The organism is Streptomyces sp. NPDC046335 (genome assembly GCF_055587985.1).
In genome coordinates this window covers 174095-228158 of sequence record NZ_JBVJFF010000012.1, presented here as the reverse complement: position 1 = coordinate 228158, position 54064 = coordinate 174095, and the positions used below count along the sequence as shown (strand labels likewise).

General features: G+C 68.2%; 62 protein-coding genes and 1 pseudogene (2 of these 63 cut by a window edge). 49 read left to right on the top strand and 14 right to left on the bottom strand.

The genetic code is table 11. The features are described from left to right. The 5 genes from ACZ6JY_RS29170 to ACZ6JY_RS29150 all read left to right on the top strand — a co-directional run. Positions 1 to 323: the end of an SCO4651 family lipoprotein gene (locus ACZ6JY_RS29170; protein ID WP_469200483.1), read on the top strand. 679 nt of this gene lie to the left of the window's left edge; the window shows 323 of its 1002 coding nt (coding positions 680-1002); the start codon falls outside the window, past its left edge; it ends in the stop codon at positions 321 to 323. A 261-nt stretch (positions 324 to 584) separates the two neighbouring features. Beyond that, positions 585 to 1115 carry a 50S ribosomal protein L10 gene (gene rplJ, locus ACZ6JY_RS29165; protein ID WP_469200481.1) on the top strand — a complete coding sequence of 177 codons (531 nt, stop codon included), beginning with the start codon at positions 585 to 587 and terminating at the stop codon, positions 1113 to 1115. Positions 1116 to 1228: 113 nt separating this feature from the next. Then, complete coding sequence (gene rplL / locus ACZ6JY_RS29160) at positions 1229 to 1609, top strand: 50S ribosomal protein L7/L12 (RefSeq protein WP_160506646.1); 381 nt, start codon at positions 1229 to 1231, stop codon at positions 1607 to 1609. A 575-nt stretch (positions 1610 to 2184) separates the two neighbouring features. Next, positions 2185 to 5670: a DNA-directed RNA polymerase subunit beta gene (rpoB, locus tag ACZ6JY_RS29155; RefSeq protein ID WP_469200478.1), complete on the top strand. Its 3486-nt coding sequence runs from the start codon at positions 2185 to 2187 to the stop codon at positions 5668 to 5670. A 96-nt stretch (positions 5671 to 5766) separates the two neighbouring features. Beyond that, the gene (locus tag ACZ6JY_RS29150; protein ID WP_469200475.1) at positions 5767 to 9681 is read left to right on the top strand and encodes a DNA-directed RNA polymerase subunit beta'; all 3915 of its coding nucleotides are present in this window, start codon (positions 5767 to 5769) and stop codon (positions 9679 to 9681) included. A 58-nt stretch (positions 9682 to 9739) separates the two neighbouring features. Here ACZ6JY_RS29150 and ACZ6JY_RS29145 read toward each other — a convergent pair whose 3' ends face one another. The 6 genes from ACZ6JY_RS29145 to ACZ6JY_RS29120 all read right to left on the bottom strand — a co-directional run bounded on the left by ACZ6JY_RS29145 (position 9740) and on the right by ACZ6JY_RS29120 (position 15991). Then, positions 9740 to 10717, bottom strand: coding sequence for a M48 family metalloprotease (locus tag ACZ6JY_RS29145; RefSeq protein WP_469200473.1), 978 nt, complete (start codon positions 10715 to 10717; stop codon positions 9740 to 9742). Between the two features lie 24 nt (positions 10718 to 10741). Then, entirely contained in the window at positions 10742 to 11260 is a 519-nt protein-coding gene (locus tag ACZ6JY_RS29140; RefSeq protein ID WP_469200471.1) for a Pycsar system effector family protein, read from the bottom strand. Continuing rightward, positions 11257 to 12276 carry a hypothetical protein gene (locus ACZ6JY_RS29135; RefSeq protein ID WP_469200469.1) on the bottom strand — a complete coding sequence of 340 codons (1020 nt, stop codon included), beginning with the start codon at positions 12274 to 12276 and terminating at the stop codon, positions 11257 to 11259. Before ACZ6JY_RS29135 ends, ACZ6JY_RS29140 begins: the two co-directional genes overlap by 4 nt. Before the next feature lie 11 nt (positions 12277 to 12287). Next, positions 12288 to 14396 (bottom strand): hypothetical protein, encoded by a 2109-nt coding sequence (locus ACZ6JY_RS29130; RefSeq protein WP_469200467.1) that lies wholly within the window; start codon positions 14394 to 14396, stop codon positions 12288 to 12290. Next, the gene (locus ACZ6JY_RS29125; RefSeq protein ID WP_469200465.1) at positions 14393 to 15139 is read right to left on the bottom strand and encodes a hypothetical protein; all 747 of its coding nucleotides are present in this window, start codon (positions 15137 to 15139) and stop codon (positions 14393 to 14395) included. The genes ACZ6JY_RS29130 and ACZ6JY_RS29125 overlap by 4 nt, the downstream gene beginning before the upstream one ends. A 126-nt stretch (positions 15140 to 15265) precedes the next feature. After that, the gene (locus tag ACZ6JY_RS29120) at positions 15266 to 15991 is read right to left on the bottom strand and encodes a Crp/Fnr family transcriptional regulator (RefSeq protein ID WP_469200463.1); all 726 of its coding nucleotides are present in this window, start codon (positions 15989 to 15991) and stop codon (positions 15266 to 15268) included. Between the two features lie 386 nt (positions 15992 to 16377). On the opposite strand from ACZ6JY_RS29120, the gene rpsL reads away from it, so the two are divergent. From rpsL to tuf, 4 genes are all read left to right on the top strand, one after another. Then, positions 16378 to 16749, top strand: coding sequence for a 30S ribosomal protein S12 (gene rpsL, locus ACZ6JY_RS29115; protein ID WP_003948652.1), 372 nt, complete (start codon positions 16378 to 16380; stop codon positions 16747 to 16749). Positions 16750 to 16751: 2 nt separating this feature from the next. After that, a complete protein-coding gene (rpsG, locus tag ACZ6JY_RS29110; RefSeq protein ID WP_055553483.1) occupies positions 16752 to 17222 on the top strand; it encodes a 30S ribosomal protein S7 in 471 nt (156 codons plus the stop codon). Between the two features lie 39 nt (positions 17223 to 17261). Further along, the gene (fusA, locus tag ACZ6JY_RS29105; RefSeq protein ID WP_447037985.1) at positions 17262 to 19388 is read left to right on the top strand and encodes an elongation factor G; all 2127 of its coding nucleotides are present in this window, start codon (positions 17262 to 17264) and stop codon (positions 19386 to 19388) included. A gap of 144 nt (positions 19389 to 19532) precedes the next feature. Next, positions 19533 to 20726: an elongation factor Tu gene (gene tuf, locus ACZ6JY_RS29100; RefSeq protein WP_447037984.1), complete on the top strand. Its 1194-nt coding sequence runs from the start codon at positions 19533 to 19535 to the stop codon at positions 20724 to 20726. Between the two features lie 135 nt (positions 20727 to 20861). Here tuf and ACZ6JY_RS29095 read toward each other — a convergent pair whose 3' ends face one another. The 4 genes and pseudogenes from ACZ6JY_RS29095 to ACZ6JY_RS29080 form a co-directional block, all read right to left on the bottom strand. Next, positions 20862 to 21119: a hypothetical protein gene (locus tag ACZ6JY_RS29095; RefSeq protein ID WP_469200460.1), complete on the bottom strand. Its 258-nt coding sequence runs from the start codon at positions 21117 to 21119 to the stop codon at positions 20862 to 20864. Next, a complete protein-coding gene (locus ACZ6JY_RS29090; protein ID WP_469200458.1) occupies positions 21116 to 21463 on the bottom strand; it encodes a hypothetical protein in 348 nt (115 codons plus the stop codon). Before ACZ6JY_RS29090 ends, ACZ6JY_RS29095 begins: the two co-directional genes overlap by 4 nt. 78 nt (positions 21464 to 21541) lie before the next feature. Then, a complete protein-coding gene (locus ACZ6JY_RS29085; RefSeq protein ID WP_469200824.1) occupies positions 21542 to 22495 on the bottom strand; it encodes a helix-turn-helix domain-containing protein in 954 nt (317 codons plus the stop codon). 297 nt (positions 22496 to 22792) lie between these two features. Continuing rightward, positions 22793 to 23086: pseudogene (locus tag ACZ6JY_RS29080) on the bottom strand (ATP-binding protein); the annotation flags it as partial. Positions 23087 to 23300: 214 nt separating this feature from the next. Between ACZ6JY_RS29080 and ACZ6JY_RS29075 the strand changes: the two are divergent. Together ACZ6JY_RS29075 and ACZ6JY_RS29070 are read left to right on the top strand one after the other, a co-directional pair. Beyond that, a complete protein-coding gene (locus ACZ6JY_RS29075) occupies positions 23301 to 24185 on the top strand; it encodes a helix-turn-helix domain-containing protein (protein ID WP_469200456.1) in 885 nt (294 codons plus the stop codon). Continuing rightward, complete coding sequence (locus ACZ6JY_RS29070; protein ID WP_469200454.1) at positions 24182 to 24391, top strand: DUF397 domain-containing protein; 210 nt, start codon at positions 24182 to 24184, stop codon at positions 24389 to 24391. The genes ACZ6JY_RS29075 and ACZ6JY_RS29070 overlap by 4 nt, the downstream gene beginning before the upstream one ends. 289 nt (positions 24392 to 24680) lie before the next feature. Here ACZ6JY_RS29070 and ACZ6JY_RS29065 read toward each other — a convergent pair whose 3' ends face one another. Then, positions 24681 to 26159, bottom strand: a complete 1479-nt coding sequence (locus tag ACZ6JY_RS29065; protein ID WP_469200452.1) for an ADP-ribosylglycohydrolase family protein — start codon at positions 26157 to 26159, stop codon at positions 24681 to 24683. A gap of 507 nt (positions 26160 to 26666) precedes the next feature. Here ACZ6JY_RS29065 and rpsJ point away from each other — a divergent pair. From rpsJ to truA, 31 genes are all read left to right on the top strand, one after another. Further along, positions 26667 to 26975, top strand: a complete 309-nt coding sequence (gene rpsJ, locus ACZ6JY_RS29060; protein WP_003948644.1) for a 30S ribosomal protein S10 — start codon at positions 26667 to 26669, stop codon at positions 26973 to 26975. A 14-nt stretch (positions 26976 to 26989) separates the two neighbouring features. Further along, a complete protein-coding gene (gene rplC / locus ACZ6JY_RS29055) occupies positions 26990 to 27634 on the top strand; it encodes a 50S ribosomal protein L3 (RefSeq protein ID WP_447037982.1) in 645 nt (214 codons plus the stop codon). An 8-nt stretch (positions 27635 to 27642) separates the two neighbouring features. After that, positions 27643 to 28296, top strand: coding sequence for a 50S ribosomal protein L4 (gene rplD / locus ACZ6JY_RS29050; RefSeq protein WP_469200450.1), 654 nt, complete (start codon positions 27643 to 27645; stop codon positions 28294 to 28296). Then, positions 28296 to 28715: a 50S ribosomal protein L23 gene (gene rplW / locus ACZ6JY_RS29045; protein ID WP_447037980.1), complete on the top strand. Its 420-nt coding sequence runs from the start codon at positions 28296 to 28298 to the stop codon at positions 28713 to 28715. The genes rplD and rplW overlap by 1 nt, the downstream gene beginning before the upstream one ends. A 39-nt stretch (positions 28716 to 28754) precedes the next feature. Next, a complete protein-coding gene (gene rplB / locus ACZ6JY_RS29040; RefSeq protein WP_361716676.1) occupies positions 28755 to 29591 on the top strand; it encodes a 50S ribosomal protein L2 in 837 nt (278 codons plus the stop codon). Between the two features lie 12 nt (positions 29592 to 29603). Continuing rightward, positions 29604 to 29885 carry a 30S ribosomal protein S19 gene (gene rpsS / locus ACZ6JY_RS29035; protein ID WP_447037978.1) on the top strand — a complete coding sequence of 94 codons (282 nt, stop codon included), beginning with the start codon at positions 29604 to 29606 and terminating at the stop codon, positions 29883 to 29885. 42 nt (positions 29886 to 29927) lie between these two features. Further along, the gene (rplV, locus tag ACZ6JY_RS29030) at positions 29928 to 30275 is read left to right on the top strand and encodes a 50S ribosomal protein L22 (protein ID WP_199547356.1); all 348 of its coding nucleotides are present in this window, start codon (positions 29928 to 29930) and stop codon (positions 30273 to 30275) included. Next, entirely contained in the window at positions 30275 to 31120 is an 846-nt protein-coding gene (gene rpsC / locus ACZ6JY_RS29025; protein WP_469200447.1) for a 30S ribosomal protein S3, read from the top strand. The genes rplV and rpsC overlap by 1 nt, the downstream gene beginning before the upstream one ends. Before the next feature lie 5 nt (positions 31121 to 31125). Continuing rightward, positions 31126 to 31545 carry a 50S ribosomal protein L16 gene (rplP, locus tag ACZ6JY_RS29020; RefSeq protein ID WP_014047785.1) on the top strand — a complete coding sequence of 140 codons (420 nt, stop codon included), beginning with the start codon at positions 31126 to 31128 and terminating at the stop codon, positions 31543 to 31545. Continuing rightward, a complete protein-coding gene (gene rpmC / locus ACZ6JY_RS29015) occupies positions 31545 to 31769 on the top strand; it encodes a 50S ribosomal protein L29 (RefSeq protein ID WP_005481220.1) in 225 nt (74 codons plus the stop codon). Before rplP ends, rpmC begins: the two co-directional genes overlap by 1 nt. After that, the gene (gene rpsQ / locus ACZ6JY_RS29010) at positions 31769 to 32056 is read left to right on the top strand and encodes a 30S ribosomal protein S17 (RefSeq protein ID WP_150171090.1); all 288 of its coding nucleotides are present in this window, start codon (positions 31769 to 31771) and stop codon (positions 32054 to 32056) included. The genes rpmC and rpsQ overlap by 1 nt, the downstream gene beginning before the upstream one ends. 130 nt (positions 32057 to 32186) lie before the next feature. Next, positions 32187 to 32555: a 50S ribosomal protein L14 gene (rplN, locus tag ACZ6JY_RS29005; RefSeq protein ID WP_003974257.1), complete on the top strand. Its 369-nt coding sequence runs from the start codon at positions 32187 to 32189 to the stop codon at positions 32553 to 32555. Positions 32556 to 32557: 2 nt separating this feature from the next. After that, positions 32558 to 32881, top strand: a complete 324-nt coding sequence (gene rplX / locus ACZ6JY_RS29000) for a 50S ribosomal protein L24 (protein WP_469200444.1) — start codon at positions 32558 to 32560, stop codon at positions 32879 to 32881. Continuing rightward, positions 32881 to 33438, top strand: a complete 558-nt coding sequence (gene rplE / locus ACZ6JY_RS28995) for a 50S ribosomal protein L5 (RefSeq protein WP_135332558.1) — start codon at positions 32881 to 32883, stop codon at positions 33436 to 33438. Before rplX ends, rplE begins: the two co-directional genes overlap by 1 nt. Before the next feature lie 5 nt (positions 33439 to 33443). Next, on the top strand, positions 33444 to 33629 hold the full coding sequence (locus ACZ6JY_RS28990) for a type Z 30S ribosomal protein S14 (RefSeq protein ID WP_003956452.1): 186 nt from the start codon (positions 33444 to 33446) through the stop codon (positions 33627 to 33629). A gap of 207 nt (positions 33630 to 33836) precedes the next feature. Then, positions 33837 to 34235: a 30S ribosomal protein S8 gene (gene rpsH, locus ACZ6JY_RS28985; protein WP_018528360.1), complete on the top strand. Its 399-nt coding sequence runs from the start codon at positions 33837 to 33839 to the stop codon at positions 34233 to 34235. A 21-nt stretch (positions 34236 to 34256) separates the two neighbouring features. Next, positions 34257 to 34796, top strand: a complete 540-nt coding sequence (rplF, locus tag ACZ6JY_RS28980; protein WP_469200441.1) for a 50S ribosomal protein L6 — start codon at positions 34257 to 34259, stop codon at positions 34794 to 34796. Between the two features lie 3 nt (positions 34797 to 34799). Continuing rightward, positions 34800 to 35183 carry a 50S ribosomal protein L18 gene (gene rplR / locus ACZ6JY_RS28975; RefSeq protein ID WP_398300201.1) on the top strand — a complete coding sequence of 128 codons (384 nt, stop codon included), beginning with the start codon at positions 34800 to 34802 and terminating at the stop codon, positions 35181 to 35183. A 63-nt stretch (positions 35184 to 35246) separates the two neighbouring features. Continuing rightward, on the top strand, positions 35247 to 35852 hold the full coding sequence (rpsE, locus tag ACZ6JY_RS28970) for a 30S ribosomal protein S5 (protein ID WP_389714785.1): 606 nt from the start codon (positions 35247 to 35249) through the stop codon (positions 35850 to 35852). After that, a complete protein-coding gene (gene rpmD, locus ACZ6JY_RS28965; protein WP_447037975.1) occupies positions 35852 to 36034 on the top strand; it encodes a 50S ribosomal protein L30 in 183 nt (60 codons plus the stop codon). Before rpsE ends, rpmD begins: the two co-directional genes overlap by 1 nt. A 1-nt stretch (position 36035) precedes the next feature. Then, a complete protein-coding gene (gene rplO, locus ACZ6JY_RS28960; protein WP_055553516.1) occupies positions 36036 to 36491 on the top strand; it encodes a 50S ribosomal protein L15 in 456 nt (151 codons plus the stop codon). Between the two features lie 225 nt (positions 36492 to 36716). Beyond that, positions 36717 to 38030: a preprotein translocase subunit SecY gene (gene secY, locus ACZ6JY_RS28955; protein WP_469200437.1), complete on the top strand. Its 1314-nt coding sequence runs from the start codon at positions 36717 to 36719 to the stop codon at positions 38028 to 38030. After that, the gene (locus tag ACZ6JY_RS28950; RefSeq protein WP_469200435.1) at positions 38030 to 38683 is read left to right on the top strand and encodes an adenylate kinase; all 654 of its coding nucleotides are present in this window, start codon (positions 38030 to 38032) and stop codon (positions 38681 to 38683) included. The genes secY and ACZ6JY_RS28950 overlap by 1 nt, the downstream gene beginning before the upstream one ends. Before the next feature lie 99 nt (positions 38684 to 38782). After that, the gene (gene map, locus ACZ6JY_RS28945) at positions 38783 to 39619 is read left to right on the top strand and encodes a type I methionyl aminopeptidase (RefSeq protein WP_469200433.1); all 837 of its coding nucleotides are present in this window, start codon (positions 38783 to 38785) and stop codon (positions 39617 to 39619) included. Between the two features lie 171 nt (positions 39620 to 39790). Further along, a complete protein-coding gene (gene infA / locus ACZ6JY_RS28940; RefSeq protein WP_003948620.1) occupies positions 39791 to 40012 on the top strand; it encodes a translation initiation factor IF-1 in 222 nt (73 codons plus the stop codon). A gap of 58 nt (positions 40013 to 40070) precedes the next feature. Next, positions 40071 to 40184 carry a 50S ribosomal protein L36 gene (gene rpmJ, locus ACZ6JY_RS28935; protein ID WP_003948619.1) on the top strand — a complete coding sequence of 38 codons (114 nt, stop codon included), beginning with the start codon at positions 40071 to 40073 and terminating at the stop codon, positions 40182 to 40184. 206 nt (positions 40185 to 40390) lie between these two features. Further along, a complete protein-coding gene (gene rpsM, locus ACZ6JY_RS28930) occupies positions 40391 to 40771 on the top strand; it encodes a 30S ribosomal protein S13 (RefSeq protein ID WP_447037971.1) in 381 nt (126 codons plus the stop codon). Positions 40772 to 40836: 65 nt separating this feature from the next. Then, positions 40837 to 41241, top strand: a complete 405-nt coding sequence (rpsK, locus tag ACZ6JY_RS28925) for a 30S ribosomal protein S11 (RefSeq protein ID WP_003948617.1) — start codon at positions 40837 to 40839, stop codon at positions 41239 to 41241. Between the two features lie 147 nt (positions 41242 to 41388). Then, positions 41389 to 42411: a DNA-directed RNA polymerase subunit alpha gene (locus tag ACZ6JY_RS28920; RefSeq protein WP_016645160.1), complete on the top strand. Its 1023-nt coding sequence runs from the start codon at positions 41389 to 41391 to the stop codon at positions 42409 to 42411. Between the two features lie 124 nt (positions 42412 to 42535). Then, on the top strand, positions 42536 to 43027 hold the full coding sequence (gene rplQ / locus ACZ6JY_RS28915) for a 50S ribosomal protein L17 (protein WP_469200429.1): 492 nt from the start codon (positions 42536 to 42538) through the stop codon (positions 43025 to 43027). A gap of 141 nt (positions 43028 to 43168) precedes the next feature. Beyond that, complete coding sequence (gene truA, locus ACZ6JY_RS28910) at positions 43169 to 44023, top strand: tRNA pseudouridine(38-40) synthase TruA (RefSeq protein WP_469200427.1); 855 nt, start codon at positions 43169 to 43171, stop codon at positions 44021 to 44023. A gap of 28 nt (positions 44024 to 44051) precedes the next feature. On the opposite strand, the gene ACZ6JY_RS28905 is transcribed toward truA, so the two are convergent. Then, positions 44052 to 44918, bottom strand: a complete 867-nt coding sequence (locus ACZ6JY_RS28905; protein WP_469200425.1) for a hypothetical protein — start codon at positions 44916 to 44918, stop codon at positions 44052 to 44054. Between the two features lie 74 nt (positions 44919 to 44992). Here ACZ6JY_RS28905 and ACZ6JY_RS28900 point away from each other — a divergent pair, with 74 nt between their 5' ends. The 4 genes from ACZ6JY_RS28900 (at position 44993) to glmM (ending at position 49023) form a co-directional block, all read left to right on the top strand. Continuing rightward, entirely contained in the window at positions 44993 to 46210 is a 1218-nt protein-coding gene (locus ACZ6JY_RS28900; protein ID WP_469200423.1) for a glycosyltransferase family 87 protein, read from the top strand. A gap of 352 nt (positions 46211 to 46562) precedes the next feature. After that, entirely contained in the window at positions 46563 to 47006 is a 444-nt protein-coding gene (gene rplM, locus ACZ6JY_RS28895) for a 50S ribosomal protein L13 (protein WP_076684960.1), read from the top strand. Between the two features lie 42 nt (positions 47007 to 47048). Next, positions 47049 to 47570, top strand: a complete 522-nt coding sequence (gene rpsI, locus ACZ6JY_RS28890; protein WP_447037965.1) for a 30S ribosomal protein S9 — start codon at positions 47049 to 47051, stop codon at positions 47568 to 47570. Positions 47571 to 47664: 94 nt separating this feature from the next. Next, positions 47665 to 49023, top strand: coding sequence for a phosphoglucosamine mutase (glmM, locus tag ACZ6JY_RS28885; protein ID WP_469200420.1), 1359 nt, complete (start codon positions 47665 to 47667; stop codon positions 49021 to 49023). On the opposite strand, the gene ACZ6JY_RS28880 is transcribed toward glmM, so the two are convergent. Further along, positions 49020 to 49967, bottom strand: a complete 948-nt coding sequence (locus ACZ6JY_RS28880) for a DUF389 domain-containing protein (protein WP_469200418.1) — start codon at positions 49965 to 49967, stop codon at positions 49020 to 49022. The two genes, glmM and ACZ6JY_RS28880, sit on opposite strands and share 4 nt — an antisense overlap. Before the next feature lie 46 nt (positions 49968 to 50013). Further along, positions 50014 to 51012, bottom strand: a complete 999-nt coding sequence (coaA, locus tag ACZ6JY_RS28875) for a type I pantothenate kinase (RefSeq protein WP_469200416.1) — start codon at positions 51010 to 51012, stop codon at positions 50014 to 50016. Positions 51013 to 51070: 58 nt separating this feature from the next. Between coaA and ACZ6JY_RS28870 the strand changes: the two genes are divergently transcribed. The 3 genes from ACZ6JY_RS28870 to alr all read left to right on the top strand — a co-directional run. Beyond that, on the top strand, positions 51071 to 51439 hold the full coding sequence (locus tag ACZ6JY_RS28870) for a holo-ACP synthase (protein ID WP_469200414.1): 369 nt from the start codon (positions 51071 to 51073) through the stop codon (positions 51437 to 51439). 50 nt (positions 51440 to 51489) lie between these two features. Further along, a complete protein-coding gene (locus ACZ6JY_RS28865) occupies positions 51490 to 52920 on the top strand; it encodes an NAD(P)H-hydrate dehydratase (RefSeq protein ID WP_469200412.1) in 1431 nt (476 codons plus the stop codon). A gap of 78 nt (positions 52921 to 52998) precedes the next feature. Further along, a protein-coding gene (alr, locus tag ACZ6JY_RS28860; RefSeq protein WP_469200410.1) for an alanine racemase crosses the window boundary here: on the top strand, positions 52999 to 54064 show its 5' portion. The gene runs 119 nt beyond the window's last position; 1066 of the gene's 1185 nt are visible here — the first part of the coding sequence; its start codon is at positions 52999 to 53001; the stop codon falls past the right edge of the window.

The following is a 54064-nucleotide window of genomic DNA, read 5'->3' as shown; positions in this document are numbered from 1 at the left end:
ACGACGCCCTCGACGACGTGCTCAGCAAGAGCGAGAAGGACCAGCTCTTCAAGAACATCGAGAAGTCGGGCATCAAGGGCTACGACACCGAGGTCTGGGTCAACGAGGACGACTACCCGGTCCGCATGGACATCGACATCAAGAGCCCCGAGGGCACGGTCAAGACCTCCCAGAAGTTCTCCGACTACGGGACCGCCGCGAAGGTGACCGCCCCGCCGGCCGGTGAGACCTTCGACCTGATGGAGATGCTCAAGGAGCTCGGAAAGCTCGGCGAGGGCGACACCTCGGACACGGACGCCCTGGGTCTGGAGAGCGGCGTCTGACCGGATTTGCCTGACGCGGACCCGTTCGCGTACGCTTCCCCAGAAGCCAAAGACCGCTGGTCGTTGCCGTGCTCTCGCAAGAGGGGGCGGTGGCCGAAGGATCCGCTGAGACGGCGGACGACCCGCGCAGGTGACCGAGGAAGCACTCCCGGATCGATTGTGATCCGGTCGAGTTCACGCCCCGTGCGCCTGCGCCGGGGCGTTTCGTTTTGTCGGCCCCTTCTGAGCGGTCCTCATCACCCGGAAGGAGGCCGACGCTCTATGCCGACGCCCGACAAGGCTGCCGCGGTAGCCGAGCTCACGGACAAGTTCCGCAGCTCGAACGCCGCCGTGCTGACCGAGTACCGGGGTCTCACCGTGGCCCAGCTCAAGCAGCTGCGCCGTTCCCTCGGTGAAAACTCCGAGTACGCCGTGGTGAAGAACACGCTGACCAAGATCGCGGCCAACGAGGCCGGGATCAACACGCTGGACGACCTGTTCACGGGTCCGACGGCGGTTGCCTTCGTCACCGGTGACCCGGTGGAGTCGGCGAAGGGTCTTCGTGACTTCGCCAAGGACAACCCCAACCTCGTCATCAAGGGCGGTGTCCTTGACGGCAAGGCGCTGTCCGCCGACGAGTTCAAGAAGCTCGCGGACCTCGAGTCCCGCGAGGTTCTGCTCGCCAAGCTGGCCGGTGCCATGAAGGGCAAGCAGACGCAGACTGCGCAGCTCTTCCAGGCTCTGCCGTCGAAGTTCGTCCGCACCGCGGAAGCGCTTCGCGCCAAGAAGGCCGAGCAGGGCGGTGCCGAGTAATTCGGCTCGCGCATTGATCGTCGCCCGCTAGGGAGACGGTCGCAGCGGGCCGAACGTACGCCCGCCTTCATATACACCCGGCACCAGCCGAATTAGTGGAAGGATCGCCCATCATGGCGAAGCTCAGCCAGGAAGACCTGCTCGCCCAGTTCGAGGAGCTCACCCTCATCGAGCTCTCCGAGTTCGTGAAGGCCTTCGAGGAGAAGTTCGACGTCACCGCCGCCGCCGCGGTTGCCGCCGCCCCGGCCGGCCCGGCCGCCGCCGCCGAGGTCGCCGAGGAGCAGGACGAGTTCGACGTCATCCTCACCGGCGCCGGCGAGAAGAAGATCCAGGTCATCAAGGTCGTGCGTGAGCTGACCTCGCTGGGTCTCAAGGAGGCCAAGGACCTCGTCGACGGCACCCCGAAGCCGGTCCTCGAGAAGGTCGCCAAGGAGGCCGCCGAGAAGGCTGCCGAGTCCCTCAAGGCTGCCGGCGCCTCCGTCGAGGTCAAGTGACCTCAGGAGTCGTCTGACTCTCTTCACCGTACGTATGGCGGAAACGCTGTAACGCACGGGTCGCCAAAGGCGATCACCCATGTGGGTGGTCGCCTTTCGGCGTTCCTGGGCCACCCGTGGAGGTCGCCTTGCGATGTCGTACGCGACGAGTATGGTGATCTTCGTTGTGCCTAGGGACGGCCCGTGACGGTGACGTTCTCAGGGCCGAGTCGGGGCAAGGGGGCCTTGACGAACCGCACGCAGCGCGCAATTCTCAGGACGCGTCGTCACAACGATCCGCATCCGAGGCATGGATCGGCGACGAAGAGGGCAGTATCGATGTGCGTTGAGGACGTGGCTTGCAGCAGGGGTTGAGAACAACGAGGGTCTCCCAGAACCCGCACTGGACATCAGTGGGCCGTTTGGCTACACTGACCCTTTGCGCTGCCTGTTAGCTGCCTCCTGCCCGTCACCAGGGGCATGCCCATGCTTGAGCACCGTGGACCGAATCTTCCCTCACCTGGGAATTCTGTCCCTGTGTCCATCTTGGGACCGGTACGCGCGTAGTGAGTCCGAGCCCTCGGAAGGACCCCCTCTTGGCCGCCTCGCGCACTGCCTCGACCGCGAATACGAACAACGGCGCAAGCACCGCCCCGCTGCGCATTTCCTTTGCAAAGATCAAGGAGCCCCTCGAGGTTCCGAACCTTCTTGCGCTGCAGACCGAGAGCTTTGACTGGCTGCTCGGCAATGAAGCGTGGAAGGCTCGTGTCGAGGCGGCTCTGGACAGCGGACAGGACGTCCCCACCAAGTCCGGTCTGGAGGAGATCTTCGAGGAGATCTCCCCGATCGAGGACTTCTCCGGGTCGATGTCCCTGACGTTCCGCGACCACCGTTTCGAGCCTCCCAAGAACTCGATCGACGAGTGCAAGGAGCGCGACTTCACGTTCGCCGCCCCGCTCTTCGTCACCGCCGAGTTCACCAACAACGAGACCGGCGAGATCAAGTCCCAGACGGTCTTCATGGGCGATTTCCCGCTCATGACCAACAAGGGCACCTTCGTCATCAACGGCACCGAGCGTGTCGTCGTGTCGCAGCTGGTCCGTTCGCCGGGCGTCTACTTCGATTCCTCGATCGACAAGACGTCCGACAAGGACATCTTCTCCGCCAAGATCATCCCGTCCCGGGGTGCCTGGCTGGAGATGGAGATCGACAAGCGCGACATGGTCGGTGTCCGCATCGACCGCAAGCGCAAGCAGTCGGTCACCGTTCTGCTCAAGGCTCTCGGTTGGACGACCGAGCAGATCCTCGAGGAGTTCGGCGAGTACGAGTCCATGCGCGCCACCCTGGAGAAGGACCACACGCAGGGCCAGGACGACGCGCTGCTCGACATCTACCGCAAGCTCCGTCCGGGCGAGCCGCCGACCCGTGAGGCCGCTCAGACGCTGCTTGAGAACCTCTACTTCAACCCCAAGCGCTACGACCTCGCGAAGGTCGGCCGCTACAAGGTCAACAAGAAGCTGGGTGCGGACGCTCCGCTCGACGCGGGCATCCTCACGGTCGAGGACATCATCGCCTCGATCAAGTACCTGGTGAAGCTGCACGCCGGTGAGACCGAGACCGTTGGCGACAGCGGCACGTCGATCGTCGTCGAGACCGACGACATCGACCACTTCGGCAACCGTCGTCTGCGCAACGTCGGCGAGCTCATCCAGAACCAGGTCCGCACGGGTCTGGCTCGTATGGAGCGCGTCGTCCGCGAGCGGATGACGACCCAGGACGTCGAGGCGATCACGCCGCAGACCCTGATCAACATCCGGCCGGTCGTCGCCTCCATCAAGGAGTTCTTCGGCACCAGCCAGCTCTCGCAGTTCATGGACCAGAACAACCCGCTGTCGGGTCTCACCCACAAGCGCCGTCTGTCGGCGCTTGGCCCGGGTGGTCTCTCCCGTGAGCGGGCCGGCTTCGAGGTCCGTGACGTGCACCCGTCTCACTACGGCCGCATGTGCCCGATCGAGACGCCCGAAGGCCCGAACATCGGTCTGATCGGTTCGCTCGCCTCCTACGGCCGCGTCAACGCGTTCGGCTTCGTCGAGACGCCGTACCGCAAGGTCGTCGAGGGCCAGGTCACCGACGACGTCGACTACCTGACGGCCGACGAGGAGGACCGCTTCGTCATCGCGCAGGCCAACGCGCCGCTGACGGACGACTTCCACTTCGCTGAGGCCCGCGTCCTGATCCGCCGCCGCGGCGGCGAGATCGACTACGTGCCCGGCACGGACGTCGACTACATGGACGTCTCGCCGCGCCAGATGGTGTCGGTCGCGACCGCCATGATCCCGTTCCTCGAGCACGACGACGCCAACCGTGCCCTCATGGGCGCGAACATGATGCGTCAGGCCGTGCCGCTGATCACCGCCGAGGCTCCCCTCGTCGGCACCGGCATGGAGTACCGCTGCGCGGTCGACGCCGGTGACGTGATCAAGGCCGAGAAGGCGGGTGTGGTCCAGGAGGTCTCCGCGGACTACGTCACCGTCACCAACGACGACGGCACGTACACCACGTACCGCATCGCCAAGTTCTCCCGCTCGAACCAGGGCACCTCGGTCAACCAGAAGGTTGTCGTCGACGAGGGCGCCCGCGTGATCGAGGGCCAGGTCCTGGCCGACGGTCCCGCGACCGAAGAGGGCGAAATGGCCCTCGGCAAGAACCTGCTCGTGGCGTTCATGCCCTGGGAAGGTCACAACTACGAGGACGCGATCATCCTGTCGCAGCGCCTCGTACAGGACGACGTCCTCTCCTCGATCCACATCGAGGAGCACGAGGTCGACGCCCGTGACACCAAGCTCGGCCCGGAGGAGATCACCCGGGACATCCCGAACGTCTCCGAAGAGGTCCTCGCCGACCTCGACGAGCGCGGCATCATCCGTATCGGTGCCGAGGTCGTCGCAGGCGACATCCTCGTCGGCAAGGTCACGCCCAAGGGCGAGACCGAGCTGACGCCGGAGGAGCGCCTGCTCCGCGCGATCTTCGGTGAGAAGGCGCGCGAAGTGCGCGACACCTCGCTGAAGGTGCCGCACGGCGAGATCGGCAAGGTCATCGGCGTCCGCGTCTTCGACCGTGAAGAGGGCGACGAGCTGCCGCCGGGCGTGAACCAGCTGGTTCGTGTCTACGTGGCGCAGAAGCGCAAGATCACGGACGGTGACAAGCTCGCCGGCCGTCACGGCAACAAGGGCGTCATCTCGAAGATCCTGCCCATCGAGGACATGCCGTTCCTCGAGGACGGAACTCCGGTCGACATCATCCTGAACCCGCTGGGTGTGCCGTCCCGAATGAACCCGGGACAGGTCCTGGAGATCCACCTCGGCTGGCTCGCCAGCCGCGGCTGGGACGTCTCCGGCCTCGCGGACGAGTGGGCGCAGCGCCTCCAGGCCATCGGCGCCGACCAGGTCGACCCCGGCACGAACGTCGCGACCCCCGTCTTCGACGGTGCGCGCGAGGACGAGCTGGCCGGTCTGCTCGAGCACACGATCCCGAACCGCGACGGCGAGCGCATGGTGCTCCCGACCGGTAAGGCCCCGCTGTTCGACGGCCGCTCGGGTGAGCCCTTCCCGGAGCCGATCTCGGTCGGCTACATGTACATCCTCAAGCTCCACCACCTGGTCGACGACAAGCTCCACGCGCGTTCGACCGGCCCGTACTCCATGATCACCCAGCAGCCGCTGGGTGGTAAGGCTCAGTTCGGTGGCCAGCGCTTCGGTGAGATGGAGGTGTGGGCGCTGGAGGCATACGGCGCCGCGTACGCCCTCCAGGAGCTGCTGACGATCAAGTCCGACGACGTGACCGGCCGCGTGAAGGTCTACGAGGCCATCGTCAAGGGCGAGAACATCCCCGAGCCCGGCATCCCTGAGTCCTTCAAGGTGCTCATCAAGGAAATGCAGTCGCTCTGCCTCAACGTGGAGGTGCTGTCCTCGGACGGCATGTCCATCGAGATGCGCGACACCGACGAGGACGTCTTCCGCGCGGCGGAAGAGCTCGGTATCGACCTGTCCCGGCGCGAGCCGAGCAGCGTCGAAGAGGTCTGACGGGTTGGCCGGCCGGACCTCGTGTCCGGCCGGCTCTCCCCGGACCCGTTCAGACCATGATTGAGACTCGACCCCGAAAGAGGGATTGACGACAAAGTGCTCGACGTCAACTTCTTCGACGAGCTGCGGATCGGCCTTGCCACCGCGGACGACATCCGACAGTGGTCCCACGGCGAGGTCAAGAAGCCGGAGACCATCAACTACCGCACGCTCAAGCCCGAGAAGGACGGACTCTTCTGCGAGAAGATCTTCGGTCCGACCCGGGACTGGGAGTGCTACTGCGGCAAGTACAAGCGTGTCCGCTTCAAGGGCATCATCTGTGAGCGCTGTGGCGTAGAGGTCACTCGCGCCAAGGTGCGTCGTGAGCGGATGGGCCACATTGAGCTGGCCGCACCCGTCACGCACATCTGGTACTTCAAGGGCGTCCCGTCGCGCCTTGGCTACCTGCTCGACCTCGCCCCGAAGGACCTCGAAAAGGTCATCTACTTCGCGGCGTACATGATCACGTTCGTGGACGAGGAGCGTCGCACCCGCGACCTGCCCTCCCTGGAGGCGCACGTCTCCGTGGAGCGTCAGCAGGTCGAGAACCGCCGCGACTCCGACCTCGAAGCCCGCGCCAAGAAGCTCGAGACCGACCTGGCCGAGCTTGAGGCCGAGGGCGCCAAGGCCGACGTACGCCGCAAGGTGCGCGAAGGTGCCGAGCGTGAGATGAAGCAGCTGCGCGACCGTGCGCAGCGCGAGATCGACCGTCTCGACGAGGTGTGGAACCGCTTCAAGAACCTCAAGGTCCAGGACCTCGAGGGTGACGAGCTGCTCTACCGCGAGCTGCGTGACCGCTTCGGCACGTACTTCGACGGCTCCATGGGTGCCGCTGCCCTGCAGAAGCGCCTTGAGTCGTTCGACCTGGATGAGGAAGCCGAGCGGCTTCGCGAGATCATCCGTACCGGCAAGGGCCAGAAGAAGACCCGTGCGCTCAAGCGCCTCAAGGTCGTCTCCGCGTTCCTGCAGACCAGCAACAGCCCCAAGGGCATGGTGCTCGACTGCGTGCCGGTCATCCCGCCGGACCTGCGTCCGATGGTGCAGCTGGACGGTGGCCGCTTCGCGACCTCCGACCTGAACGACCTGTACCGCCGCGTGATCAACCGCAACAACCGCCTGAAGCGGCTTCTCGACCTCGGCGCGCCCGAGATCATCGTGAACAACGAGAAGCGCATGCTCCAGGAGGCCGTGGACGCCCTCTTCGACAACGGTCGTCGTGGTCGCCCGGTCACCGGTCCCGGCAACCGCCCGCTGAAGTCCCTGAGCGACATGCTCAAGGGCAAGCAGGGCCGCTTCCGTCAGAACCTTCTCGGTAAGCGTGTGGACTACTCCGCGCGTTCCGTGATCGTCGTCGGTCCGCAGCTGAAGCTGCACCAGTGTGGTCTGCCGAAGGCCATGGCGCTGGAGCTCTTCAAGCCGTTCGTGATGAAGCGCCTGGTCGACCTGAACCACGCGCAGAACATCAAGAGCGCCAAGCGGATGGTCGAGCGCGGCCGCACGGTCGTGTACGACGTCCTGGAAGAGGTCATCGCCGAGCACCCGGTTCTGCTGAACCGTGCGCCGACGCTGCACCGCCTCGGCATCCAGGCCTTCGAGCCGCAGCTGGTCGAGGGCAAGGCCATCCAGATCCACCCGCTCGTCTGCACCGCGTTCAACGCGGACTTCGACGGTGACCAGATGGCCGTGCACCTGCCGCTTTCGGCAGAGGCACAGGCCGAGGCCCGCATCCTGATGCTGTCCTCGAACAACATCCTCAAGCCCGCCGACGGCCGTCCGGTGACGATGCCGACCCAGGACATGGTCCTCGGTCTGTTCTTCCTCACCACCGACGGTGAGCTGCGGGACACCAAGGGCGAGGGCCGTGCGTTCGGTTCCACCGCCGAGGCGATGATGGCGTTCGACGCCGGGGAGCTCGCTCTCCAGTCGACCGTCGACATCCGCTTCCCGGTGGGCACCATCCCGCCGCGCGGCTGGACCCCGCCGGTCAGCGCCGAGGGCGAGGACTTCGGCGAGGAGCGTGCCTACCAGCCGGGTGACAGCTTCCGGCTGCGTACGTCCCTGGGCCGCGCGCTCTTCAACGAGCTGCTGCCCGAGGACTACCCGTTCGTCGACTACTCGGTGGGCAAGAAGCAGCTCTCCGAGATCGTCAACGACCTGGCGGAGCGCTACCCCAAGGTCATCGTGGCGGCGACGCTCGACAACCTGAAGGCGTCCGGCTTCTACTGGGCGACCCGTTCCGGCGTCACCGTGGCCATCTCCGACGTCGTCGTGCCCGAGGCCAAGAAGGCCATCGTCAAGGGCTACGAGGAGCAGGACGAGAAGGTCCAGAAGCAGTACGAGCGCGGTCTGATCACCAAGGACGAGCGCACGCAGGAGCTCATCGCGATCTGGACCAAGGCGACCAACGAGGTTGCCGAGGCGATGAACGCGAACTTCCCCAAGACGAACCCCATCTTCATGATGGTTGACTCGGGTGCCCGAGGAAACATGATGCAGATGCGTCAGATCGCCGGTATGCGTGGTCTGGTGTCGAACGCGAAGAACGAGACCATCCCGCGTCCGATCAAGGCCTCGTTCCGTGAGGGCCTGACCGTTCTCGAGTACTTCATCTCCACGCACGGTGCCCGTAAGGGTCTGGCGGACACGGCTCTCCGTACCGCCGACTCCGGTTACCTCACCCGTCGTCTGGTCGACGTCTCCCAGGACGTCATCATTCGCGAGGAGGACTGTGGCACCGAGCGCGGTCTGAAGCTCAAGATCGCGGTCAAGGGCGAGGACGGTGTGCTCCGCAAGACGGAGAACGTCGAGACCTCGGTGTACGCCCGCATGCTGGCCGAGGACGTCGTCATCGACGGCAAGGTCATCGCGCCGGCCAACGTCGACCTCGGTGACGTCCTCATCGACGCCCTGGTCGCCAACGGCGTCGAGGAGGTCAAGACCCGCTCGGTCCTGACCTGCGAGTCCGCGGTCGGCACCTGTGCCTTCTGCTACGGCCGTTCGCTCGCCACCGGCAAGCTGGTCGACATCGGTGAGGCGGTCGGCATCATCGCCGCCCAGTCCATCGGTGAGCCCGGCACCCAGCTGACGATGCGTACCTTCCACACCGGTGGTGTGGCCGGTGACGACATCACCCAGGGTCTGCCCCGTGTCGTCGAGCTCTTCGAGGCTCGTACGCCCAAGGGTGTCGCCCCGATCTCCGAGTCCGCGGGCCGTGTCCGCATCGAGGAGACCGAGAAGACCAAGAAGCTCGTGGTCACGCCGGATGACGGCAGCGACGAGATTCCCTTCCCGATCTCGAAGCGTGCCAAGGTCCTCGTGCGTGAGGGTGACCACGTCGAGGTGGGCCAGAAGCTCACCTTCGGTGCCACCAACCCGCACGACGTGCTGCGGATCCTCGGTCAGCGCGCGGTCCAGGTCCACCTGGTCGGCGAAGTCCAGAAGGTCTACAACAGCCAGGGCGTGTCGATCCACGACAAGCACATCGAGATCATCATCCGGCAGATGCTGCGCCGCGTGACGATCATCGAGTCCGGCGACGCGGAGCTGCTGCCGGGCGAGCTCGTCGAGCGCTCGAAGTTCGAGACCGAGAACCGTCGTGTCGTGACGGAAGGCGGCCACCCGGCCTCCGGCCGTCCGCAGCTGATGGGTATCACCAAGGCCTCGCTTGCGACGGAGTCGTGGCTGTCCGCGGCTTCCTTCCAGGAGACGACCAGGGTCCTGACGGACGCGGCGATCAACGCCAAGTCCGACTCCCTGATCGGCCTCAAGGAGAACGTCATCATCGGTAAGCTCATCCCGGCCGGTACGGGTCTCTCCCGCTACCGCAACATCCGGGTCGAGCCGACCGAGGAGGCCAAGGCCGCGATGTACTCGGCCGTCGGCTACGACGACATCGACTACTCGCCCTTCGGGACGGGCTCGGGCCAGGCTGTGCCGCTGGAGGACTACGACTACGGTCCGTACAACCAGTAAGACCTGTTAGGTCGGTTCGAAGGGCGGTCACCTTTTGGGGTGACCGCCCTTCGGCGTGTCAGCGGTGCCCGTCCAAAGTGGCCTGGAGGTGGTACAGCCGGGTGTGCGGGTCGGGATGCGAGGAGAGCAGCCGGGTGGCCAGGCCCGGTGCCCGGAGTGGCGAGCCCAGCGCCGCTGCCGCGGCACGCTCGGACTCCTGGTTGTCGTGTTCCTTGCGGAGCACCGTCATGAGCTGCGGAGCGAAGCCGAGTGCGGCGGCGTGCCGGTCGGCGCGGAGCTCGGCCCTGCGGGCGACGGCCGCCACCAGGTAGGGCGTGGCGAGGGGCAGGAACACCAGGCCGTAGGTGGCCGTGGCCGCGGCGAGCACGGCGGCGCACAGCAGAGCGATCGTCACCGCTCGGGCCATGGCGGAGAGCCGGTCGGCCTGGGCGGCCAGCAGGCGCAGCAGCCACCAGGCGAGTCGTGCGGGCAGCGCGTACCAGTAGGCGAGCAGCGACGCCCACGCATGCCCTCGCGTGTGGTGCCCGAGTTCATGAGCGAGTACGCCCCCGAGCTGGCCGGAGGGCAGCGTCCTCAGTGAGTGGCTGGTGACTCCGACTATGTGCCCCGCGGCTGCCATGGCGTTGGTGTCGTCGCTGTCCTCGACCCACAGCTGATACGCGTCGCCGTTCACCCCGGCACGAGCCGTCACCTCACGCCAGATCGGCAAGAGCTGCCGCCGCTCCTCCGGAGTGGGATGGCGGAGGCCGAAGAACCAGCGGGCCATGGCGCGCTCACTCGGCCGGTGGAAGACCAGGGCTCCGCTCAGCGCCCAGCAGGACAGGGGCAGCCACCAGGGGATGCGTATGAGGCTGTCGAGGGCGTACGACAGGGCGAAGACCACGGCGGTGCTGATGAGCACCTGCGGGAGGTGGAGCAGCAGGCTGCCGAAGGCGAAGGCGTCCGCGTGGCGCTGGCGGGCCGCGATGTGCACTCGCCCTTTGCGGAAGGCGATCTCGTCCGGGTGGGGCCTCTCGGGTTCGTGGGGTGGGGACATGGGCGCTCCTTCCAGGGGCGGAGATCAGTTGGCGAGCAGCGATCCGGGGAGAAGCAGCGAGGCGCAGCCGAAGGCGATGAGGCCGGCGCGTACCCACAGGTGCTTGCGGGCCACGATGCGGCTGGTCTCGGCGAGGGCGGTGAGCAGGCCGTCGGCGGTGGCCTGCCCGGTCTCGGTGAGGGCCGTGCCGAGCCGGCCGGACCGGGAGGCGCGGTATACGTCGCCGAAGTAGGTCAGCGGTACGCCGGGCCGCCACCGGCTCCTGCGGTAGCGGGGCATCACGGCGAGCAGCAGCGCGAGCTGAGCGACGGCATGGGCGAGCAGCCCCGTCCACCACAAGGCACCCGCCTGGGGCGAGAGGGCGGCGGGGCTCCATCGGCTGCTCGTCAGCAGCCCGCCCAGCAGCCCGGCCGACATGCTCAGGGAACCGGCGAGCACGGTGGCTTTGGTGTCGGCGCGGGTGATCTCATTGCGGAGGTCGGCCAGGAGCTGGGCGCCCGCACGGAACTCGGAGCCGTGTACGGATGGAGTCACCGTGGTCATACCGGCGGCTCCGGCGGTTTCGGCGGTGACGAGGGGGCGCCGTCCTTCGGGGTGTCGGCCGGCTCCAGAATGGCCGCCATGCGCTGTGCGATCAGTTGGTGCGGTACCTCCAGCTCGTAGCCTTCGAGTTCCTTGCTCTCCAGTACCTGCTTGATCAAGTGGAGTTGGCTCTGTGCCAGCTCCGACTGGTCGGCCCGGAGGTGTTCGAGGACGAGGCCGGTGTCCCCGCGGTGCTCGGCCAGGTGCAGTGCCAGGGCGGCGGCTCCGCCCTTTGCCAGGAGATCGGTGTAGAACGTGACCTGGTCGGCCATGAGCCGCCGATTGTGCTGGTCGCGGGCCGTGGCCGCCTCGTACTCCGGTCGGGCGGCCATCACCTCGTGGCGCGCGGTGCGCAGCCGCTCCTGGAGCGCTCGTTCGGCGGCATCACGTCGTACGCGTACGGAACAGGTGACCCGCAGCCCCTCGGCGGCGCCGATGGCACCGGCCGCGTCCACCGCCCGCTGTACGGCCGGCTCGGCGTCCGCACTCGCGTTGATGGTGTGATCACGGCCGGCCGCACGCAGCAGCGGCAGCAGTTTCCGGGTCAGGAGGGCCGGTACGTCACGCTCCTGGCTGGCCACGAACTCGTCCGGGCGGATGACACGCCAGGTGACGTCGACGGCTGCCTCGAACTCGAAGCTGTCCTCCGTACTGGGCAGGTCGAGCCGCAGGGTGAAGGAGTGCGGGTCCGTGTTCACCTCGTACAGCGCCACGTACCTCCTGGTGCCGACCGGACGGGTCGGCGGCAGGAATGTCTCGTACGTTCCCTTTCGGGTCACGAACACCAGCGCGTGGTCGATGCGTCCCGAGAAGCGCCGTCCGCCGAGATGGAAGCGGGGCAGTTGCCACACCCTGAGCACGGGATCGGGTGACTGGTCCGCCGCCGGTGACGGGGGCTGCTCGATCCAGTCCGGTTCGTCGGGGCGGGGCTGTTCGGTCCGGTCGGGCTCGTCGGGGCGGGGCCTGGTGTCTTCCATGATCGGCCTCCTCACTCGCTGACCTGTTGCCGCGCGGAGACCGCTGCCAGCAGCCGTCCGGCCACCCGCGGCACGCTGCCGTCGGTGTCGTGCACCGTGCGCAGCAGATGGCTGACGCGACGGCGGTCGGTGGCCGTGGTCGCGAGGGCGGGGAGAAGCGCGGCCAGAGCGTCCTCCGACGACGGGTCCGTGTCGGCCTTGCACACCCAGGAGCGCAGGACGTCCAGTGCCTGGGACGTGCGTGCGCGGTCGTTGAGCGCGGCGCGCCACAGCGTGGCGAGATGCTGGTCCTCCTCGGAGCCGTCCGCCGTGGCCCGCGCGTACCAGTCGAGGACCAGCGGCCGTCCGGTGTCGTCGTCCCACTGCTCACAGGCGTGCACGAACGCGAGCAGGGCATGCGCGCGGACCGCGTGACCGTCGTCGGTCCGCCGGGCCAGCGCGTCGAGGACCGGGCCCTGCACGGCGAGGAGCAGCAGCTCCAGGGCGTCGGCGAGCTGTGCCTCCTCCTCGCCCTCCTGCTCCTCGTCGGCCCACCCCTGCTGCGCCGCGTCGAGCAGTGCCCGCAGAGCCTCTTTGTGGTGCACGGGGCCCAGCAGGCCGTAGGTCCGGAGAGCCGTCCAGCGGCGGCTCGCCTGGTCGCCTGTGCACCAGCCGTGGAGGATCGCCGGCACGGTGGGCACCTTGAGCAGGACCGAAAGGGTGAGGGCGTTGGCCGCTGTCAGCCAGGCGTTGAAGTTGTTCGCGTCGGCCCAGGGCTCGATGAGCAGGGCCAAGGCGGAGGGCAGGTCCGCGGTGGCGAGCAGCGCGGTGGCCGCGGCGGCGCGCGTGCGTACGAGAGGGCGGCCGTCCTTGGCCAGCTCCTTGATCCAGCCGACCAGCGCGGGGCGCGCCGAGGGGTGCAGGGTCCATACCTCGCGGAGCATGACGCGCGCGGTGCTGTCGTCCTGGAAAGCGGCGACGAACTGGGCGACCGCACCCCGCTCCGTGACTTCGGTGTCCATGTAGCCGTTGGCGCGCGCGAGTTGCAGCCGGTCGCTCCGCGAGCTGCCGAAGACGGGGATGCTGGGCAGCCGGCCGGGATCCTGGATCTTCTGCAACCGGGCGAAGAGCCGGTCACCGAGCTCGGCGGTCACCGCGTACGGGGCCCCGTCGAAGGCGGCCAGCGAGATGAGGAAGGCCTTGTCGAGGAGGTCCGGCTTCTCTTCGGTGAGCCATCGGTCGACCTGGGCGACGACCGCGGCCTCACCGTAGGCGGCGAGCTCGTCCTCGTCGGTCTCGCCTCGGTCCAGGGCCGCGAGCCGCTGCGCGAACTGGGCGGTCTCACCGGGTTGGCGCTCCCGGGCGAGGAACTCGTTGACGGGGGCCAGCGCCCGCAGCCGGGTCCAGGCGTCGGCACCGGTGAGTCGCGTGACATGGGAGCGCAGCATGGCTTCCGTGGAGGGGGGCTCCCAGCGGACGGAAGGCACGTCGCCGAGGGCGGCCGACGGCTCGACGGTGATCACCAGGTGTCCGCCGGTGCGTTCGAGGTGTTCGCGCAGACTCAGCAGGTGGAGTCTGCGCAGGGGCCTGCTCCGGCTGGTCACCAGGTCGCACAGGACGTAGCCGACCGCGCCGTCGAGCTGGAGGTGCAGCGAGGTGGGGGAGGTGCGGGGCTCCAGGTGGCGCAGGCGGCCGATGCCCAGACGCGAGAGCAGCATCATCGCGGCGCAACGACGGCCTGAGGCATGCCCTCCGGAGAGGACGACGACGCGCTCCGCCCGCAGGCGGGTGAGTGCCTCCTCGAAGCTGAGGCAACTCTGGAAGACGGCTTCCAGCTCGTCGATCTCGGCCTGGGGGACGGGCCCGGAGGCGGGCCCGTCGGTACTGCCGCCCGTCACCCCGAACTGGTAGACGACATTGCCTTGTACGTGGCCACCGCTGACCCCGTAGTGGTCGCGTCCCACCAGGCTGGAGGCGAAGGAAGGGCTGTGCTCGATGAGGTCCCGTCGGGCGGCCCACGCGTTCTGGCGCTGCTCCTGCGCTTCGGGCGTCTCCTCCTGCCCCTGCCCCTGCTTCTGCTCGGCGCCTTCGGCGTCCGTACGCTCCGCGGTGGCGGTGCCGGATGCTTCGTTCTGGGTCATCGGCCGTCCCCGGGGCCGAAGCGGTAGTGGATGCCGCCCTGTACATGGCCACCGCTGACCCCGTAGTGGTCGCGCCCGACGTTCGTGCTGTCGTGCCGCGCCATCTGGGAGGACCCGTTCGCGGCTGTCTCCTCGGACGAGGGAGGCGCCGCGGAGGCCGTGCCGTTCCCGCCGTTCTCGCCGTGCAGCCAGGCGGCCGTCGGCCCTTCCTTCGCCTCGACCGTGATGCGGTGGAACTCCTCGGGCCGCACCCCCACAGGGCCGTGCCGCACCACCCCCTGGTAGACGCCGTCGGACACGCACAGCACGCTGTGGTGGTCCTTGCGCCCCCGCAGTGCCTCACGGAGCGGGGCCGCGTCCAGGAGTCGGCAGGCGTGGTTGAGGTCCGAGCCCACCCAGCCGTTGAGCGCGTCCACGGCGACGTACCCGGTGGACAGCACGATGCGCAGGCGCATCCGGGCGCTGCTCGAGATGAGCCGGTTCTTGCTGTGCAGCAGCGCGGGGGTCTCGGTCAGCAGGGTCTTCAGGACCGCGTGGACGGGGACCTGGGCGTCGATGAGCTCCATCACGGAGTCGCCCCGGTCCGCTCGCAGCCGCGCGGTCTCACTGACGCCCGCCGCCGCGAGGGTCTCGTCCGCGACGTCGTACAGCACGCGCCGCAGGAAAGCCTGCTCCACGTCGTCGCGCTTGCCGAACTGCTCGATGTCGAAGAGCAGAATCGTGCGGTTCACGGGCTCGGTCATGTCTGCCTCTCGCCGGTTCGGTTCCGTCGAGCAGCACGATGGCGTGCCGGGGCCGAGACCACAGAGGGCCGATGACGCAGACGTTCTGTGACCGCGTGCACAGAGCGGCTGTCCGTAACGTGGCGCCTACTCGGCGCCGCGGCAGCGACTTCCGACGATGCGGCGCAGAATGTCCGGACGGACGACGATGACGCGGCGACGGCTCGTGACGACGACCTGCCGGTCCCGCAACTCCCTCAGGAGCCGGGCGACCGCCTCTCGCGAGGCCCCGACCGAACCGGCGAACTCCTGCTGGCTGAGCGGGACGGAGAGTTCGACACCCTCCTCCGTCCGGGTGCCATGGGTGCGTATGAGGTCGAGGAGCAGGACGGCGAGCCGTTCACGTACCGAGAGGGCCGCCCACTCCAGCCGCCGGCGGTCGGTCGAGCGCTGCCGGTCCGTGGCCAGGCCGAGCAGCTTGAGGGCCACCTGAGGGCTGCCGGTGAGAAAGCTGGTGAAGCGGCCCTGCTCGACGGCCATCGCCTCGACCTGCTCCAGCGCGGTCACGGTCGCCGAGCGGCTGCGTCCGCTGAGAGCGGAGCCCTCGCCGACGATGTCACCGGGGCCGCGCAGGGCCAGGAGGGCCTCGTAGCCGTTGGCCGCGGTCGCGGTGACCTTGGTCCAGCCCTTCAGGAGCAGGAGCACATGGCTCGACGGCTCCTCCTGGCGCATGATGACCCCGCGTGCGGGATAGTGCAGCGGGCGGCCGATGGCGAGCAGCGCGGTGCGGTCGTCCCTCTCCAGCCGTGCGAGGAACGGCACGCGGTCGTCCAAACCGTCGTCTTCCCCTACGCCCGACTGTCCCCCGACCATCCCGCCGCCCCCGTGTTCACGTGCGCCGTTGCCATCGAACCGGCAACCACTCAACGTACTTGAGGCGACCGCGCGGGTAACGGGCGACAACCGGCCGCTCTGGCCGAAGGCGGTCGCAGGCGACCCGAAAAGCCCGGCGTGTCTCCCCCCACCGCATTTGTTTTGACCAGACTCGATGAGGTAGGTACGCTCAGACCTTGTGCCTGGGGTGTGCCTGGGCTCGTGCGCGTGTCATCAACCGCAGCGCGGGTCCGTGAACGGCCACCGTAATCTGCGCTCCTTTCCGCTTGCGGCAGGGGTCCGCAGCATTCGACACACCCGACCGCGTGGGTCGGCGAATGTTCCAGGTTAGCTTTACTATTCGGCACACAGAAACCGGAGAAGTAGTGCCTACGATCCAGCAGCTGGTCCGTAAGGGCCGGCAGGACAAGGTCGAGAAGAACAAGACGCCCGCACTCGAGGGTTCGCCCCAGCGCCGTGGCGTCTGCACGCGTGTGTTCACGACCACCCCGAAGAAGCCGAACTCGGCCCTCCGTAAGGTCGCGCGTGTGCGTCTGACCTCCGGGATCGAGGTTACGGCCTACATTCCGGGTGAGGGACACAACCTGCAGGAGCACTCCATCGTGCTCGTGCGTGGTGGCCGTGTGAAGGACCTGCCTGGTGTTCGTTACAAGATCATCCGCGGCTCCCTCGACACCCAGGGTGTCAAGAACCGCAAGCAGGCCCGCAGCCGCTACGGCGCCAAGAAGGAGAAGTAAGAATGCCTCGTAAGGGCCCCGCCCCGAAGCGCCCGGTCATCATCGACCCGGTCTACGGTTCTCCTCTGGTGACCTCCCTCATCAACAAGGTGCTGCTGAACGGCAAGCGCTCCACCGCCGAGCGCATCGTGTACGGCGCCATGGAGGGCCTGAAGGAGAAGACCGGCAACGACCCGGTCATCACCCTCAAGCGCGCGCTCGAGAACATCAAGCCGACCCTCGAGGTCAAGTCCCGCCGTGTCGGTGGCGCGACCTACCAGGTCCCGATCGAGGTCAAGCCGGGCCGTGCGAACACGCTCGCCCTGCGCTGGCTGGTCGGTTACTCCCGCGCCCGTCGCGAGAAGACCATGACCGAGCGTCTGCTCAACGAGCTTCTCGACGCCTCCAACGGCCTCGGTGCCGCTGTGAAGAAGCGCGAGGACACCCACAAGATGGCCGAGTCCAACAAGGCCTTCGCGCACTACCGCTGGTAGTCGCTACCCACATCGAGACCGAGAGAAGACTGAGCCGACATGGCTACCACTTCACTTGACCTGGCCAAGGTGCGCAACATCGGCATCATGGCCCACATCGACGCGGGCAAGACGACGACCACCGAGCGGATCCTGTTCTACACGGGTGTGTCGTACAAGATCGGTGAGGTCCACGACGGCGCCGCCACGATGGACTGGATGGAGCAGGAGCAGGAGCGTGGCATCACGATCACCTCTGCTGCCACCACCTGTCACTGGCCGCTGAACGACGTTGATCACACCATCAACATCATCGACACCCCGGGCCACGTCGACTTCACCGTCGAGGTGGAGCGTTCGCTCCGCGTGCTCGACGGTGCCGTGACGGTGTTCGACGGCGTCGCCGGCGTCGAGCCCCAGTCCGAGACCGTGTGGCGTCAGGCGGACCGCTACGGCGTCCCGCGCATCTGCTTCGTCAACAAGCTCGACCGTACGGGTGCCGAGTTCCACCGCTGCGTCGACATGATCGTCGACCGCCTCGGTGCGACCCCGATCGTCATGCAGCTGCCCATCGGCGCAGAGGCTGACTTCAAGGGTGTCGTCGACCTCGTCACGATGAAGGCCTTCGTCTGGTCCGCCGAGACCAAGATGGGCGAGGCCTACGACATCGTCGACATCCCCGACACGCACACGGAGGCTGCCGAGGAGTACCGCGGCAAGCTGCTCGAGGCTGTCGCGGAGAACGACGAGCAGATGATGGAGCTGTACCTGGAGGGCCAGGAGCCCACCGAGGAGCAGCTGTACGCGGCGATCCGTCGCGTCACCATCGCCTCCGGCAAGGGCGGCGACACCACCGTCACCCCCGTCTTCTGCGGTACGGCGTTCAAGAACAAGGGCGTCCAGCCCCTGCTCGACGCCGTCGTGCGCTACCTCCCCTCCCCCCTGGACGTCGAGGCCATCGAGGGCCACGACGTCAAGGACCCGGAGCAGGTCGTCAAGCGCCGTCCGTCGGACGACGAGCCGCTGTCGGCCCTCGCGTTCAAGATCGCGAGCGACCCGCACCTGGGCAAGCTCACCTTCGTCCGGATCTACTCCGGTCGCCTGGACGCCGGCACCGCGGTGCTGAACTCCGTCAAGGGCAAGAAGGAGCGCATCGGCAAGATCTACCGCATGCACGCGAACAAGCGTGAGGAGATCGCGTCGGTGGGCGCCGGTGACATCGTCGCCGTCATGGGCCTGAAGCAGACCACCACGGGTGAGACGCTCTCTGACGACAAGAACCCGGTGATCCTGGAGTCCATGGACTTCCCGGCGCCGGTCATCGAGGTCGCCATCGAGCCGAAGTCCAAGGGTGACCAGGAGAAGCTGGGTGTCGCCATCCAGCGTCTCTCGGAGGAGGACCCCTCCTTCCGGGTTCACTCGGACGAGGAGACCGGCCAGACCATCATCGGTGGTATGGGCGAGCTTCACCTCGAGGTGCTCGTCGACCGCATGAAGCGCGAGTTCCGCGTCGAGGCGAACGTCGGCAAGCCGCAGGTGGCCTACCGCGAGACGATCCGCAAGGCCGTCGAGCGCGTGGACTTCACCCACAAGAAGCAGACCGGTGGTACCGGTCAGTTCGCGAAGGTGCAGATCGCGATCGAGCCCATCGAGGGCGGCGACGCGTCGTACGAGTTCGTGAACAAGGTCACCGGTGGCCGTATCCCGCGGGAGTACATCCCGTCGGTGGACGCCGGTGCGCAGGAGGCCATGCAGTTCGGCATCCTGGCGGGCTACGAGATGACTGGCGTCCGCGTCATTCTTCTCGACGGCGCCTACCACGAGGTGGACTCCTCGGAGCTCGCCTTCAAGATCGCCGGTTCGCAGGCCTTCAAGGAGGCCGCGCGCAAGGCGTCCCCCGTGCTGCTCGAGCCGATGATGGCCGTCGAGGTCACCACGCCCGAGGACTACATGGGCGATGTCATCGGTGACATCAACTCCCGCCGTGGCCAGATCCAGGCCATGGAGGAGCGCAGCGGCGCTCGCGTCGTGAAGGGCCTCGTGCCCCTCTCGGAGATGTTCGGCTACGTCGGAGACCTTCGCAGCAAGACGTCGGGTCGCGCAAGCTACTCAATGCAGTTCGACTCCTACGCCGAGGTTCCGCGGAACGTCGCCGAGGAGATCATCGCGAAGGCCAAGGGCGAGTAACTCACCCGAGTTCACGCTTTAGGCTTGACACCATCCGCCGGGGTTCGACCCCGCAGGGCAAGGACCCCGGCGGCTGGCTTCCCAGCAAAGATCACCTGGCGCCGATGAAGCAAGGCGTACAGAACCACTCCGCAGGAGGATTCAGTGGCGAAGGCAAAGTTCGAGCGGACTAAGCCGCACGTCAACATCGGCACCATCGGTCACATTGACCACGGTAAGACGACCCTCACGGCCGCCATTACCAAGGTGCTGCACGACGCGTACCCCGACCTGAACGAGGCCTCGGCCTTCGACCAGATCGACAAGGCTCCCGAGGAGCGCCAGCGCGGTATCACGATCTCGATCGCGCACGTCGAGTACCAGACCGAGGCGCGTCACTACGCCCACGTCGACTGCCCGGGTCACGCGGACTACATCAAGAACATGATCACGGGTGCCGCGCAGATGGACGGCGCCATCCTCGTGGTCGCCGCCACCGACGGCCCGATGCCGCAGACCAAGGAGCACGTGCTCCTGGCCCGCCAGGTCGGCGTTCCGTACATCGTCGTCGCCCTGAACAAGGCCGACATGGTGGACGACGAGGAGATCCTGGAGCTCGTCGAGCTCGAGGTCCGTGAGCTCCTCTCCGAGTACGAGTTCCCGGGCGACGACCTGCCGGTCGTCAAGGTCTCGGCGCTCAAGGCGCTCGAGGGCGACAAGGAGTGGGGCCAGACCGTTCTGGACCTCATGGCCGCCGTCGACTCCGCCATCCCGGAGCCCGAGCGTGACGTCGACAAGCCGTTCCTGATGCCGATCGAGGACGTCTTCACGATCACCGGTCGTGGCACGGTCGTCACCGGTCGTATCGAGCGTGGTGTCCTCAAGGTCAACGAGACCGTCGACATCATCGGCATCAAGACCGAGAAGACCACCACCACGGTCACCGGCATCGAGATGTTCCGCAAGCTGCTCGACGAGGGCCAGGCCGGTGAGAACGTCGGTCTGCTCCTCCGTGGCATCAAGCGCGAGGACGTCGAGCGCGGCCAGGTCATCATCAAGCCCGGTTCGGTCACGCCGCACACCGAGTTCGAGGCCCAGGCCTACATCCTGTCGAAGGACGAGGGTGGCCGTCACACCCCGTTCTTCAACAACTACCGCCCGCAGTTCTACTTCCGTACCACGGACGTGACCGGCGTCGTGACCCTCCCCGAGGGCACCGAGATGGTCATGCCGGGCGACAACACTGAGATGACCGTTGAGCTCATCCAGCCCGTCGCGATGGAAGAGGGCCTGAAGTTCGCCATCCGTGAGGGTGGCCGGACCGTCGGCGCCGGCCAGGTCACCAAGATCAACAAGTAAGCTTCTCGCTTGCGCGTTGATCGGGGTTACCCGGTCGCTCTGAACTGAGCGATCAGTAGTACCTAGCGGTACCTCGCAGTAACGGAAGGGCCCGTACGACTTCGGTCGTACGGGCCCTTTCGCGTGTGAGCCGATCTAGAAGTGCAGGTAGGTGAGCTGAACGACGTAGACGCGTTCGCTGCGGACGACGATCTGGTAGCGGAACATCCCGCCGGGGACGGTGATGTCGCCGCCCTTCGGGTCGACATCCCTGTGGCTGCGTCCGTGCAGGTACAGCGTCTCCGCCGCCCTGACCAGTTCCGCGGCTTTGGCCTCTACCGCGGCGAGAAACGTCGGCGGTGCGGTGTGGGCTGCCTCTTCTGTCGCGAAGGCGTACTCCCACCTCCAGCTCAAGCGCGTACTGCCTTCATGGCCTCGTCCAGGACGTCGCTCAGCGCGCGCAGGGCTTCCCGGGCGACAGCTGGGTCCTCGTCTTCCAGGTCGCGCATGGCGCGGGCGTGCCGAGCGGACAGATCGGGACGACGGGCGATCTCGATGTCACGGGCCCAGGTGAGGACCCAGCTCTGCACCGGGCTCAAGGACTGCCACTCGACGGCCTTGGCGAAGGCCTCGTCCTTGGTCCGCTGCATCTCCGGCAGGCGTGCGGGGGCGACGATGGCGATGGCGGTTCGCAAGGCATCGGGCGTGTGCTCGGGCCGGGGCGTCAGCTCGTGTCCGTGGTCGGCCTGCGTGCTCATGAAGTCCTCCCGGGAGTGCACTGGCCAGGCTAGTCGGCCGGGGCACGCGGGGCGTGGAGACGCGAACATTGCTCAGTGTTATCCCTGGTCAGTGGGTGTACGACAAGTCTGCGGCGCGGTGGGCGCGTGGCGGCAGGCGTCGCATTGGCCCGATTCGGGGGCGCGGAAGGCGCGGTCGCAGGATTCGCAGTTCTGAAGGGGGTGCGGGGCGACTGTCCTGGCCTGGAGCGCGGGTGCGGGTGGCAGGAGGGCTGTCAGGCGGTGGGCCAGGAGGGCGGCCGGGCGGCGCAGGTCCGTGGGCGGCAGATCGTGCGTCAGGGCGTGGCGGATGGCCTCAGGGGTGACCTCTCGCTCCAGCCAGGCGACGACGCCCGAAGCCAGGTGCGCTGTGTCGCGGGTGGTGAGGAGCAGGCGGGGGTCGTGGTGCCGGAGGGACGTCAGGAGCTCGGCCGCCTCGTCGAGGAGGGGCCCGGCGGACCGGGCGGGGTGCGGGACCGCTGGGAGGGGGCGAGAGGCTCTGCGAGGCGCTGTCTGCGTCGGCGACGGCACATCCTCCGCACGGTGCGGCTCGGCACGCGGCTTTGGCGGTGACGCATGGCGACAGGGTGCGCCCGGCTGGTTGCAGGAGGTCGTACGGGTGACGATCTGGCCGGCCGGGGTGCGTTCGCGGTCTCGGCGCAGGTAGCCGTGGGTCTCCAGCTCGCGGAGCGCCGCGGCGATGCGTGTTGCTCCCTCGGGGAAACGGGCCGCCAGGGTCTTGATGTCCACGCGGGCCTCTGCGGGCAGCGACTGGATGTGGCAGGCCAGGCCGATCGCCAGGAGGGACAGCTCCTGGTGCTGGGTGAGGTGGTTGCCGATCACCGTGAAGCGGGTGGTGTGGCGGGTGTTCTCATGGGCGATGCCGGAGGGCTGGCGCCGGGCGGGAGCGGGACGCGCCTTGCCTCGGGGGTGCGTGGTCGCCCTTGCGGGGGGTTTGTTGCCGCCGTCAGCGGACTTGGGGCGCGGGGGCGCGCTAGGGTTTTGGGTGTCCATCGGGAAGCGGCTTTCTTCCTTGGTGGTCAGGCCCTCGCCATATGGGATGCCAGTCCCGGCGGGGGCCGTCGAGTTTTTTGGGTTGTTTCGTTCGTTTCGTCCGTCTTGCTGCGGCGAGTCGCTGTCGCCTGTTGGCGCTGAGCGTAGGGGAGCCGGGGGGCCGGGAGGCCAGTTCTCTTGGGGGTAGCCGCTGGGGGCGCCGGAGCGCGTGGGGGTGGGTTCCGGTGCCGTGAGACGTAGTTCCGCCCAGACGGTCTTACGGGGGTACGGGCCCTCGGCCACGCCCCAGCGGTGCGCCAGCGCTTCTACGAGGAGCAGGCCCCGCCCCGACTCCGACAGCGCGTCCGGGTGCTGTGGCCTGGGGAGGTGCTCGGGGCAGGTGTCCGTGACCTCGATGCGGAGTACGCCGGCGGTGGCGTAGAGCACCAGCCGGAAGTCGCGGCCCGGGACGCGGCCGTGCGCGGCGGCGTTGGCGGACAGCTCCGCGACGATCTGGCGGGCCGGGTCCAGCGGCAGCCCCCACGAGCGGATCTGCTCGGCCGCGAGGAGGCGCGCGAGGCGGGCTCCGCGGGGCGTGGGGGAGAGCAGCACGTTGAAGTGACGGGTGGTGCTGGGCAGTTCGGCGGTTTCCTGATTCACGTCACTCAGGGTGGCGACCCGCTTCTACGCTGCACAGTGACATGGCGGCTGCGTACGGTGACTGTACTGGCTCTGTCCAGGGCCGTACCGGCTGTACAGCGGACCGACCGCGCGGGTGCGGCGTTGACCGTACGTAGCAGAGCTCGGCTAGGTGGGAGGCGGTCGCGTGGAACGGTCAACGGATGCGCAGGTGGGGGCGGTTGGGGAGTCGGAGCCGGAGGAGCCCGGGTGGGAGGTCGATCCGGACGACGAGCAGGGCGCGGCGATCGTCGCGTTCGTGGGGCGACAGCTGAGGGCCCGCCGCGAGGCCGCGGGGATGCGGGCGGCCGAGTTCGCTGCGGCCATGGGGTATGGGGAAGGGCTCGTCTACAAGGTCGAGGGCGGGTCGCGGATTCCTCGTGCGGAGTACCTGGAGAAGGCGGACGAGGTGCTGGGAGCGGGAGGCTCCGTCGCTGCGATGAAGGGGGACGTGGCGGAGGCCCGGTATCCGAAGAGGGTTCGGGATTTGGCTCGGATGGAGGCGCAGGCGGTTGAGCTGACCGCTTACGGCAATCACAACCTGCACGGACTGTTGCAGACGCAGGAGTACGCGCAGGCGTTGTTCGCAATGCGGCGTCCGGCGCTGGAGCAGGAGCGCATGGAGCAACTCGTCGCCGCACGACTGGCCAGGCAGTCGGTCTTCGAGCGGAAGCCTGCCCCGGCGCTCAACTTCGTGCAGGAAGAAGTGACGCTGCGGCGCCCGATCGGGGGCAAGCTTGTGTTGCGGCGGCAGCTTGAACGGCTGCTGGTGCTGGCGGAGTTGCGGGCCGTAGAGATCCAGGTGATGCCGACGACCCGTGAAGATCACGCAGGCATGAGCGGTGAGATGCAGGTGCTGAAGTTCCGGGACGGCACAGCGGTCGGCCGCTCCGAGGGTGAGTTCGGCAGCCGCCCTGTATCCGACCTCAAGCAGCTCCGCATCATCGAACTGCGGTGTGGCATCATCCGGGCTCAGGCTCTCGCGCCAGGGGAGTCGATGGCCTTCATCGAGCAGGTTCTGGGAGAGACATGATCCGCAAGACTTCCGTCGGGGACTCGTCCGAACTGGCCTGGTTCAAGAGCAGCTACAGCAGCAACAGCAACGAGCCCGACTGCGTCGAGGTAGCCCACGCCCCCGGTGCCGTCCACGTCCGTGACTCCAAGGACGTGCAGGGGCCCCGCCTCGCCCTGGGCGGCCCGGCGTGGGCCGACTTCGTGGCCTACGCCTCCGGGAGCTGACCCCGACCGTCACCTCCACCGCAGCGGATGCGCTGACTGGGCGGCCGGGAAGCGGGGCTGCGGGGAGGGTGGATGGGCGGTGCGGGTCTCTTGCCGGGTGCGGGCTGGTTCTCCTGGTGCGGGCGCCAAGGGGCATGGCTGAGCCCTGATGGCTGACGGCAGTGGTTCGGCCGCTCGGAGGTGGGGGTTGCGGGAAAGTGCCGGCGACACGCCGTGTTTTGGGGGCTGGGGTGGGACTTTTGTGTGAGGGCCACTGTTGGGCGCCGGCCTCTTCGCCGCCGGGGGCCCGTCAGGCTCTGTCCCACCACGCGCCCAGTGCCCCCAGCCGGTCCCCGTACTCCACCGCCGCCACCCACTCCGGCGGCCACCCCGAAGGGCCGCGATGGGCGCCGGCCAACGCGCCCGCCAGAGCTGCCGTTGCCGCTGAGGCGCCGGAGGTGTGCGCGGCGCGGCGCAAGGTGTAGCGGGGGTGGGCCTCCGTGGTGAGGAAGGCGTACAGGGCGGCGCCCAGTACCGCGTCGGCGGTCCATGCCGCGCCCACCGCCCTACCCGGCTCCGTCCCGCTTTGCAGGGCGGCTTCCGCCGCGTCCAGCGCTGCCACGCACTCGTCCCAGCCCATTGCCATGAACGACGCCGCGTCGGCCCGGGGTGCCAGATCGCCCAGCCAGTCCGCGCGGTACGTGTAACGGGACGTCTCCGCGTGGACGCGCAGCTCCGGGAGGAGGTCGGCGGGTGCGCAGCGGTGGCGTAGGAGGTCCACCGCGTGTGCCGCCAGGTCGCTCGCCGCCAGGGCCGTGGGGTGGCCGTGGGTGAGGGCCGCCTGTAGCTGGGCGATGCCCGAGCGCCGGTCGGCGGTCAGGTACGGGGTCAAACCCACCACCGCGCCCCGCACCACCGCCGCGCACCCCTTCGAGCCTGCCGCTGTCGCCTCCTGCCAGGGGACGGGGGACGCGAGGGCCTCGCAGGCGTTCAGCGTCGTACGGCCGGGGGAGCGGTCGTTGTCCGGGGAGTATCGCCAGCGGACCAGGTAGGTGCGCAGGGCTGTCGTCACCGCCCCCGGCGTCAGCCACGGCGGGGCGGGGAGTGCGCCCCGCAGCGTGAGAGCCTGGCGCGCCTCCGCCTCCGGGAGGCGGGGCTCGACCGCTACTCCAGCCAGCGCCTCGGCCACCGTCAGTGACAGCTGCGTCTGGTCGGAGACGCGGACCGTGCCGTCGTCGGACAGGGGCAGCTCCATCGACTCCCAGGCGCCGTAGACCTCCCCGATACGGTCCATGGAGAGGGGTGAGAGCGGGCGGCCCATCGCGTCGCCCAGGGCCAGGCCGAGGAGGGCGCCGCGGGCCGATCGCCACCTGGGAGCCCGCAGGGGCAGGTCTGCCAGGTCGTGCAGGGATGCGAGGCTGGGGGCTGTCGTCAGGGAGCCTGGGACCGCCGAAGGCGACTTCAGCAGCTCGGCAAGGACCGCCGTCGGGGCCAGCCCGCGTGCCTTGCCGTCGCGCAGCGCCAGCAGCCAGCGGCTGTCGTTCACCGCCTGCGGGCCCGCGTCCCCGCGGACGAGCCAGCCCGCCGCGTCGTCCTCGTCGCACGCCCATACGTACGTGGTGACCACGCCCCGCTCGTCCGCCACCGCCACATAGCGGATGGGGCGAGCCGTCGAGGGCGCGTACTCCGCAACCCCGCTGATCTGCGAGAACGTCATGTCTTCCTCGAAGCGCCGGTTGATGTACCCGCGGGGGACGAAGTGGGGGCCGGGCGCGGCTGCATCGGTCATGGGGGCTTCCGTCTCATCGGGCGGCGGATCGTCACGCCCAGCGTGCCGGAGAGGGCCCGCCGCGCCGGGCCGCACCCCGGGTTTGACCTTCGTCACTCACCGGGTACGCTCTACGGCTCGATTGGCCCCGGGCGTGTCCTGTATGGCAGACTGTCGGGGTTGCTCGGTTGAGTGCCGATGCTGCGCGCCTCCCGCCGGGAGGACCGGAAGCGAGTCCCACAGTACTCGTCGCCCTATCTGTCGTAGGGCCCGCAAGGGCTTGAGGCAGCGCTTTGGCGGACGTACGGGAATCTTTCGGGAAGTGCAGTGCGGTGGTTCGGCCAGGCGCCCGGTGGGTTTCTTCCCCCGGACCCGCGGTCATCAGGGCCGCAGCCCCTAGCAGGGATTCTCCTTCGGGAGAGCTGTGTGAGCGGGACTGCGACACGCCCGACCACGGGGGTCGGAGGAAGTAGAAAAAAGGGCCTCCCGGGAGCCAGAGCGTTCGAGACAAAGGACTACTAAGTAGCCATGGCGGGACAGAAGATCCGCATCCGGCTCAAGGCCTACGACCACGAGGTCATCGACTCTTCGGCGAAGAAGATCGTCGAGACGGTGACTCGAACTGGTGCGTCGGTCGCGGGCCCGGTGCCGCTGCCCACTGAGAAGAACGTGTACTGCGTCATCAAGTCGCCGCACAAGTACAAGGACTCGCGCGAGCACTTCGAGATGCGCACGCACAAGCGTTTGATCGACATCCTCGACCCGACGCCCAAGACCGTTGACTCGCTGATGCGCCTGGACCTTCCGGCCGGCGTTGACATCGAGATCAAGCTCTGAAGGGCGCGGAGAAGATGACCAAGCAGATCAAGGGCATCCTGGGCGAGAAGCTCGGCATGACCCAGGTCTGGGACGAGAACAACCGTGTCGTCCCGGTGACCGTGGTCAAGGCCGGGCCCTGCGTCGTTACCCAGGTCCGTACGAATGACAGCGACGGCTACGAGTCGGTCCAGATCGCCTTCGGCGAGATCGACCCTCGCAAGGTGAACAAGCCCCTCAAGGGCCACTTCGCCAAGGCCGACGTGACCCCCCGTCGCCACCTCGTCGAGATCCGTACCGCTGAGGCCAGCGCGTACACCCTCGGCCAGGAGCTGACTGCCGAGACGTTCGAGGCCGGTATCAAGGTCGACGTCACCGGCAAGAGCAAGGGCAAGGGCTTCGCCGGTGTGATGAAGCGTCACAACTTCCACGGCGGCAAGGCCTCCCACGGTGCCCACCGCGTGCACCGCAAGCCCGGTTCCATCGGTGGCTGTGCCACCCCCGGCCGTGTCTTCAAGGGCATGCGCATGGCGGGTCGTATGGGCAACGAGCGGGTCACCACCCAGAACCTGACCGTCCACGCCGTTGACGCGGAGAAGGGCCTGCTCCTCATCAAGGGCGCGGTTCCTGGTCCGAACGGCGGCCTCGTCCTGGTCCGTACTGCGGCCAAGGGGGCCTGAGGTAACCCATGAGCACCATTGACATCCTTTCGCCGGCAGGCGACAAGACCGGGACGGTCGAGCTCCCCGCGGAGATCTTCGACGTCGAGAAGATCAGCATTCCGCTGATCCACCAGGTCGTCGTCGCCCAGCTGGCCGCTGCCCGCCAGGGCACGCACAAGACCAAGCGTCGCGGCGAAGTCCGCGGTGGCGGCAAGAAGCCGTACCGCCAGAAGGGCACCGGCCGCGCGCGCCAGGGTTCGACCCGTGCGCCGCAGTTCGCCGGTGGTGGCGTCGTCCACGGCCCGCAGCCGCGTGACTACTCGCAGCGCACGCCCAAGAAGATGAAGGCTGCCGCTCTGCGTCACGCCCTCACCGACCGGGCGCGCAACTCCCGCATCCACGTCGTCTCCGGCGTGGTCGAGGGCGAGGTCTCGACGAAGGCCGCGAAGAGCCTGCTCGGCAAGGTCAGTGAGCGCAAGAACGTGCTCCTGGTCATCGAGCGCTCGGACGAGACTTCGCTGCTCTCCGCCCGCAACCTGCCCCAGGTCCACATCCTGGAGCCGGGCCAGCTGAACACGTACGACGTGCTCGTGTCGGACGACGTGGTCTTCACCAAGGCCGCGTTCGAGTCCTTCGTGTCCGGCCCGAAGGCCACTGACACCGAAGGGAGCGAAGCCTGATGGCCATCCGTCACCAGAGCATCGCGTCCAAGGCTGCGAAGGCCGCCAAGGCCGCGCGTGTCGCCAAGGCGAAGCGCATCGCGACCGAGGGCAAGATCGCCGTTGAGCCCACCCCGCTGAGCAAGTCCTTCTCGGACCCGCGCGACGTCCTCGTCAAGCCGGTCGTCTCCGAGAAGTCGTACGCGCTGCTCGACGAGGGCAAGTACACGTTCATCGTGGCCCCTGGCGCCAACAAGACCCAGATCAAGCAGGCCGTCGAAGCGGTCTTCTCGGTCAAGGTCGCCGGCGTCAACACGATCAACCGTCAGGGCAAGCGGAAGCGTACGCGCACCGGTTTCGGCAAGCGTGCCGACACCAAGCGCGCCATCGTGACCCTTGCTGAGGGCGACCGTATCGACATCTTCGGCCAGGCCTCCTAACGGAGCGCCCTGGTCCGAATATCGGACGAGGACTGAGAAATGGGAATCCGCAAGTACAAGCCGACTACGCCGGGCCGCCGTGGCTCCTCCGTAGCCGACTTCGTCGAGGTAACGCGGTCCACGCCGGAGAAGTCGCTGGTTCGCCCGCTGCACAGCAAGGGCGGCCGTAACAACGCCGGTCGGATCACCGTTCGCCACCAGGGTGGCGGACACAAGCGCGCCTTCCGCGTGATCGACTTCCGTCGTCACGACAAGGACGGTGTGCCGGCCAAGGTCGCGCACATCGAGTACGACCCCAACCGCACCGCGCGCATCGCGCTGCTGCACTACGCGGACGGCGAGAAGCGCTACATCCTCGCCCCGCGCGGTACGCAGCAGGGTGACCGGATTGAGAGCGGCCCTGGCGCCGACATCAAGCCCGGCAACAACATGGCGCTGCGCAACATCCCGGTCGGTACGACCCTCCACGCCATCGAGCTGCGGCCCGGCGGCGGCGCGAAGTTCGCCCGCTCCGCGGGTGCCTCCGTGCAGCTGCTCGCGAAGGAAGGCGCCATGGCGCACCTTCGCATGCCGTCCGGTGAGATCCGTCTGGTCGACGTCCGCTGCCGCGCCACCATTGGCGAGGTCGGCAACGCCGAGCAGTCGAACATCAACTGGGGCAAGGCCGGCCGTATGCGCTGGAAGGGCGTTCGCCCGACCGTGCGTGGTGTCGTGATGAACCCGGTCGACCACCCGCACGGTGGTGGTGAAGGCAAGACCTCCGGTGGACGTCACCCGGTCTCGCCGTGGGGTCAGAAGGAGGGTCGTACTCGTGATCGCAACAAGGCGAGCAACAAGTACATCGTCCGTCGCCGCAAGTCGAACAAGAAGCGCTAGGAGCGGGTTTAGATGCCGCGCAGTCTCAAGAAGGGGCCCTTCGTCGATGACCACCTCGTAAAGAAGGTGGACGTCCAGAACGAAGCCGGCACCAAGAACGTCATCAAGACCTGGTCCCGTCGCTCGATGATCGTCCCCAGCATGCTGGGTCACACCATCGCGGTGCACAACGGCAAGACCCACATCCCGGTGTTCGTCACCGAGTCGATGGTCGGCCACAAGCTCGGCGAGTTCTCGCCGACTCGCACCTTCCGCGGCCACGTCAAGGACGACCGGAAGTCGAAGCGCCGCTAGCGCGGGGTGGAAACGACTATGACTAACACCGAAGGGACAACCATGGAAGCCAGGGCCCAGGCGCGGTACATCCGCGTCACGCCCATGAAGGCCCGCCGCGTGGTGGACCTCATCCGTGGCATGGATGCCACGGAGGCTCAGGCGGTCCTGCGTTTCGCCCCGCAGGCCGCGAGCGTGCCGGTCGGCAAGGTGCTGGACAGCGCCATTGCCAACGCCGCGCACAACTACGACCACTCTGACGCTTCTTCGCTGGTCATCAGCGAGGCGTTCGTGGATGAGGGTCCGACCCTGAAGCGGTTCCGTCCGCGTGCTCAGGGCCGTGCCTACCGGATCCGTAAGCGGACCAGCCACATCACCGTGGTCGTCAGCAGCAAGGAAGGAACCCGGTAATGGGCCAGAAGGTAAACCCGCACGGGTTCCGGCTCGGTGTCACGACCGACTTCAAGTCGCGTTGGTACGCCGACAAGCTGTACAAGGACTACGTCAAGGAAGACGTCGCCATCCGTCGGATGATGACGTCCGGCATGGAGCGCGCCGGCATCTCGAAGGTTGAGATCGAGCGCACCCGTGACCGCGTGCGTGTGGACATCCACACCGCACGTCCCGGCATCGTCATCGGCCGCCGTGGCGCCGAGGCCGACCGCATCCGCGGCGACCTCGAGAAGCTCACGGGCAAGCAGGTCCAGCTGAACATCCTCGAGGTCAAGAACCCCGAGGTCGACGCTCAGCTCGTGGCCCAGGCCGTCGCGGAGCAGCTGTCCTCCCGCGTCTCCTTCCGTCGCGCCATGCGTAAGAGCATGCAGTCGGCGATGAAGGCGGGCGCCAAGGGCATCAAGATCCAGTGTGGTGGCCGTCTCGGCGGCGCCGAGATGTCGCGCTCGGAGTTCTACCGCGAGGGCCGCGTGCCCCTGCACACGCTCCGTGCCAACGTCGACTACGGCTTCTTCGAGGCCAAGACGACCTTCGGCCGCATCGGCGTGAAGGTCTGGATCTACAAGGGCGACGTCAAGAACATCGCCGAGGTCCGCGCCGAGAACGCCGCGGCCCGTGCGGGTAACCGCCCGGCCCGTGGTGGTGGCGGCAACGACCGTCCGGCCCGTGGTGGCCGGGGTGGCGAGCGTGGCGGCCGCGGCCGCAAGCCGCAGCAGCAGTCGGCGCCGGCTGCCGAGGCCCCCAAGGCCGACGCTCCCGCCGCTGCCGCTCCGGCTGCTGAGAGCACCGGAACGGAGGCCTGACCGAAATGCTGATCCCCCGTAGGGTCAAGCACCGCAAGCAGCACCACCCGAAGCGCAGCGGTATGTCCAAGGGTGGGACGCAGGTTGCGTTCGGCGAGTACGGCATTCAGGCCCTCACTCCGGCGTACGTGACCAACCGCCAGATCGAGGCGGCGCGTATCGCGATGACCCGCCACATCAAGCGTGGCGGCAAGGTCTGGATCAACATCTACCCGGACCGTCCGCTCACCAAGAAGCCTGCCGAGACCCGCATGGGTTCCGGTAAGGGTTCTCCCGAGTGGTGGATCGCGAACGTCAAGCCGGGTCGGGTGATGTTCGAGCTGTCCTACCCGAACGAGAAGATTGCTCGTGAGGCGCTCACCCGCGCTGCTCACAAGCTTCCGATGAAGTGCCGCATCGTTCGGCGCGAGGCAGGTGAGTCGTGATGTCGGCCGGTACCAAGGCGTCCGAGCTGCGCGAACTGGGCGACGAGGAGCTTCTCAACAAGCTCCGCGAAGCCAAGGAAGAGCTGTTCAACCTCCGCTTCCAGGCGGCGACGGGTCAGCTCGAGAACCACGGTCGGCTGAAGGCCGTCCGTAAGGACATCGCGCGGATCTACACCCTGATGCGTGAGCGCGAGCTGGGCATCGAGACGGTGGAGAGCGCCTGATGAGCGAGAGCAACGTGACTGAAGAGACGAAGGCCGCCCGCGGCTTCCGCAAGACCCGTCAGGGTCTTGTCGTCAGCGACAAGATGGACAAGACCGTCGTCGTCGCTGTCGAGGACCGCGTGACCCACGCGCTGTACGGCAAGGTCATCCGCCGTACGAACAAGCTCAAGGCGCACGACGAGCAGAACGCTGCCGGCGTCGGCGACCGCGTCCTCCTGATGGAGACGCGTCCGCTGTCGGCGACCAAGCGCTGGCGCATCGTCGAGATCCTCGAGAAGGCCAAGTAGGTAATTCCCGCAAGGGAATTCCAACAAGTACAGCTCCGAGGGGCACCCCCCTCGGAGTTCGTTCCGCCAGGCTCCCGGGGCAGTTCGCTGAACTGCCCCGGGGGAACCGGCAGACAATCAGGAGATAGACGTGATCCAGCAGGAGTCGCGACTTCGCGTCGCCGACAACACGGGTGCGAAGGAAATTCTCACCATTCGTGTTCTCGGTGGCTCGGGTCGCCGCTACGCGGGCATCGGTGACGTCATCGTCGCCACCGTCAAGGACGCGATCCCCGGTGGCAACGTGAAGAAGGGTGACGTCGTCAAGGCGGTCATCGTTCGCACCGTCAAGGAGCGCCGCCGTCCGGACGGCTCGTACATCCGCTTCGACGAGAACGCCGCCGTCATTCTGAAGAACGACGGCGACCCTCGCGGCACCCGTATCTTCGGCCCTGTCGGCCGTGAGCTGCGCGAGAAGAAGTTCATGAAGATCATCTCGCTCGCGCCGGAGGTGCTGTAAGCATGAAGATCAAGAAGGGCGACCTGGTCCAGGTCATCACCGGTAAGGACAAGGGCAAGCAGGGCAAGGTCATTGCCGCTTTCCCGCGCGACGAGCGCATCCTGGTCGAGGGTGTCAACCGGGTCAAGAAGCACACGAAGGCCGGCCCGACCGCCAGCGGCTCGCAGGCCGGCGGCATCGTGACCACCGAGGCCCCCGTCCACGTCTCCAACGTCCAGCTGGTCGTGGAGAAGGACGGCAACAAGGTTGTCACGCGTGTCGGTTACCGCTTCGACGACGAGGGCAACAAGATCCGCGTTGCCAAGCGGACGGGTGAGGACATCTGATGACGACCACCACCACTCCGCGTCTCAAGACGAAGTACCGCGAGGAGATCGCGGCCAAGCTGCAGGAAGAGTTCTCGTACGAGAACGTCATGCAGACGCCGGGCCTCGTCAAGATCGTGGTCAACATGGGTGTCGGCGACGCCGCCCGTGACTCGAAGCTCATGGACGGTGCCGTCCGTGACCTGACCACCATCACGGGTCAGAAGCCGGCCATCACCAAGGCCCGGAAGTCCATCGCGCAGTTCAAGCTGCGCGAGGGTCAGCCGATCGGCTGCCACGTCACGCTCCGTGGCGACCGCATGTGGGAGTTCCTGGACCGCACCCTGTCGCTCGCGCTTCCGCGCATCCGCGACTTCCGTGGTCTGTCCCCCAAGCAGTTCGACGGCCGTGGCAACTACACCTTCGGTCTCACGGAGCAGGTCATGTTCCACGAGATCGACCAGGACAAGATCGACCGCGTCCGGGGTATGGACATCACCGTGGTGACCACGGCGACCAACGACGCTGAGGGCCGTGCGCTCCTTCGTCACCTCGGCTTCCCGTTCAAGGAGGCGTAAGCGAGATGGCGAAGAAGGCTCTGATTGCCAAGGCTGCTCGTAAGCCCAAGTTCGGTGTGCGTGCGTACACCCGCTGCCAGCGCTGCGGCCGTCCGCACTCCGTCTACCGCAAGTTCGGCCTCTGCCGCGTGTGCCTTCGTGAGATGGCTCACCGTGGCGAGCTGCCGGGCGTGACCAAGAGCTCCTGGTAGTCCTTCTCCGGACTGCCTGGATCTCTCGGTAAGTAAAGGGTTGGCAGATGCCGTCCTCCACATGGCTTAGGCTAGGAGGGTTGGGCGTCTGCCGCCCTGACCGACTTACTACGCCGTAGGTCCCCGCACCGCACCCGTCCTGCCTCTGAGTGGGGAGAGGGATGGCGCACATAGGAAACCCCGGCGAGAGAGGCCGAAGGCCAATTCATGACCATGACTGATCCGATCGCGGACATGCTGACTCGTCTGCGTAACGCGAACTCGGCGTACCACGACACCGTGGCTATGCCGCACAGCAAGATCAAGTCTCACATCGCGGAGATCCTCCAGCAGGAGGGCTTCATCACGGGCTGGAAGGTCGAGGACGCCGAGGTTGGCAAGAACCTCGTCCTCGAGCTGAAGTTCGGCCCGAACCGTGAGCGCTCCATTGCGGGCATCAAGCGGATCTCCAAGCCCGGTCTCCGGGTTTACGCGAAGTCCACCAACCTGCCGAAGGTCCTCGGCGGCCTCGGCGTGGCGATCATCTCCACGTCGCACGGTCTCCTGACCGGCCAGCAGGCAGGCAAGAAGGGCGTAGGTGGGGAAGTCCTCGCCTACGTCTGGTAGTCGGGAACGGAGGAATAGCTAATGTCGCGTATTGGCAAGCTCCCCATCACGGTTCCCGCCGGCGTGGACGTCACCATCGATGGCCAGACGGTTGCGGTCAAGGGTCCCAAGGGCTCCCTGAACCACACGATCGTCGCGCCGATCGAGATCGCTAAGGGTGAGGACGGCGTCCTGAACGTCACCCGCCCGAACGACGAGCGTCAGAACAAGGCCCTGCACGGCCTGTCCCGCACGCTGGTGGCGAACATGATCACCGGCGTGACCCAGGGTTACGTGAAGAAGCTCGAAATCAGCGGTGTCGGTTACCGCGTCCTGGCGAAGGGCTCCAACCTGGAGTTCTCGCTCGGCTACAGCCACTCGATCCTGATCGAGGCGCCCGAGGGCATCTCCTTCAAGGTCGAATCGGCGACCAAGTTCTCGGTCGAGGGCATCGACAAGCAGAAGGTCGGCGAGGTTGCGGCCAACATCCGCAAGCTGCGCAAGCCTGACCCGTACAAGGCCAAGGGCGTCAAGTACGAAGGCGAAGTCATCCGCCGCAAGGTCGGAAAGGCGGGTAAGTAAGCCATGGCATACGGTGTCAAGATTGCTAAGGGCGACGCTTACAAGCGTGCTGCCATCAAGCGTCGTCACATCCGCATCCGTAAGCACATCTCGGGTACGGCTGAGCGTCCGCGCCTGGTCGTGACGCGCTCCAACCGCCACATCGTGGCCCAGGTCATCGACGACATCAAGGGTCACACCCTTGCGTCGGCCTCGACCCTGGACACCACGATCCGCGGCGCCGAGGGCGACAAGTCCGCGCAGGCCAAGTCGGTCGGCGCCCTGGTCGCCGAGCGCGCCAAGGCTGCCGGTGTCGAGACTGTCGTGTTCGACCGTGGTGGTAACCAGTACGCCGGGCGCATCGCAGCCCTGGCGGACGCCGCCCGCGAAGCCGGACTCAAGTTCTGAGTCGTCCGTCGCGCAGCGACAGTGTCACTGCGTAGCTAGCGGAAACAGAGAGAGGTAATTCCAATGGCTGGACCCCAGCGCCGCGGTGGCGGTGCCGGTGGCGGCGAGCGGCGGGACCGGAAGGGTCGCGACGGTGGCGCTGCCGCCGAGAAGACCGCATACGTTGAGCGCGTTGTCGCGATCAACCGTGTCGCCAAGGTTGTGAAGGGTGGTCGTCGCTTCAGCTTCACCGCGCTGGTCGTGGTGGGCGATGGTGACGGCACCGTAGGTGTCGGTTACGGCAAGGCCAAGGAGGTGCCGGCCGCCATCGCCAAGGGTGTTGAGGAGGCCAAGAAGCACTTCTTCAAGGTCCCCCGTATCCAGGGCACCATCCCGCACCCGATCACGGGCGAGAAGGCCGCGGGCGTCGTCCTGCTCAAGCCTGCTTCCCCCGGTACCGGCGTTATCGCCGGTGGCCCGGTGCGTGCTGTGCTCGAGTGCGCCGGCGTTCACGACATCCTGTCGAAGTCGCTCGGTTCGTCGAACGCGATCAACATCGTGCACGCGACCGTCGCGGCCCTCAAGGGTCTGCAGCGTCCCGAGGAGATCGCGGCTCGCCGTGGTCTGCCCCTCGAGGACGTCGCTCCCGCGGCTCTGCTGCGGGCGCGTGCCGGGGCTGGTGCTGCGTAATGGCACAGCTCAAGGTCACGCAGATCAAGTCGTACATCGGCAGCAAGCAGAACCACCGCGACACCCTGCGCTCCCTTGGTCTCAAGGGCATCAACACGCAGGTCGTCAAGGAGGACCGCCCCGAGTTCCGCGGAATGGTTCACACCGTCCGCCACCTCGTGACGGTTGAGGAGGTCGACTGACATGGCGGAGCAGAACCCGCTGAAGGTCCACAACCTCCGGCCCGCCCCGGGCGCCAAGACCGCCAAGACCCGTGTGGGTCGTGGTGAGGCGTCCAAGGGTAAGACCGCTGGTCGTGGTACCAAGGGCACCAAGGCCCGTTACCAGGTTCCGGAGCGCTTCGAGGGTGGCCAGATGCCCCTCCACATGCGTCTCCCGAAGCTCAAGGGCTTCAGGAACCCGTTCAAGACCGAGTTCCAGGTCGTGAACCTCGACAAGCTGAGCGCGCTGTTCCCCGAGGGTGGCGAGGTCACCGTCGAGGCCCTCGTGGCCAAGGGTGCGGTTCGCAAGAACAGCCTCGTCAAGGTCCTCGGCCAGGGTGAGGTCACCGTGGCGCTGCAGGTGACGGTTGACGCCGTCTCCGGCTCCGCCAAGGAGAAGATCACCGCCGCCGGCGGTACTGTCACCGAGCTCGTCTGATTCATCAAGACGTGTCGATGACATGAGCGATTCCCAGCCGGGGATGCCCCACAAAAGGGGCATCCCCGGTTGGTCGTTCCAAGGGGGGCACGGTCGCCGGTAAGGTGGCGTGCACTGTCTAAGCTCCGTGCGGTCTGCCCGCACGGTTTTGTTGACTGATACGTATTCGTCGAACCTCAAGACCACCACCTCTGGCGCACGCGCGCGGGGGTCGCAGGAGGCACCGTGCTCACCGCGTTCGCCCGGGCGTTCAAGACGCCCGACCTGCGCAAGAAGCTGCTCTTCACGCTCGGCATCATCGTGATCTACCGGCTGGGGACGCATATCCCCATCCCCGGTGTCAGCTACAAGAACGTCCAGACGTGCATCGACAACCAGAGCCAGAACCAGGGCTTGTTCGGTCTCGTCAACATGTTCAGCGGTGGCGCACTGCTGCAGATCACGATCTTCGCGCTCGGCATCATGCCGTACATCACCGCGAGCATCATCCTGCAGCTGCTGACCGTGGTGATCCCGCGGCTCGAGGCCCTCAAGAAGGAGGGCCAGGCCGGTACGGCGAAGATCACGCAGTACACGCGCTATCTGACCATCGCGCTCGCGATCCTCCAGGGCACCGGCCTGGTGGCGACCGCCCGCACCGGCACCCTCTTCCAGGGCTGCCCCGTCGCCAGCGAGATCGTTCCGGACCAGTCGATCTTCGTCACCATCACCATGGTGATCACGATGACCGCGGGTACGGCGTGCGTCATGTGGCTCGGTGAGCTCATCACCGACCGCGGCATCGGCAACGGCATGTCGATCCTGATGTTCATCTCGATCGCCGCGACCTTCCCGAGCGCCCTGTGGGCCATCAAGCAGCAGGGTGACCTGGCGGACGGCTGGATCGAGTTCGGCACCGTCATCGCGGTCGGTCTCGTCATGGTCGGCCTGGTGGTCTTCGTCGAGCAGGCGCAGCGGCGCATTCCGGTCCAGTACGCGAAGCGAATGATCGGCCGAAGGTCCTACGGCGGTACGTCGACGTACATCCCGCTGAAGGTGAACCAGGCAGGCATCATCCCTGTGATCTTCGCCTCGTCGCTGCTCTACATTCCGGCTCTCGTCGCCCAGTTCGCGGGCGGCAATTCCGGATGGAAGCAGTGGATCGAGGCGAACCTGACCACGGGTGATCACCCGATTTATATCGCCACGTACTTCATCCTGATCGTCTTCTTCGCCTTCTTCTACGTCGCGATTTCCTTCAACCCCGAGGAAGTCGCCGACAACATGAAGAAGTATGGTGGCTTCATCCCGGGCATCCGGGCTGGCCGTCCTACCGCTGAGTATCTGAGTTACGTACTCAACCGGATCACGTGGCCGGGTTCGCTGTACCTGGGTCTGATCGCTCTTGTGCCGACGATGGCGTTGGTGGGCTTCGGGGCAAACCAGAACTTCCCCTTCGGCGGGACGAGCATCCTCATCATCGTGGGTGTGGGTCTGGAGACCGTGAAGCAGATCGAGAGCCAGCTCCAGCAGCGCAATTACGAAGGGTTCCTCCGCTGATGCGAATCGTCCTCGTCGGGCCGCCCGGTGCGGGCAAGGGAACGCAGGCCGCGTTCCTCGCCACGAATCTGTCGATCCCGCACATCTCCACGGGCGACCTCTTCCGTGCCAACATCAGCCAGGGCACGGAGCTCGGCAAGCGCGCGAAGGCGTTCATCACCGAGGGCAACCTGGTTCCCGACGAGGTCACCATCGGCATGGCCCACGACCGCATGGCGCAGCCGGACGCCGAGCACGGCTTCCTGCTCGACGGTTTCCCGCGGAACGTGTCGCAGGCCGAGGCCCTGGACGAGTTGCTCAAGGCTGACGGGCAGAAGCTCGACGCGGTGCTCGACCTCGAGGTCCCCGAGGACGAGGTGGTCGAGCGCATCGCCGGCCGCCGCATCTGCCGGAACGATTCGAGCCACGTCTTCCACGTGACGTACAGCAAGCCGAAGGTCGAGGGCGTCTGCGACGTCTGCGGCGGTGAGCTCTACACGCGCGGTGACGACCAGGAAGAGACCGTGCGCAAGCGGCTCGACGTGTACCACCGCGAGACCGAGCCGATCATCGACCACTACAAGGCCCAGGGCCTGGTGGTCACGATCTCCGCGCTCGGCAAGGTGGACGAGGTCACCAAGCGCGCGATGGCCGCGCTCAAGGGTGACAAGTAGCCAGTACGCCGGTTCGGCCGCGGTGCCCCTCGGGGGACCGCGGCCGTACTGTTGTGTACGTAGGCGGTTGTTGGACGGATGACGGAGAGCGGAAGCCCCATGGTGCAGATCAAGACCCCCGAGCAGATCGCGAAGATGCGTGAGGCGGGCCTTGTCGTCGCCGCCATCCACGCCGCGACGCGTGAGGCCGCGGTGCCCGGCGCGACCACGAAGGATCTGGACGACGTCGCCCGCAAGGTCATCGCCGAGCACGGGGCCAAGTCGAACTTCCTCGGGTACGGCGGCTTCCCCGCCACGATCTGCACCTCGGTCAACGAGGTCGTCGTGCACGGCATCCCGGACGACAAGACCGTCCTGAAGGACGGCGACATCATCTCCATCGATGCCGGCGCCATCATCGAGGGCTGGCACGGTGACGCCGCGTACACCGCCTTCGTGGGCTCCGGTCACGCCCCCGAGCTGGTCGAGCTCTCCCGGGTGACCGAGGAGTCGATGTGGGCCGGCATCGCCGCCATGAAGCAGGGCAACCGGCTCGTCGACATCTCCCGGGCCATCGAGACGTACATCCGCCGCCAGCCGAAGCCGGGCGGCGGCAAGTACGGCATCGTCGAGGACTACGGCGGCCATGGCATCGGCACCGAGATGCACATGGACCCGCACCTCCTGAACTACGTCGAGCGGCGCCGCGGCAAGGGCCCCAAGCTGGTCCCCGGCCTCTGCCTCGCCATCGAGCCCATGGTCTCCCTCGGCACCCCCCGCACGGAGGTCCTGGAGGACGACTGGACCGTCATCACGACGGACGGCACCTGGTCCTCCCACTGGGAGCACTCCATCGCCCTCACCGAGGAGGGCCCCCTGGTCCTGACATCCCCGGACTGCGGCAAGGCAAAGCTGGCGGAGTACGGGATCACCACGGCGCCGGATCCGCTGGGCTGAGACTCGGTGCGTCGGGGGCCCCGTTGCTTAAGGATCTTCTGCATGGGGCAGACTTTCCCGATTCGTCTTTCCGAGTGCGCTGACGTAGACTGACGCGTCGGCTCTCGTGCATCCGTGTGTCTCCATGCGGCGCACGAAGTCGATCAAGGTAGTCGATTCGAAGGGCGAAGCGTGGCCAAGAAGCAAGGTGCCATCGAGATCGAAGGCACTGTCGTCGAGTCTCTCCCGAACGCCATGTTCAAGGTGGAGCTCCAGAACGGCCACCAGGTCCTGGCACACATCAGCGGCAAGATGCGCATGCACTACATCCGCATCCTCCCTGACGACCGGGTCGTGGTGGAGCTGTCTCCGTACGACCTGACGCGTGGCCGGATCGTCTACCGGTACAAGTAGATCTTGCCCGCATCCCGCTCACGCGGGGTGGAGGCACTGACCCGGAGAACCTCACCCAATGAAGGTCAAGCCGAGCGTCAAGAAGATCTGCGACAAGTGCAGGGTGATCCGCCGTCACGGCCGGGTCATGATCATCTGCGACAACCCGCGCCACAAGCAGCGCCAGGGCTGACGCACGACTGCAGTTCGCAGAGTTTCGCGCGACGCACGTAATCAATACGCAGAGCACGTCCCTCTTCAGATCCATAGGTAATGGAGGGCGACACCCCCGGTCGGAGGCCGGGGACCCAGTACGTACCAACGCTTCTCCCAGGAGAAGGGGACGGCGGCTGGGAGTGGTTCTGCCGAAGACCTCCGAAGAATCAACAGGAGCCATGAATGGCACGCGTTGAAGGCGTTGACCTCCCGCGCGAAAAGCGCATCGAGGTCGCCCTCACCTACGTGTTCGGCATCGGCCGCACGCTGGCCCAGCAGACGCTGGACGCCACCGAGGTGGACCGCAACACCCGCGTCCGCGACCTGACCGAGGAAGACCTCGTCAAGATCCGCGAGTACGTGGACGCCAACATCAAGACCGAGGGTGACCTCCGCCGCGAGATCCAGGCCGACATCCGCCGCAAGGTCGAGATCGGCTGCTACGCGGGTATCCGTCACCGTCGTGGCCTGCCCGTCCGCGGTCAGCGCACCAGCACGAACGCCCGCACCCGCAAGGGCCCGCGTCGCGCCATCGCCGGTAAGAAGAAGCCGGGCAAGAAGTAGTCCTCGCTCAGCGGTCTATCGACAGCTGACGCTGCAGGACCGACCACCTCCCGTAGGAGTTATAGATGCCCCCCAAGGGTCGTCAGGGCGCTGCCAAGAAGGTGCGCCGCAAGGAAAAGAAGAACGTCGCTCACGGGCACGCTCACATCAAGAGCACGTTCAACAACACGATCGTGTCCATCACGGACCCGACCGGCAACGTGATCTCGTGGGCCTCCGCCGGCCACGTCGGTTTCAAGGGCTCGCGCAAGTCCACGCCGTTCGCCGCGCAGATGGCCGCCGAGTCGGCTGCCCGTCGCGCGCAGGAGCACGGCATGCGCAAGGTCGACGTCTTCGTCAAGGGTCCCGGCTCCGGCCGTGAGACCGCGATCCGTTCGCTTCAGGCGACCGGTCTTGAGGTCGGCTCGATCCAGGACGTGACGCCCACGCCGCACAACGGCTGCCGTCCGCCCAAGCGTCGCCGCGTCTGATCCGTCGGCACGTCGCTTGACCTGAGGTTCCGGGCGGTACGGCTCTTCCGAGCCGTATCGCCCGTACCCTTGTAGCAGTAACACCATGGGGCTCAGCCCCGGGCAGGGCATCAAATAGTGGGTGCCCCTGACTGAAGGAAACACTTCATGCTGATCGCTCAGCGTCCCTCGTTGACCGAAGAGGTCGTCGACGAATTCCGCTCCCGGTTCGTGATCGAGCCGCTGGAGCCGGGCTTCGGTTACACCCTCGGCAACTCCCTCCGCCGTACGCTCCTCTCGTCGATCCCCGGCGCTGCTGTCACCAGCATCCGCATCGACGGTGTCCTGCACGAGTTCACCACCGTGCCGGGCGTCAAGGAGGACGTCACCGACCTGATCCTCAACATCAAGCAGCTGGTCGTCTCCTCGGAGCACGACGAGCCCGTCGTGATGTACCTGCGCAAGCAGGGCCCGGGTCTGGTCACCGCCGCCGACATCGCGCCCCCGGCCGGTGTCGAGGTGCACAACCCCGACCTCGTCCTCGCCACGCTCAACGGCAAGGGCAAGCTGGAGATGGAGCTGACCGTCGAGCGCGGTCGCGGCTACGTCTCCGCCGTGCAGAACAAGCAGGTCGGCCAGGAGATCGGCCGTATCCCGGTCGACTCGATCTACTCGCCGGTGCTCAAGGTCACGTACAAGGTCGAGGCGACCCGTGTCGAGCAGCGCACCGACTTCGACAAGCTGATCGTCGACGTCGAGACCAAGCAGGCCATGCGCCCGCGTGACGCCATGGCGTCGGCGGGCAAGACCCTGGTCGAGCTGTTCGGCCTGGCGCGCGAGCTCAACATCGACGCCGAGGGCATCGACATGGGCCCCTCGCCGACGGACGCGGCCCTGGCCGCTGATCTCGCCCTGCCGATCGAGGAGCTCGAGCTCACCGTTCGGTCGTACAACTGCCTCAAGCGCGAGGGCATCCACTCCGTGGGTGAGCTCGTGGCCCGCTCCGAGGCGGACCTGCTCGACATCCGCAACTTCGGTGCGAAGTCGATCGACGAGGTCAAGATGAAGCTGAACGGCATGGGCCTCGCGCTCAAGGACTCGCCTCCCGGCTTCGACCCGACCGCCGCGGCCGACGCCTTCGGCGCCGACGACGACGCTGACGCCGGCTTCGTCGAGACCGAGCAGTACTGACCGGTCCGATTTTCGCTGCGGGGCCGTTGTGGCTGGTCGCGCAGTTCCCCGCGCCCCTTCGGGGCTCGGAATCCACTGACCCCGGTACCTGATACGGCCGGGGCAGACATCAAGGAGAAACACCATGCCGAAGCCTGCCAAGGGTGCCCGTCTGGGCGGCAGCGCCGCGCACGAGAAGCTGCTGCTCGCGAACCTCGCCAAGCAGCTCTTCGAGTACGGCCGCATCACCACCACCGAGGCGAAGGCCCGTCGCCTGCGTCCGTACGCGGAGCGTCTGGTCACCAAGGCGAAGAAGGGTGACCTTCACAACCGCCGCCAGGTGCTGTCCGTCATCACCGACAAGAGCATCGTGCACACGCTCTTCACGGAGATCGGCCCGCGCTACGAGAACCGCCCCGGTGGTTACACCCGCATCACCAAGATCGGCAACCGTCGTGGCGACAACGCGCCCATGGCGGTCATCGAGCTGGTGGAGGCCCTGACCGTGGCCCAGAAGGCCACCGGTGAGGCCGAGGCCGCCACGAAGCGCGCCGCCAAGGACGCCGAGGCCGCCGACGCCAAGGTCGACACGACCAAGGCCGACGAGGCTCCGGCCGAGGAGTCGAAGGACGCGTAAGCGTTCTGCCGGGGGCTGTGCGTCTTCGGCTGCGGGCTCGTCGTGGCTGGTCACGCAGTTCCCCGCGCCCCTTCGGGGGCGATGCGGGTCCGTCCCTTGCCAGGGGCGGGCCCGCTTTTTGTTGCCTGAGAGGATCCAGGAGTGAGTGACGAAGCAGAGCCCGGGTTCGTCCGGGTACGTCTTGACCTGTCGTACGACGGCAAGGACTTCTCCGGCTGGGCCAAGCAGCGTGAGGGCAGGCGGACCGTCCAGGGGGAGATCGAGGCCGCGCTGCGGACCGTGACACGGTCGCGGGAGACGTACGAGCTGACCGTGGCGGGGCGGACCGACAGCGGGGTGCACGCGCGCGGGCAGGTCGCCCACGTCGACCTGCCGGAGGACGTGTGGGCCGAGCACCGGGACAAGCTCCTGCGCAGGCTCGCCGGGCGGCTGCCGCACGACGTGCGGATCTGGAAGGTCGCCGAGGCGCCCGCCGGGTTCAACGCGCGGTTCTCCGCCGTGTGGCGGCGTTACGCCTACCGCGTGACCGACCACCCGGGCGGCGTCGACCCGCTGCTGCGCGGCCATGTGCTGTGGCACGACTGGACGCTCGACCTCGACGCGATGAACGCCGCCGCCGAGCGGCTGATCGGCGAGCACGACTTCGCCGCGTACTGCAAGCGGCGTGAGGGTGCCACGACCATTCGTACGCTCCAGGAGCTGCGGTGGGAGCGGCGGGACGACGGCATCCTCGAAGCCACCGTCCGCGCCGACGCCTTCTGCCACAACATGGTGCGGTCGCTGGTCGGCGCCATGCTGTTCGTGGGCGACGGGCACCGGCCCGCGGAGTGGCCGGGCAAGGTGCTCGCGGCCGGGGTGCGGGACTCCGCCGTGCATGTCGTACGGCCGCACGGGCTCACGCTCGAAGAGGTCGGCTACCCCGCCGACGAGCTGCTCGCCGCGCGCAGCAAGGAAGCGCGGAACAAGCGGACGCTGCCCGGCGCCGGCTGCTGCTGAGCGCCGCCGCCGGGCCCCGGTGGGCGGACTACCCGGGTCCGGCCACCGCGGCCGACGCCTGGGCCTCGCCCCGCGCGTGGATGCGCTGGAAGGCGAAGCGGGCCATGGTGTCGCCGGCCCCGTACGCCTTGCGGTCGCCCGTGGTGACGTCCTTGCCGCTGGTGTAGCCGGTGGTGGTGAAGTACGCGTAGCGGCCGTAGGCGTTGTACGTGCCGCGGCAGACGCCCGTCTGGCAGAAGCCGGGTACGCCCTTGCCGGGCAACGCGCTGACCAGGCCCTTGTCGACCTGGTCCTTGACCTTCTTGGCCTGGGCCGCGGTGTCGAAGACGGCGACGCCGATGGTGATCGCGGTGCCGTCCTTGACGTAGCTGGCGCGGATCAGGCGGGTGCAGTCGTTCTTGGTGAGGATCGCGCCGAGGGCGGGCTGGGTGACCGAGGCACACTTCGTGGTGCTGTCGGTCGCGCCCTTCTTGTAGACGTTCTCGCCGGAGGTGAACGTCTTGCCGGGGAAGAGGCCCTCCGCGGTGAGCGGCGCCTTGTCCTTCTTGGCGCTGGAGATGTAGTCCTTCGGGTCCGGCGGGGGCGGCGGCGTGGTCGCCTCGAAGGAGGGGCCCGGGTTCTTGCTCGCGCCGGGGATGTCGGCGGTGGCAGGGAGCTCGCTGGCCGGTTTGTTCGACACGGAGGTGTCGTCGCTGTTGGCGGAGACGACGGTGATGGCCACGGCCGCCGCGATGCCGATCGTGGCGAACGCGCCGCCGCCGATCATCAGCCACTTGCGCCGCCGGGTACGCGCCTCGGAGGCCTCGGCGAGCGCCGCCCAGTCGGGTGTGGGCCCGCCGCCGGGCCCGCCCGTTCCCCCCGGACCCCACTGAGGTCCCCCTTGCCCAAAGCTCATGGGCCGCATCTTAGACGGGCACCCGCGGATGTTGAGCGGGGGCCAGAGAGGGTTCCCCGCCTAGCCTGAGGCGCATGAACGCGGACAAAACGGCGGTTACGGGGTGGATGTCGCGGCCTGCCGAATGGCAGGTCCTCGTGGTGCTCGGTGCGGTGCTGCTCGCCGGGGCCGTCCGGGTGGGCCTGCGCACGCCGGACGGCGGCATGGACAACGCCATCGTGGTGCGGGCCGCCGAGGCCTGGCTGCACGGCCGCTCGCCCTACGCCGACCGGCACTTCCTCTATCTGCCGGGGGCCGTGCTCGCCGCCGTGCCGCAGGCCCTGCTGCCGACCGCCGCGGCGCGCTTCCTGGTCCCCGCGGGCGTCACCGCGGGGCTCGCCGCCGGGTGGGCCTGCGCGCTGCGGCTGTACGGAATCCCCTGGCGCAGCAGGTTCGCGGCGTACGGGCTCCTCGCGCTCGCGCTCGGCTTCGCCCCCTTCGGGCACCTCGTGGAGCTGGGCAACTGGACGGTGGCGTCCGCGGCGGCCCTGCCGCTCGCCCTGCTGCTCGCGTCCCGGGGCCGCTGGGCCGCCGCCGGTCTGGTGATCGGCGCCGCCGTCGCCGTGAAGCCGCTGCTCGCGCCCGCCGTGCTCCTCTTCGTCTTCGCCGGGCGGTGGCGGGGGCTCGCGGCGGCGGTCGGGCTGCCCGTGGTGGCCTCGCTCGGGGCGGCGCTCGCGATGCCGGACCCCGCCGGGTTCTTCACGCGGACGCTGCCCTTCCTGCTGCGCGGCGACGACGCCTTCGTACGGCTCTACGAGGCTTCGCCGTCCGCGGTGCTCGGGCGGCTCGGGGTGCCGCAGACCCTGGCGACGCTGCTCGCGGGGGGTGCCGCCGCGGCAGGGGTGTGGTGTGCCTGGCGGCGGTGGGGGAGAGGGGACGAGGGGCCCTCGCGGGTGGCGGAGTGCGCCACCATGCTCATGCTTTCGGCCTTTCTCGTCTCCCGGCCCTCGTACGACCACTATCTGCTGGTCGTCCTTCCGCTGCTGCTCGCCGGGGTGCTCACGCCCGGGGCGCCGGGGCGCGGTCCGTGGTTCTGGGTGGCGCTGGTGCCGCAGATCCCGGGGTTCACCTGGCCGTGGCTGGAGCCCGCGACGCGGCGGGCCTTCAAGGACGCGGCGACGCTCTGTCTCCTCGCGGGCACGCTCGGCTGGACCTGCCTGGCGGGCAGAACCGCAGGTGAGCGCGGGTTGCCGCCGAGGATCGCGCCCGGCGGGCAGCGGATTGACGCGGAGAACGCGGCGCGCGGCGGCTGAGGCGGGAAGCGGGTGATCCGTCACCGGGACCGGGGCCGTGGCCGCCGCGGGACCGGGGGCAGGCCTGCGGCCGGTTATCCTGGGGGTTCACAGGGCCGCCATGTCGGTGGAGCCGGCGTCGCCGGTCTCCAGGCCCGCGTTTTGACCCGTACGGGGCAGCGCGGGTATTCTGCGAGTTCGTTATGTGTATTGGCTTTCTCATTCTCACGTGAGGGGCCCTTACACCGGTCCACCGGGCCGATGACCAGCGGCAGGACTCGGTTGCGTCACCGAGGTCCGCCAGGGCTGTCGTACATCGTCCGTGGTGGCCATGTCAGGACCCCACCTCTGAAGAAGCGAAGGCTACGACACCGTGCGTACGTACAGCCCCAAGCCCGGCGATGTGACCCGCCAGTGGCACGTCATCGACGCCCGGGACATCGTCCTGGGCCGTCTGGCGACCACCGCTGCCACCCTTCTGCGTGGCAAGCACAAGCCGATCTACGCCCCTCACGTTGACACCGGTGACTTCGTCATCATCATCAACGCCGAGAAGGTGCACCTCTCCGGCAACAAGAAGACCCAGAAGATGGCGTACCGCCACTCCGGTTACCCGGGTGGTCTGCGTTCCGTCCGTTACGACGAGCTGCTCGCCAAGAGCCCCGAGAAGGCTGTCGAGAAGGCCGTCAAGGGCATGCTCCCCAAGAACACCCTGGGCCGCCAGATGCTCTCGAAGCTGAAGGTCTACGCGGGCGACCAGCACCCGCACGGCGCTCAGCAGCCGGTCCCGTTCGAGATCACCCAGGTCGCGCAGTAGTTCCGGCCACCCCCAAAGACGAAAAGAAATCTGAGGAGAATCGTGGCCGAGACCACCGTTGAGCAGCCGGTCGAAGAGACCGAGATCGCCGACGTCGAGCAGTACACCACCGAGTCCGAGGTCCCCGTCGAGGGCGAGTACACCTCGGAGTCGAACGCCGCGCGCTTCGGCGACCCCCAGCCGGCCGCCGGCCTGGGCCGTCGCAAGAACGCCATCGCCCGCGTCCGGATCGTCCCGGGCACCGGCAAGTGGAAGGTCAACGGGCGCACGCTCGAGGACTACTTCCCGAACAAGGTCCACCAGCAGGAAGTCAACGAGCCCTTCAAGGTGCTCGAGCTCGACAACCGCTACGACGTCATCGCCCGCATCTCGGGTGGCGGCGTCTCCGGTCAGGCCGGTGCGCTCCGTCTCGGTGTCGCCCGTGCGCTGAACGAGGCCGACGTCGACAACAACCGCGCCGCCCTCAAGAAGGCCGGTTACCTCAAGCGTGACGACCGTGCGGTCGAGCGCAAGAAGGCCGGTCTCAAGAAGGCCCGCAAGGCCCCGCAGTACAGCAAGCGCTAATCGCTGCCTGCTTGTACTGCTTCGTTCGCCCCGGCGGCACAGAATGTGCTGCCGGGGCGTTCGTCTATCAGGAACGAACGTTCGGAGGACAGCAGTGGGACGACTCTTCGGCACGGACGGCGTGCGTGGTGTCGCCAACGCGGATCTGACGGCCGAGCTCGCGCTCGGACTCTCCGTGGCGGCGGCGCACGTACTGGCCGAGGCGGGCACCTTCGAAGGCCACCGGCCGAAAGCCGTGGTCGGACGGGACCCGCGTGCGTCCGGGGAGTTCCTGGAGGCCGCGGTGGTCGCGGGCCTCGCGAGCGCGGGCGTGGACGTCCTGCGCGTCGGTGTGCTGCCCACCCCCGCGGTGGCGCATCTCACCGGTGCGCTGGGCGCTGACCTCGGTGTGATGCTCTCCGCCAGCCACAACGCCATGCCGGACAACGGCATCAAGTTCTTCGCCCGCGGTGGCCACAAGCTCGCCGACGACCTTGAGGACCGCATCGAGTCGGTCTACGAGAAGCACCGCACGGGCGCTCCCTGGCAGCGGCCCACCGGGTCCGGCGTCGGCCGGGTGAGCTCCTACGACCAGGGGCTCGACCAGTACATCGCGCACCTCCTCGGGGTGCTGCCCAACCGCCTCGACGGACTGCGGATCGTCCTCGACGAGGCGCACGGCGCCGCCGCCCGCGTCTCGCCGGAGGCGTTCGCGCGCGCCGGTGCCGAGGTCATCACGATCGGCGCCCAGCCGGACGGCCTCAACATCAACGACGGCTGCGGCTCGACCCACCTGGACCTGCTCAAGGCGGCCGTCGTCGAGCACGGCGCCGACTTCGGCATCGCGCACGACGGTGACGCCGACCGCTGCCTCGCCGTGGACGGCGCGGGCGAGGAGATCGACGGCGACCAGATCCTCGCGGTGCTCGCCCTCGCCATGCGGGAGCACGGCACGCTGCGCGGCGACACCGTTGTCGCCACCGTCATGTCGAACCTCGGCTTCAAGCTCGCCATGGAGGCGCAGGGGCTCGCGCTCGTGCAGACCGCCGTCGGCGACCGCTATGTCCTGGAGTCGATGAAGGAGCACGGCTACGCCCTCGGCGGTGAGCAGTCCGGGCACGTCATCGTCCTGGACCACGCGACCACGGGCGACGGCACGCTGACCGGGCTGCTCCTCGCGGCGCGGGTCGCCGAGACGGGGCGTACGCTCGCCGACCTCGCCGGGGTCATGAAGCGGCTCCCGCAGGTCCTCATCAACGTGCCCGACGTCGACAAGTCCCGGGTGACGACCTCGGCCGAGCTGACCGCCGCCGTCACCGAGGCCGAGCGCGAGCTGGGCTCCACCGGGCGGGTGCTGCTGCGCCCTTCGGGGACGGAGCCGCTGGTGCGGGTCATGGTCGAGGCCGCCGACATCGAGCAGGCGCGGTCCGTGGCCGGCCGCCTGGCCGACGTGGTGAAGTCGGCGCTGGGCTAAGGGTGTTGTGACCTCGCGGTACGTCGCCGCTGCCTGGCCCACAGCGCCTTCTGGGCCAGCAGCGTCGCCGTACCCGCGAGGACGATGCCGAGCAGGTTGAGCAGGAGCTGTTCCGTCGAGCCCCACGCCTGGCGGTACTCGGCGTAGCTGAAGGCGACCGCGGCGTTCGCCGCCGCGGGGACCGTCGTCACCGAGATCGCGACTCCGACCAGGGCACCCGACTTCGCCGAGGTGAGGGAGAGCGTGCCCGCGGCGCCCGCGAGGACCGCGACCACGAACGAGAACCAGTCGGGGCGGTAGATGAAGTTCGTGTTCGGGCGGTCCGCCCGCAGGGCTTCGTCGCTGAACAGGTTCATCGCGCCCATGAAGTAGCTGAACCCGACGGTCACCGCCATCGCCGCCGCGAACCCCACGAGCAGCGCGATCAGCGCGCGCAGGGCCAGCCGGGGAGCGCGCCGGACGAGAGCCGTGCAGAACCCCGCGAGCGGGCCGAACTCCGGGCCCACGGCCATCGCGCCCACGATCAGGATCGCGTTGTCGAGCACGACACCGCAGGCCGCGATCATCGTGGCGAGGGTGATGAACGCGACGTAGGTGGCCGAGAGCGTCGACTCCTCGTGGGTCGCGTCCGTGAGCTGCTCCCACAGGACCGCGTCGGCGGCCTCTCCCGGTGCGTCCTTCTCCGCCTTGTCGGCGCGCTCGGAGAGGGAGAGGTCGATGTTCTCGACCGCGATCGAGCCCGTCCTGTCGATGCCCAGCGCGCGGAGGCCGTCGAGCAGTTCGTCGGCCGCCTCGCGGGCGGTGTCGCACATGACGACGTCGCCCGCCGGGGCGCGGGCCGCGCCGGGGAGCACGGCCAGGTGCGCGGTCCCCGTGGTCCCCTCGATCAGGCGCACCACCGACTCGGTGGTGTCCGCGGGAGTGATCAGGCGCAGGTGCAGCATGCCCGCACAGTAGTCGGCACCGGGGCGCGGCCGTACGGGCGTTGGTTCAGAGTTTGCGCAGGCTCAGGCGCTGCACCTTGTGGTCGGGGCCCTTGCGGACCACCAGGGCGGCCCGGCCGCGGGTCGGGGCCACGTTCTCCACCAGATTGACCCTGTTGATCGTGCGCCAGGTCGTGCGGGCGTAGTCGAGGGCCTCCTCCTCCGAGACCTGTGTGTACTTGCGGAAGTACGAGGACGGGTTCTGGAAGGCCGTGAGGCGCAGCTTCTTGAACCGGTTGAGGTACCAGCGCTCGATGTCCTCCGTGCGGGCGTCCACGTACACGCTGAAGTCGAAGTAGTCGGCGAGGCCCACGCGGGTGCGGCCGTCGCTGCCCGGGAGCGCGGGCTGAAGGACGTTCAGGCCCTCGACGATCAGGATGTCGGGGCGGCGGACCGTGAGGCGCTGACCGGGCACGATGTCGTAGATGAGGTGGGAGTAGACGGGCGCAGTCACCTCTGCTTTGCCCGCCTTGATGTCCGCGACGAAGCGGGTGAGGGCGCGGCGGTCGTACGACTCGGGGAAGCCCTTGCGGGACATCAGGCCGCGGGCTTCCAGCTCCTTGGTGGGGAGCAGGAAGCCGTCGGTCGTCACCAGCTCCACGCGGGGGTGTTCCGGCCAGCGGGAGAGCAGGGCCTGGAGGAGGCGGGCGACGGTCGACTTGCCGACCGCCACGGAGCCGGCGACTCCTATGACGAAGGGCGTGCCCGACTGTGAGCCCTTCTCGCCGAGGAAGGTGTTCAGGGCGCCGCGCAGGCCGTCGGTGGCGCCCACGTAGAGGTTCAGGAGGCGGGAGAGCGGGAGGTAGATGTCGCGGACCTCGTCCAGGTCGATGACGTCGCCGAGGCCCCTGAGTCTCTCCACCTCCTCCGCCGTGAGGGGGAGCGGCGTCTTCTCCCGCAGCGCGCTCCACTCGCTGCGGGTGAGGTCGACGTAGGGAGTCGCCTCCGGCTTCTGCCGGTGGGCGCTCCGCGGCGCCTTCATTGGCGCGGAGACCGAAGAGATCACAGTTCATTGTCACGGTTGTGCGCGCGGTGGGCGGGGTGGGGTGTGTCACGCTGATCCGGTGATTATCGGGGTTGGCATCGACGTGGCGGAGATCGAGCGGTTCGGCGCGGCGCTGCGGCGCACGCCCGGGATGGCCGAGCGGCTCTTCGTCCCGGGCGAGCTGCTGCTGCCGAGCGGGGAGCGGCGTGGCGTGGCCTCGCTCGCGGCCCGCTTCGCGGCGAAGGAGGCGGTGGCCAAGGCTCTGGGCGCACCCGGGGGCCTGCGGTGGACCGACGCCGAGGTGTACGTCGAGGACACCGGCCGCCCGAGGCTGCGGGTACGCGCCACGGTGGCGGACCGAGCCGCCGAACTGGGCGTCCGCGCATGGCACGTGTCACTGAGCCATGACGCGGGGGTGGCTTCGGCGGTGGTGGTGGCGGAGGGCTAGTCCCGGACGGCCTCGGGCGGGGTGTTGTCGGTCGGGGGAGACTGGGGGGCATGCGTAGTGCTTACTCGGTGGAGGATGTGCGGGCGGCTGAGGGTGTGGCCATGGCTCGGGGGGCCGAAGGGGCCTTGATGCAGCGTGCCGCGGCCGGCCTGGCCGCCGAGTGCGCGCGGCTGCTCGACCGGGTGTACGGCAGCCGGGTCACGCTGCTCGTGGGCAGCGGTGACAACGGCGGCGACGCGCTGTACGCCGGGGCCCGGCTCGCCCGGCGGGGAGCGGGGGTCACCGCCGTGCTGCTGGCGCCGGACCGTACGCACCCCGGCGGCCTGGCCGCGCTGCGCACCGCGGGCGGCCGTGTCGTGGACGGCGAGGAGGACCGGGCGCTGGACGCGGTCGCCGCCGCCCGCCTTGTGGTCGACGGCATCGTGGGCATCGGCGGCAGGGGCGGACTCCGCGACCGCGCGGCGCACCTGGCCGCGGCCGCCCGCGGGGCCACGGTCGTCGCCGTCGACCTGCCGAGCGGCGTGGCCGCCGACACCGGCGAGGTGCCCGGCGAGGCGGTGCGCGCCGACGTGACGGTGACCTTCGGGACGTACAAGCCGGGGCTCCTCATCGACCCGGGCCGCGAGTACGCCGGAGCCGTGCGGCTCGTCGACATCGGCCTTGAGCTGCCGCCCGAGCGGCGGGCCCTGGAAGCCCTCCAGTACGCCGACGTGGCCCGGCTGCTGCCCGTGCCGACCGGGGAGAGCGACAAGTACCGCCGCGGCGTCGTGGGCGTCGTCGCCGGGTCGGCCCGCTACCCCGGAGCGGCCGTGCTCTGCGTCGCCGGAGCCCTGCACGGCGGCGCGGGCGCCGTACGGTACGCCGGCCCCGCCGCCGACGCCGTCATCGCCCGGTTCCCCGAGGCCCTGGTCTCCGCGGGACCGCCGTCGCAGGCCGGACGGGTGCAGGCGTGGGCCGTGGGCCCCGGCCTCGGCGACGACGAGGACCGGCTCCTGGACGTGCTCGACGCCGACGTACCCGTACTGATCGACGCGGACGGCCTGCGCCTCGCCGACGCCCGGCGGGTCCGCGAGCGGCGCGCCCCCACGCTGCTCACCCCGCACGCGGGCGAGGCCGCCGCGCTCCTCGGCGTCGAGCGCGCGCAGGTCGAGTCGGCCAGGCTCTCCGCGGTCCGGGAGCTGGCGTCCCGGTACGGCGCGACCGTCCTGCTCAAGGGGTCGACGACGCTGGTCGCCGCCGCCGAGGGGCCCGTCCGCGTCAACCCCACGGGCACCCCATGGCTGGCCACCGCCGGCAGCGGCGACGTGCTGTCCGGCCTCGCGGGGTCCCTGCTGGCGGCCGGGCTCGAAGCGCGTGACGCGGGCTCGGCCGCCGCCTATCTGCACGGTCTGGCCGCGCGCCACGCGTCGGACGGCGCACCCGTGGCCGCGCAGGACGTCGCCGAGGCCATTCCGGCGGCCTGGCGGGACGTGCGGGACTGAGGGGCGAGGGTCGCCGCCCGGCCGCGGGAACCGCCACGGGAGAAGGGTTGACGGCGGCCTCTGAGACACTGTTTCGCGATGAACGAGACAGCCCCCTACCGCGTCCGCGCCGAGATCGACCTCGCCGCCCTCCGTGCCAACGTGCGCTCACTGCGCGCCCACGCGCCGGATGCCGCGTTCATGGCCGTGGTCAAGGCCGACGCGTACGGCCACGGAATGGTGCCCTGCGCCAAGGCCGCCCTCCAGGCGGGCGCCACCTGGGTCGGGACCGCGACTCCCGAGGAGGCGCTGGCCCTGCGCGCCGCCGGTGTTCCGGGACGGCTGATGTGCTGGCTCTGGACGCCGGGCGGACCCTGGCGCGAGGGCATCGAGGCCGACCTCGACATGTCGGTGAGCGCGCTGTGGGCGCTGCGCGAGGTGACGGCCGCCGCGCGCGGGGCGGGCCGCGCCGCCCGTATCCAGCTCAAGGCCGACACCGGCCTCGGCCGCAACGGCTGCACGCCCGCCGACTGGCCCGAACTCGTGGCGGCGGCCCTGCGCGCCGAGGCCGAAGGGCTCGTCCGCGTCACCGGCCTCTGGTCGCACTTCGCGTGCGCCGACGAGCCCGGGCACCCCTCGATCGCGGCGCAGCTGACCGTCTTCCGCGAGATGGTGGCGTACGCCGAGGACCAGGGCGTCCGCCCCGAGGTCCGGCACATCGCGAACTCCCCGGGGACGCTCACGCTCCCGGAGACCCACTTCGACCTCGTACGGCCGGGCATCGCGATGTACGGCATCTCGCCGAGCCCCGAGGTCGGCACGCCCGAGGACTTCGGGCTGCGGCCCGTGATGACCCTCAGCGCCTCGCTCGCCCTGGTCAAGCACGTCCCCGCGGGCCTCGGCGTCAGTTACGGGCATCACTACGTCACCCCCGGCGAGACCACCCTCGGCCTCGTCCCCGCCGGGTACGGCGACGGCATCCCGCGGCACGCGTCGGGCACCGCCCCGGTCCTGGTCGCCGGCAAGTGGCGGACGGTCGCGGGCCGCGTGGCCATGGACCAGTTCGTGGTGGACCTCGGCGGCGACGAGCCGGAGGCGGGCGCGGAGGCACTGCTCTTCGGGCCCGGCGACCGCGGGGAGCCGACCGCCGAGGACTGGGCGCAGG

What these genes read in the sequence shown, in the direction of transcription:
- ACZ6JY_RS29070 (WP_469200454.1), top strand. Translation starts at nt 24,182, where the DNA reads ATGATCCGCAAGACTTCCGTCGGGGACTCGTCCGAACTGGCCTGGTTC.
- rplR (WP_398300201.1), top strand. Translation starts at nt 34,800, where the DNA reads ATGGCATACGGTGTCAAGATTGCTAAGGGCGACGCTTACAAGCGTGCT.
- rplP (WP_014047785.1), top strand. Translation starts at nt 31,126, where the DNA reads ATGCTGATCCCCCGTAGGGTCAAGCACCGCAAGCAGCACCACCCGAAG.
- ACZ6JY_RS29135 (WP_469200469.1), bottom strand. Translation starts at nt 12,276, where the DNA reads ATGGAAGACACCAGGCCCCGCCCCGACGAGCCCGACCGGACCGAACAG.
- rplV (WP_199547356.1), top strand. Translation starts at nt 29,928, where the DNA reads ATGGAAGCCAGGGCCCAGGCGCGGTACATCCGCGTCACGCCCATGAAG.
- rplX (WP_469200444.1), top strand. Translation starts at nt 32,558, where the DNA reads ATGAAGATCAAGAAGGGCGACCTGGTCCAGGTCATCACCGGTAAGGAC.
- rplE (WP_135332558.1), top strand. Translation starts at nt 32,881, where the DNA reads ATGACGACCACCACCACTCCGCGTCTCAAGACGAAGTACCGCGAGGAG.
- rpmC (WP_005481220.1), top strand. Translation starts at nt 31,545, where the DNA reads ATGTCGGCCGGTACCAAGGCGTCCGAGCTGCGCGAACTGGGCGACGAG.
- ACZ6JY_RS29140 (WP_469200471.1), bottom strand. Translation starts at nt 11,260, where the DNA reads ATGACCACGGTGACTCCATCCGTACACGGCTCCGAGTTCCGTGCGGGC.
- rplJ (WP_469200481.1), top strand. Translation starts at nt 585, where the DNA reads ATGCCGACGCCCGACAAGGCTGCCGCGGTAGCCGAGCTCACGGACAAG.
- ACZ6JY_RS28920 (WP_016645160.1), top strand. Translation starts at nt 41,389, where the DNA reads ATGCTGATCGCTCAGCGTCCCTCGTTGACCGAAGAGGTCGTCGACGAA.
- ACZ6JY_RS29125 (WP_469200465.1), bottom strand. Translation starts at nt 15,139, where the DNA reads ATGACCGAGCCCGTGAACCGCACGATTCTGCTCTTCGACATCGAGCAG.
- ACZ6JY_RS28905 (WP_469200425.1), bottom strand. Translation starts at nt 44,918, where the DNA reads ATGAGCTTTGGGCAAGGGGGACCTCAGTGGGGTCCGGGGGGAACGGGC.
- rplO (WP_055553516.1), top strand. Translation starts at nt 36,036, where the DNA reads ATGGCGGAGCAGAACCCGCTGAAGGTCCACAACCTCCGGCCCGCCCCG.
- rpsJ (WP_003948644.1), top strand. Translation starts at nt 26,667, where the DNA reads ATGGCGGGACAGAAGATCCGCATCCGGCTCAAGGCCTACGACCACGAG.
- ACZ6JY_RS28880 (WP_469200418.1), bottom strand. Translation starts at nt 49,967, where the DNA reads ATGCTGCACCTGCGCCTGATCACTCCCGCGGACACCACCGAGTCGGTG.
- ACZ6JY_RS28865 (WP_469200412.1), top strand. Translation starts at nt 51,490, where the DNA reads ATGCGTAGTGCTTACTCGGTGGAGGATGTGCGGGCGGCTGAGGGTGTG.
- rplC (WP_447037982.1), top strand. Translation starts at nt 26,990, where the DNA reads ATGACCAAGCAGATCAAGGGCATCCTGGGCGAGAAGCTCGGCATGACC.
- rpsS (WP_447037978.1), top strand. Translation starts at nt 29,604, where the DNA reads ATGCCGCGCAGTCTCAAGAAGGGGCCCTTCGTCGATGACCACCTCGTA.
- rpmJ (WP_003948619.1), top strand. Translation starts at nt 40,071, where the DNA reads ATGAAGGTCAAGCCGAGCGTCAAGAAGATCTGCGACAAGTGCAGGGTG.
- rpsK (WP_003948617.1), top strand. Translation starts at nt 40,837, where the DNA reads ATGCCCCCCAAGGGTCGTCAGGGCGCTGCCAAGAAGGTGCGCCGCAAG.
- rplD (WP_469200450.1), top strand. Translation starts at nt 27,643, where the DNA reads ATGAGCACCATTGACATCCTTTCGCCGGCAGGCGACAAGACCGGGACG.
- rplF (WP_469200441.1), top strand. Translation starts at nt 34,257, where the DNA reads ATGTCGCGTATTGGCAAGCTCCCCATCACGGTTCCCGCCGGCGTGGAC.
- ACZ6JY_RS29065 (WP_469200452.1), bottom strand. Translation starts at nt 26,159, where the DNA reads ATGACCGATGCAGCCGCGCCCGGCCCCCACTTCGTCCCCCGCGGGTAC.
- rpsQ (WP_150171090.1), top strand. Translation starts at nt 31,769, where the DNA reads ATGAGCGAGAGCAACGTGACTGAAGAGACGAAGGCCGCCCGCGGCTTC.
- ACZ6JY_RS28900 (WP_469200423.1), top strand. Translation starts at nt 44,993, where the DNA reads ATGAACGCGGACAAAACGGCGGTTACGGGGTGGATGTCGCGGCCTGCC.
- ACZ6JY_RS29085 (WP_469200824.1), bottom strand. Translation starts at nt 22,495, where the DNA reads ATGGACACCCAAAACCCTAGCGCGCCCCCGCGCCCCAAGTCCGCTGAC.
- ACZ6JY_RS29090 (WP_469200458.1), bottom strand. Translation starts at nt 21,463, where the DNA reads ATGAGCACGCAGGCCGACCACGGACACGAGCTGACGCCCCGGCCCGAG.
- ACZ6JY_RS29145 (WP_469200473.1), bottom strand. Translation starts at nt 10,717, where the DNA reads ATGTCCCCACCCCACGAACCCGAGAGGCCCCACCCGGACGAGATCGCC.
- rpsE (WP_389714785.1), top strand. Translation starts at nt 35,247, where the DNA reads ATGGCTGGACCCCAGCGCCGCGGTGGCGGTGCCGGTGGCGGCGAGCGG.
- ACZ6JY_RS28990 (WP_003956452.1), top strand. Translation starts at nt 33,444, where the DNA reads ATGGCGAAGAAGGCTCTGATTGCCAAGGCTGCTCGTAAGCCCAAGTTC.
- rplQ (WP_469200429.1), top strand. Translation starts at nt 42,536, where the DNA reads ATGCCGAAGCCTGCCAAGGGTGCCCGTCTGGGCGGCAGCGCCGCGCAC.
- rplL (WP_160506646.1), top strand. Translation starts at nt 1,229, where the DNA reads ATGGCGAAGCTCAGCCAGGAAGACCTGCTCGCCCAGTTCGAGGAGCTC.
- ACZ6JY_RS29120 (WP_469200463.1), bottom strand. Translation starts at nt 15,991, where the DNA reads ATGGTCGGGGGACAGTCGGGCGTAGGGGAAGACGACGGTTTGGACGAC.
- rpsG (WP_055553483.1), top strand. Translation starts at nt 16,752, where the DNA reads ATGCCTCGTAAGGGCCCCGCCCCGAAGCGCCCGGTCATCATCGACCCG.
- rpsC (WP_469200447.1), top strand. Translation starts at nt 30,275, where the DNA reads ATGGGCCAGAAGGTAAACCCGCACGGGTTCCGGCTCGGTGTCACGACC.
- rpsM (WP_447037971.1), top strand. Translation starts at nt 40,391, where the DNA reads ATGGCACGCGTTGAAGGCGTTGACCTCCCGCGCGAAAAGCGCATCGAG.
- ACZ6JY_RS29130 (WP_469200467.1), bottom strand. Translation starts at nt 14,396, where the DNA reads ATGACCCAGAACGAAGCATCCGGCACCGCCACCGCGGAGCGTACGGAC.
- rpsH (WP_018528360.1), top strand. Translation starts at nt 33,837, where the DNA reads ATGACCATGACTGATCCGATCGCGGACATGCTGACTCGTCTGCGTAAC.
- map (WP_469200433.1), top strand. Translation starts at nt 38,783, where the DNA reads ATGGTGCAGATCAAGACCCCCGAGCAGATCGCGAAGATGCGTGAGGCG.
- fusA (WP_447037985.1), top strand. Translation starts at nt 17,262, where the DNA reads ATGGCTACCACTTCACTTGACCTGGCCAAGGTGCGCAACATCGGCATC.
- rplB (WP_361716676.1), top strand. Translation starts at nt 28,755, where the DNA reads ATGGGAATCCGCAAGTACAAGCCGACTACGCCGGGCCGCCGTGGCTCC.
- rpmD (WP_447037975.1), top strand. Translation starts at nt 35,852, where the DNA reads ATGGCACAGCTCAAGGTCACGCAGATCAAGTCGTACATCGGCAGCAAG.
- ACZ6JY_RS28950 (WP_469200435.1), top strand. Translation starts at nt 38,030, where the DNA reads ATGCGAATCGTCCTCGTCGGGCCGCCCGGTGCGGGCAAGGGAACGCAG.
- rplW (WP_447037980.1), top strand. Translation starts at nt 28,296, where the DNA reads ATGGCCATCCGTCACCAGAGCATCGCGTCCAAGGCTGCGAAGGCCGCC.